Source organism: Burkholderia sp. Bp8994 (assembly GCF_003853805.1).
Classification (GTDB): Bacteria; Pseudomonadota; Gammaproteobacteria; order Burkholderiales; family Burkholderiaceae; genus Burkholderia.
Window position 1 is genome coordinate 170,164 of the sequence record NZ_QTQH01000004.1, and the last position, 57,671, is coordinate 227,834.

47 protein-coding genes (2 of these 47 only partly in view) are annotated in these 57,671 nt (G+C 68.1%); 21 read left to right on the top strand and 26 right to left on the bottom strand.

What is annotated here, in order from left to right; translation table 11 throughout:
- The 4 genes in view from DIE04_RS05725 to DIE04_RS05740 are tightly spaced (each overlapping or abutting the next) and all read right to left on the bottom strand, a layout consistent with a single transcriptional unit that may run on beyond the window.
- Positions 1–540, bottom strand: partial view of a membrane integrity-associated transporter subunit PqiC gene (locus DIE04_RS05725; RefSeq protein ID WP_044844013.1) — the 5' portion only. 198 nt of this gene lie to the left of the window's left edge; only the first 540 of its 738 coding nucleotides appear in the window; it begins with the start codon at positions 538–540; the stop codon falls past the left edge of the window.
- Positions 540–2,156 carry an intermembrane transport protein PqiB gene (locus DIE04_RS05730; protein ID WP_044844014.1) on the bottom strand — a complete coding sequence of 539 codons (1,617 nt, stop codon included), beginning with the start codon at positions 2,154–2,156 and terminating at the stop codon, positions 540–542. The genes DIE04_RS05725 and DIE04_RS05730 overlap by 1 nt, the downstream gene beginning before the upstream one ends.
- Complete coding sequence (locus tag DIE04_RS05735; protein WP_124487981.1) at positions 2,149–2,778, bottom strand: paraquat-inducible protein A; 630 nt, start codon at positions 2,776–2,778, stop codon at positions 2,149–2,151. Before DIE04_RS05735 ends, DIE04_RS05730 begins: the two co-directional genes overlap by 8 nt.
- Positions 2,775–3,440, bottom strand: coding sequence for a paraquat-inducible protein A (locus DIE04_RS05740; RefSeq protein WP_124519963.1), 666 nt, complete (start codon positions 3,438–3,440; stop codon positions 2,775–2,777). Before DIE04_RS05740 ends, DIE04_RS05735 begins: the two co-directional genes overlap by 4 nt.
- Before the next feature lie 258 nt (positions 3,441–3,698).
- On the opposite strand from DIE04_RS05740, the gene DIE04_RS05745 reads away from it, so the two are divergent.
- From DIE04_RS05745 to DIE04_RS05765, 4 genes are all read left to right on the top strand, one after another.
- Positions 3,699–4,259: a cytochrome b gene (locus DIE04_RS05745; RefSeq protein WP_044844017.1), complete on the top strand. Its 561-nt coding sequence runs from the start codon at positions 3,699–3,701 to the stop codon at positions 4,257–4,259.
- An 8-nt stretch (positions 4,260–4,267) separates the two neighbouring features.
- Entirely contained in the window at positions 4,268–4,828 is a 561-nt protein-coding gene (locus DIE04_RS05750) for a YceI family protein (protein ID WP_124487979.1), read from the top strand.
- A 66-nt stretch (positions 4,829–4,894) separates the two neighbouring features.
- Positions 4,895–5,476, top strand: coding sequence for a YceI family protein (locus DIE04_RS05755; protein WP_044844018.1), 582 nt, complete (start codon positions 4,895–4,897; stop codon positions 5,474–5,476).
- Positions 5,477–5,652: 176 nt separating this feature from the next.
- On the top strand, positions 5,653–6,930 hold the full coding sequence (locus DIE04_RS05765) for an MFS transporter (RefSeq protein ID WP_124487978.1): 1,278 nt from the start codon (positions 5,653–5,655) through the stop codon (positions 6,928–6,930).
- Positions 6,931–6,950: 20 nt separating this feature from the next.
- Here DIE04_RS05765 and DIE04_RS05770 read toward each other — a convergent pair whose 3' ends face one another.
- The 7 genes from DIE04_RS05770 to queA all read right to left on the bottom strand — a co-directional run bounded on the left by DIE04_RS05770 (position 6,951) and on the right by queA (position 15,377).
- On the bottom strand, positions 6,951–7,439 hold the full coding sequence (locus DIE04_RS05770) for a hypothetical protein (RefSeq protein ID WP_124487977.1): 489 nt from the start codon (positions 7,437–7,439) through the stop codon (positions 6,951–6,953).
- A 70-nt stretch (positions 7,440–7,509) separates the two neighbouring features.
- On the bottom strand, positions 7,510–9,081 hold the full coding sequence (locus tag DIE04_RS05775) for a S41 family peptidase (RefSeq protein WP_185500315.1): 1,572 nt from the start codon (positions 9,079–9,081) through the stop codon (positions 7,510–7,512).
- Between the two features lie 160 nt (positions 9,082–9,241).
- Entirely contained in the window at positions 9,242–10,192 is a 951-nt protein-coding gene (secF, locus tag DIE04_RS05780; protein WP_044844020.1) for a protein translocase subunit SecF, read from the bottom strand.
- 18 nt (positions 10,193–10,210) lie between these two features.
- The gene (gene secD / locus DIE04_RS05785; RefSeq protein WP_124487976.1) at positions 10,211–12,241 is read right to left on the bottom strand and encodes a protein translocase subunit SecD; all 2,031 of its coding nucleotides are present in this window, start codon (positions 12,239–12,241) and stop codon (positions 10,211–10,213) included.
- A gap of 106 nt (positions 12,242–12,347) precedes the next feature.
- Positions 12,348–12,671, bottom strand: coding sequence for a preprotein translocase subunit YajC (yajC, locus tag DIE04_RS05790; protein WP_006476868.1), 324 nt, complete (start codon positions 12,669–12,671; stop codon positions 12,348–12,350).
- Between the two features lie 231 nt (positions 12,672–12,902).
- Positions 12,903–14,102 carry a tRNA guanosine(34) transglycosylase Tgt gene (tgt, locus tag DIE04_RS05795; RefSeq protein ID WP_124487975.1) on the bottom strand — a complete coding sequence of 400 codons (1,200 nt, stop codon included), beginning with the start codon at positions 14,100–14,102 and terminating at the stop codon, positions 12,903–12,905.
- Positions 14,103–14,309: 207 nt separating this feature from the next.
- The gene (gene queA, locus DIE04_RS05800) at positions 14,310–15,377 is read right to left on the bottom strand and encodes a tRNA preQ1(34) S-adenosylmethionine ribosyltransferase-isomerase QueA (RefSeq protein WP_124487974.1); all 1,068 of its coding nucleotides are present in this window, start codon (positions 15,375–15,377) and stop codon (positions 14,310–14,312) included.
- A 167-nt stretch (positions 15,378–15,544) separates the two neighbouring features.
- On the opposite strand from queA, the gene recG reads away from it, so the two are divergent.
- The 6 genes from recG (at position 15,545) to ubiA (ending at position 23,777) form a co-directional block, all read left to right on the top strand.
- Positions 15,545–17,902 carry an ATP-dependent DNA helicase RecG gene (recG, locus tag DIE04_RS05805; protein ID WP_124487973.1) on the top strand — a complete coding sequence of 786 codons (2,358 nt, stop codon included), beginning with the start codon at positions 15,545–15,547 and terminating at the stop codon, positions 17,900–17,902.
- Between the two features lie 137 nt (positions 17,903–18,039).
- Complete coding sequence (locus DIE04_RS05810; RefSeq protein ID WP_044844025.1) at positions 18,040–18,999, top strand: hydrogen peroxide-inducible genes activator; 960 nt, start codon at positions 18,040–18,042, stop codon at positions 18,997–18,999.
- Between the two features lie 552 nt (positions 19,000–19,551).
- Positions 19,552–21,738: a catalase/peroxidase HPI gene (katG, locus tag DIE04_RS05815; protein WP_124487972.1), complete on the top strand. Its 2,187-nt coding sequence runs from the start codon at positions 19,552–19,554 to the stop codon at positions 21,736–21,738.
- A 104-nt stretch (positions 21,739–21,842) separates the two neighbouring features.
- Positions 21,843–21,998 (top strand): hypothetical protein, encoded by a 156-nt coding sequence (locus DIE04_RS29675; RefSeq protein WP_185500316.1) that lies wholly within the window; start codon positions 21,843–21,845, stop codon positions 21,996–21,998.
- 120 nt (positions 21,999–22,118) lie between these two features.
- A complete protein-coding gene (gene dpsA, locus DIE04_RS05820) occupies positions 22,119–22,607 on the top strand; it encodes a non-specific DNA-binding protein DpsA (RefSeq protein ID WP_044844027.1) in 489 nt (162 codons plus the stop codon).
- 297 nt (positions 22,608–22,904) lie between these two features.
- The gene (gene ubiA / locus DIE04_RS05825; protein WP_124487971.1) at positions 22,905–23,777 is read left to right on the top strand and encodes a 4-hydroxybenzoate octaprenyltransferase; all 873 of its coding nucleotides are present in this window, start codon (positions 22,905–22,907) and stop codon (positions 23,775–23,777) included.
- A 102-nt stretch (positions 23,778–23,879) separates the two neighbouring features.
- Here the strand turns inward: ubiA and proC are convergent, their stop codons facing one another.
- The 6 genes from proC to DIE04_RS05855 all read right to left on the bottom strand — a co-directional run bounded on the left by proC (position 23,880) and on the right by DIE04_RS05855 (position 31,304).
- Positions 23,880–24,692 carry a pyrroline-5-carboxylate reductase gene (gene proC / locus DIE04_RS05830; protein WP_124487970.1) on the bottom strand — a complete coding sequence of 271 codons (813 nt, stop codon included), beginning with the start codon at positions 24,690–24,692 and terminating at the stop codon, positions 23,880–23,882.
- A 50-nt stretch (positions 24,693–24,742) separates the two neighbouring features.
- Positions 24,743–25,441, bottom strand: coding sequence for a YggS family pyridoxal phosphate-dependent enzyme (locus tag DIE04_RS05835; protein WP_124487969.1), 699 nt, complete (start codon positions 25,439–25,441; stop codon positions 24,743–24,745).
- 136 nt (positions 25,442–25,577) lie between these two features.
- Positions 25,578–26,804, bottom strand: a complete 1,227-nt coding sequence (gene glcF / locus DIE04_RS05840; protein WP_044844030.1) for a glycolate oxidase subunit GlcF — start codon at positions 26,802–26,804, stop codon at positions 25,578–25,580.
- Between the two features lie 290 nt (positions 26,805–27,094).
- A complete protein-coding gene (gene glcE, locus DIE04_RS05845) occupies positions 27,095–28,183 on the bottom strand; it encodes a glycolate oxidase subunit GlcE (protein WP_124487968.1) in 1,089 nt (362 codons plus the stop codon).
- A gap of 180 nt (positions 28,184–28,363) precedes the next feature.
- Positions 28,364–29,857, bottom strand: coding sequence for an FAD-linked oxidase C-terminal domain-containing protein (locus DIE04_RS05850; RefSeq protein WP_044844032.1), 1,494 nt, complete (start codon positions 29,855–29,857; stop codon positions 28,364–28,366).
- A gap of 37 nt (positions 29,858–29,894) precedes the next feature.
- Positions 29,895–31,304: an FAD-binding oxidoreductase gene (locus DIE04_RS05855; protein WP_124487967.1), complete on the bottom strand. Its 1,410-nt coding sequence runs from the start codon at positions 31,302–31,304 to the stop codon at positions 29,895–29,897.
- A gap of 140 nt (positions 31,305–31,444) precedes the next feature.
- Here DIE04_RS05855 and DIE04_RS05860 point away from each other — a divergent pair, with 140 nt between their 5' ends.
- Positions 31,445–31,996, top strand: a complete 552-nt coding sequence (locus DIE04_RS05860) for a cob(I)yrinic acid a,c-diamide adenosyltransferase (RefSeq protein WP_044844034.1) — start codon at positions 31,445–31,447, stop codon at positions 31,994–31,996.
- A 93-nt stretch (positions 31,997–32,089) separates the two neighbouring features.
- Positions 32,090–33,298 (top strand): NO-inducible flavohemoprotein, encoded by a 1,209-nt coding sequence (hmpA, locus tag DIE04_RS05865; protein ID WP_124487966.1) that lies wholly within the window; start codon positions 32,090–32,092, stop codon positions 33,296–33,298.
- A 114-nt stretch (positions 33,299–33,412) separates the two neighbouring features.
- On the opposite strand, the gene aroG is transcribed toward hmpA, so the two are convergent.
- The 4 genes from aroG to DIE04_RS05890 all read right to left on the bottom strand — a co-directional run bounded on the left by aroG (position 33,413) and on the right by DIE04_RS05890 (position 41,522).
- Entirely contained in the window at positions 33,413–34,486 is a 1,074-nt protein-coding gene (aroG, locus tag DIE04_RS05870; RefSeq protein ID WP_059465445.1) for a 3-deoxy-7-phosphoheptulonate synthase AroG, read from the bottom strand.
- A 398-nt stretch (positions 34,487–34,884) separates the two neighbouring features.
- Positions 34,885–36,351, bottom strand: a complete 1,467-nt coding sequence (gene tldD / locus DIE04_RS05880; RefSeq protein WP_059451318.1) for a metalloprotease TldD — start codon at positions 36,349–36,351, stop codon at positions 34,885–34,887.
- Positions 36,352–36,443: 92 nt separating this feature from the next.
- Positions 36,444–37,271, bottom strand: coding sequence for a carbon-nitrogen hydrolase family protein (locus DIE04_RS05885; RefSeq protein ID WP_124487965.1), 828 nt, complete (start codon positions 37,269–37,271; stop codon positions 36,444–36,446).
- A gap of 51 nt (positions 37,272–37,322) precedes the next feature.
- Entirely contained in the window at positions 37,323–41,522 is a 4,200-nt protein-coding gene (locus tag DIE04_RS05890; protein WP_124487964.1) for a YhdP family protein, read from the bottom strand.
- Between the two features lie 227 nt (positions 41,523–41,749).
- Between DIE04_RS05890 and glnE the strand changes: the two genes are divergently transcribed.
- Positions 41,750–44,551 (top strand): bifunctional [glutamate--ammonia ligase]-adenylyl-L-tyrosine phosphorylase/[glutamate--ammonia-ligase] adenylyltransferase, encoded by a 2,802-nt coding sequence (gene glnE, locus DIE04_RS05895; protein WP_124487963.1) that lies wholly within the window; start codon positions 41,750–41,752, stop codon positions 44,549–44,551.
- Positions 44,552–44,812: 261 nt separating this feature from the next.
- Here glnE and recN read toward each other — a convergent pair whose 3' ends face one another.
- Positions 44,813–46,462: a DNA repair protein RecN gene (gene recN / locus DIE04_RS05900; RefSeq protein ID WP_124520278.1), complete on the bottom strand. Its 1,650-nt coding sequence runs from the start codon at positions 46,460–46,462 to the stop codon at positions 44,813–44,815.
- Between the two features lie 19 nt (positions 46,463–46,481).
- Positions 46,482–47,384 carry an NAD kinase gene (locus DIE04_RS05905; RefSeq protein WP_124487961.1) on the bottom strand — a complete coding sequence of 301 codons (903 nt, stop codon included), beginning with the start codon at positions 47,382–47,384 and terminating at the stop codon, positions 46,482–46,484.
- Between the two features lie 130 nt (positions 47,385–47,514).
- Between DIE04_RS05905 and hrcA the strand changes: the two genes are divergently transcribed.
- From hrcA to DIE04_RS05920, 3 genes are all read left to right on the top strand, one after another.
- Positions 47,515–48,537: a heat-inducible transcriptional repressor HrcA gene (hrcA, locus tag DIE04_RS05910; RefSeq protein WP_011544637.1), complete on the top strand. Its 1,023-nt coding sequence runs from the start codon at positions 47,515–47,517 to the stop codon at positions 48,535–48,537.
- A 137-nt stretch (positions 48,538–48,674) separates the two neighbouring features.
- Positions 48,675–49,739: a ferrochelatase gene (hemH, locus tag DIE04_RS05915; protein WP_044844045.1), complete on the top strand. Its 1,065-nt coding sequence runs from the start codon at positions 48,675–48,677 to the stop codon at positions 49,737–49,739.
- A 5-nt stretch (positions 49,740–49,744) separates the two neighbouring features.
- A complete protein-coding gene (locus DIE04_RS05920) occupies positions 49,745–50,152 on the top strand; it encodes an RNA-binding S4 domain-containing protein (protein WP_124487960.1) in 408 nt (135 codons plus the stop codon).
- Here the strand turns inward: DIE04_RS05920 and DIE04_RS29680 are convergent.
- Entirely contained in the window at positions 50,124–50,285 is a 162-nt protein-coding gene (locus DIE04_RS29680; RefSeq protein ID WP_006476841.1) for a hypothetical protein, read from the bottom strand. The genes DIE04_RS05920 and DIE04_RS29680 overlap by 29 nt on opposite strands.
- Positions 50,286–50,635: 350 nt before the next feature.
- Between DIE04_RS29680 and grpE the strand changes: the two genes are divergently transcribed.
- From grpE to DIE04_RS05950, 5 genes are all read left to right on the top strand, one after another.
- Positions 50,636–51,181 (top strand): nucleotide exchange factor GrpE, encoded by a 546-nt coding sequence (grpE, locus tag DIE04_RS05930; protein WP_044844047.1) that lies wholly within the window; start codon positions 50,636–50,638, stop codon positions 51,179–51,181.
- A 10-nt stretch (positions 51,182–51,191) separates the two neighbouring features.
- Positions 51,192–51,632: a co-chaperone YbbN gene (locus tag DIE04_RS05935; protein WP_124487958.1), complete on the top strand. Its 441-nt coding sequence runs from the start codon at positions 51,192–51,194 to the stop codon at positions 51,630–51,632.
- A gap of 147 nt (positions 51,633–51,779) precedes the next feature.
- A complete protein-coding gene (dnaK, locus tag DIE04_RS05940) occupies positions 51,780–53,723 on the top strand; it encodes a molecular chaperone DnaK (RefSeq protein WP_044844049.1) in 1,944 nt (647 codons plus the stop codon).
- 264 nt (positions 53,724–53,987) lie between these two features.
- Complete coding sequence (gene dnaJ / locus DIE04_RS05945; protein ID WP_044844050.1) at positions 53,988–55,124, top strand: molecular chaperone DnaJ; 1,137 nt, start codon at positions 53,988–53,990, stop codon at positions 55,122–55,124.
- Positions 55,125–55,128: 4 nt separating this feature from the next.
- Complete coding sequence (locus tag DIE04_RS05950; RefSeq protein WP_124487957.1) at positions 55,129–57,066, top strand: chorismate-binding protein; 1,938 nt, start codon at positions 55,129–55,131, stop codon at positions 57,064–57,066.
- A gap of 7 nt (positions 57,067–57,073) precedes the next feature.
- On the opposite strand, the gene DIE04_RS05955 is transcribed toward DIE04_RS05950, so the two are convergent.
- Together DIE04_RS05955 and DIE04_RS05960 are read right to left on the bottom strand one after the other, a co-directional pair.
- The gene (locus DIE04_RS05955; RefSeq protein WP_124487956.1) at positions 57,074–57,520 is read right to left on the bottom strand and encodes an STY0301 family protein; all 447 of its coding nucleotides are present in this window, start codon (positions 57,518–57,520) and stop codon (positions 57,074–57,076) included.
- On the bottom strand, positions 57,520–57,671 hold the 3' end of the coding sequence (locus DIE04_RS05960) for a BPSL0067 family protein (protein ID WP_260426185.1). 166 nt of this gene lie beyond the right edge of the window; the window shows 152 of its 318 coding nt (coding positions 167–318); its start codon lies beyond the right edge, outside the window — the gene reads right to left on this strand; its stop codon occupies positions 57,520–57,522. The genes DIE04_RS05955 and DIE04_RS05960 overlap by 1 nt, the downstream gene beginning before the upstream one ends.

The following is a 57,671-nucleotide window of genomic DNA, read 5'->3' on the forward strand; positions in this document are numbered from 1 at the left end:
GTGACCGGCGACGAGCGCGTCGTAGCCGTCGGCGACCGGTTCCGCGACGCTCGTGCGGCAGGTCATCAGTGCCTGCGTGCCGACCGCGCGCACGCTCCACACCGCATCGATCGCCGCACGCTTGCCGGGCCACGACTCGAAGCGCTGCACGTTCACGCTGATCCGATAGACGGGCACGCCGGCCGGATACGCGGAATTCGCGACGTCGATCGTGCCGAGCTGTGCGGCGAGGTCGTCGGACAGCGCGCGGCGAATCTCGTCGGCGGGCGGCGCGGCCCAGCGTTCCTGCTCGAGCACGTCGACCTGCGCGGCGTTCTTCTGCACGACGAGCTGGTTCTTCGCGACCTGTTCGGGCACGCCGACGGACGGCACCTCGATCAGGAACGGCGGGTTGGCGGGTGCAGTGCGCACGGGCGCCGCGGCGTCGGCCGGGCTCAGCGTATAGAACCGCGCGGGCGGCGAGCTGCACGCGGCGAGCGCGAGTGCGGCGAACACTGCCGCCGCGCCGCTCGCGAGGACGTTCACGCGTGTCGTCGTCATTATCGATCTCCTGATTTGCCCTTGAGCAGCGATTCGGGATGGCGCTCCAGATAGTCGGCGAGCGCGTTCAGCGATTGCAGCGTGCGCGTGAGTTCCTTCAGCGCACCGCGCACGTCGGACTGCAGCGGCGAATCCTGCTGCAGCGTCACCTCGGCGGTCGAGAAGGTCTGCCGCGCGGCCGACAGCGTGTCGCGCGCTTCCGGCGCGACCTGCGTGTCGAGCTGCTTGAACAGCTTGTCGGCATTCGACAGCGCGCTGTTCAGGTTCGCACCGATCTGGTCGAACGGCACCTTGTCGAGCTTCTTCGCGATGTCGGCGACCTGCAGCTGCAGTTCGTCGAGCGTGTTCGGCACTGTCGGCAGCTCGAGCGGCTGGCGCGCTGTGTCGATCTTCACGGCCGGCGCCTTCGGGAAGAAGTCGAGCGCGACGTACAGCTGGCTCGTCAGCAGGTTGCCCGTGCGCAGCTGGCCGCGCAGCCCGTGCTGGACCAGGCGCTCGACGATCTCGCGGCGGGCCGGTTCGCCCTTGCTTTCGATCGTTTCGCGGAAGCGCGGTCCGAGCCGCTCCGGATATACGTTCATCGTCACCGGCATCAGGAAGTTCTTGGTCTTCGGATCGAAGTCGATGCCGATGTTCGTGACTTCGCCGAGCACGATGCCGCGGAAGTCGACCGGCGCGCCGACCGCGAGCCCGCGCAGCGACTGGTTGAAGTTCATCACGACCTGCAGCGGCTGGCCGTCCGGATCGCGCATCGCGTCGGCCTCGTCGGAGCCGAGGCGGAAGGTCGTGTTGTTCGGCGCCGTCGCGCCGCTGTCCTGGTTCGGCGGCGTCTGGAACGCGATGCCGCCGAGGATCACCGTCGCGAGCGACTGCGTATTCAGCTTCAGGCCGCTCGAATCGAGCCGCAGGTCGACGCCGCTCGCCTGCCACCAGCGCGAGTTCACGCCGACGTACTGGTTGTACGGCGCATTGACGAACACGTTGAACGTGACGCCGGTGCCGTCCTTGTCGAGCGAGAAGCCGACCACCTGGCCGACCTGCACGCGGCGGTAGTAGACGGGCGAGCCGATGTCGACCGAGCCGAGCGAATCGCCGCGCAGCACGTACTGCGTGCCCTTCTGGTCGCCGGTCACGGGCGGCGGCGTCTCGAGGCCGGTGAAGTCGGTCTGCGTGTCCTGCCCGTGGCCGGCATCGACGCCGATGTACGCGCCCGACAGCAGCGTGCCGAGCCCCGACACGCCCGTCGCGCCGATGCGCGGACGCACGATCCAGAAGCGCGAGCCCTTGATCGCGAAGTCCTCGGCTTCCTTCTTCAGCTGCACCTGCACCAGCACGCGCGACAGGTCTTTCGACAGCTTGATCGTCTTGACCGTGCCGATCTCGACGTCCTTGTACCTGACCTGCGTCTTGCCCGGCTCGAGCCCTTCCGCGCTGTGGAAGCTGATCGAGATTTCCGGGCCGCGCTCGCGCACGGACTTGATCACGAGGCCGATGCCGATCAGCGCGGCGATCAGCGGCACGAGCCAGACGAGCGACGGCAGCCAGCCGCTTTTCGTCGAGATCGCGGGATCGGGCGGCCGGGACGCATCGTGCTGCGGGCCTTGCGGACTATTCATGGTGTTTCCCTGAGGTTTCGACTGGATCCCAGATCAGGCGGGGATCGAACTGCATCGACGCGAGCATCGTCAGGATCACGACCGAGCCGAACGCGAGCGCGCCGGGGCCGGCCGTGATGACGGCGAGCGAACGGAAATGGACGAGCGCGACGGTGAGCGTCACGACGAAGATGTCGAGCATCGACCAGCGGCCGATCCGCTCGACGATCCGGAACAGGCGCGTGCGCTGCAGCGGCCGCCACGTGGCGCGCCGCTGCGCGCTGGTGACGAGGATCGTCAGCACGCCGAGCTTGAGCATCGGCACGAGGATGCTGGCGACGAACACGACGACCGCGAGCGGCCAGTCGCCGGACGTCCAGAAATAGATGACGCCGCTCATGATCGTGTCTTCCTGCGAGCCGACGATCGACGACGTGTGCAGGATCGGCAGCAGGTTCGCCGGGATATAGAGGATCGCGGCCGCGATCAGCAGCGCCCACGTACGCATGATGCTGTTCGGCTTGCGGATGTGCAGCGCGCTGCCGCAGCGGGCGCAATGCGCGTGCGGATGGTCGATCGTCTGCACGAGCCCGCATGCGTGGCAGCTGGCATAGCCCTCGCGGGCGGCGGTCGGCGTCGTCATCGGCGGGGGGCTTCCGGTCGCGGCGGGGCGTTGTCGGGCCGCACGGGCGAGCGCCCGGCGCGCAGGTCGTCGGCCATGTCCCACAGCGTGCGCGGATCGAACATCAGCACGACGGCGGTCATCAGCGTGAGTGCGGCGAACGCGAACAGCGCCGCGTCGGGCACGACGCGCGCGAGGCTCACCATCTTCACGATCGTCACGAGGATCCCGAGCATGAACACCTCGATCATCCCCCACGGCCGCACGAACTGGATCATGCGCAGCACGAAGTTCAGGCCCGGCGGCACGACGCCACGCCGGATCGGCAGCAGCACGTAAAGCAGCGCGGCCATCTCGACGAGCGGGAACAGCACGGTCGAACAGAACACCATCACGCCGACGATCTCCATTTCCTGATGCCACAGCGCGTCGATCGCGCCGATCAGCGTCGTCTGCACGCGGGTGCCGTTCAGGTCCATTTCGAGGATCGGGAACCCCTGCGCGATGATGAACGTGACGAGCGCCGCGACCGCCAGCGCGCTGATTCGCTCGATCTGCGTGGTGCTGTCGCGATAGAGCAGCGCGTCGCAGCGCGGGCAGCGTGCGATTTCGCGGCGCGCGAGGTGCGGTTTATGCAACAGTGCGTCGCATTCGTGGCAGGCAATCAGGTCGTGTCGTTGCATGGGAAAAGCGGTTGTGCGACGGGCGGGAGACGCGTCGACGGGGCCGGAACCCGCGCCAATCTTACCAAAACGGCTTTTTCGACGTGTCAACGCCCGGTTGCCGCGTGACCGGTCGGTAACATGGCGTAAACCTGGCAGCCGGCTGGCGCGCGTGTCCTCAGAGTCCGCGCGTGGCAAAAGGTTGCGGTAGCATGGCGGCCTTGACAAGCGTCGGACGAATGGGCCGGCGCAGCCGTTCGCTCAACTGAGGAATCCAAGATGGCATCGAAATCGCCGCCGGCCGGGCCGGCACGCTACGCGCACACCGCGATCGCGCTGCACTGGCTGATCGCGCTGCTGATCGTCTGCGGCTTCGCACTCGGCTGGGTCATGACCGACATCCCCGGCTTCACGCCGACGAAGCTGAAGTACTTCTCGTGGCACAAGTGGATCGGCGTGACGGTGTTCGCACTGGCCGTCGTGCGCGTGCTGTGGCGCGCGACCCACGTGCCGCCGCCGCTGCCGGGCGACACGCCGGCGTGGCAGCGCGCGGTGTCGCACGGCGTGCACATGCTGCTGTACGTGCTGATGATCGTGATCCCGGTAACGGGCTACCTGTACAGCTCGGCGTCGAACATCCCGGTCGTCTACCTCGGCATCGTGCCGCTGCCGCGCCTGATCGATCCCGATCCGGTGCTGAAGGAAACCTTCAAGACGCTGCACGTGTCCTTGAATTACATTCTGCTTGCGCTCGTCGCCATGCACGTGCTCGCGGCGCTCAAGCACCAGTTGTTGGACCGCGACGGCCTGCTGTCGCGGATGCTTCCCTCCGCCAAATGAAGGATCCCATGAAAGTGTCTTTCTCCCGCTCCATGCTGACCGCGTTCGCCGCGGCGTCACTTGTCGCGTCGGCCGCGGCGCATGCCGACGTCGATCTCTCGAAGAGCAAGGTGTCCGCCGTGTCGAAGCAGATGAACGTGCCGACCGAAGGCGCGTTCAAGAAGTTCTCCGCGCAGGTGAAGTTCGACCCCGCGAAGGCGGCGCAGGGCAGCGCGCAAATGTCGATCGACATCGCGAGCTTCGACCTCGGCGACAAGATGTACAACGAGCAGGTCACGGGCAAGGACTGGTTCGACGCGAAGGCGTATCCGCAGGCGACCTTCGCGTCGTCGGCGATCGCGCCGGCCGGCGGCAACAAGTACAACGTGACCGGCAAGCTGACGATCAAGGGCAAGTCCGAGACCGTCACCGTGCCCGTCACGGTCACGCAGAGCGGCGCGACGCAGACCTTCGACGGCGTGCTGCCGATCAAGCGTTCGGCGTTCAACGTCGGCACCGGCGAGTGGAAGGACACGTCGATCGTCGCCGACGAAGTGCAGATCAAGTTCCATCTCGTCGCCACGAAGTAAGCGGCGGGCTGTCGCATCACCCCGAATGCCGCGCGAGGGCGCGGCGCTGTTCCAAGGAGAAAGCATTTGAAAAAGCATCTGATCATCGCCGCGGGCGCGCTGGCCGCCTCGCTGTCGTTCTCGGCATTCGCCGACAGCGCGACGTACCAGTTCGACCCGAGCCACACGTACCCGAGCTTCGAGGCCGACCACTTCGGCGGCCTGTCGGTCTGGCGCGGCAAGTTCGACAAGTCGAGCGGCAGCGTGACGCTCGACCGCGCGGCGAAGACCGGCACGGTCGACGTGACGACCGACGTCGCGTCGATCCAGACGGGCAGCGCGAAGCTCGACGAGCACCTGCAGACGGCCGAGTTCTTCGACGTCTCCAAGTTCCCGCAGGCGAACTACAAGGGCACCATCAAGTTCGACGGCGACAAGCCGGTGTCGGTGGTCGGCAACCTGACGCTGCACGGCGTCACGAAGCCGCTCACGCTGAAGATCGATTCGTTCAAGTGCATGCCGCATCCGATGCTCAAGCGTGAAGTGTGCGGCGTCGACGCGGTCGGCGAATTCAGCCGCGACGATTTCGGCCTCGACTACGGCAAGCAGTACGGCTTCAAGATGAAGACGAAGCTGCTGATCACGGCCGAAGCCGTCAAGCAGCAGTAACGCGCCCGGCCGGGCCGGCCGCCGCGTCACGCTCGCCGGCCCGTCGCGTGCCAGCCGCCGCGCTCCCGTTGTTCGGGGGCGCGGCGGTTTTTTTTGCGCGCCTATAATCGTGCGCACAGCTCGCGGCGCGAGAACGGACGCGTCGGACAGAACGTACAACGACAAGGAGATCGCCGATGCACGCCGTCACGCAGTCCAGCTCCATTGCTTCGTCGTCGCGCGTATGGCGCGCGGTGGTCGCCGCGTCGATCGGCAACGCGCTCGAATGGTTCGACCTCGTCGTCTACGGCTTCTTCGCGGTGACGATCTCGAAGCTGTTCTTTCCGGCCGGCAACGACACCGTGTCGCTGCTGCTCACGCTCGGCACGTTCGGCGTGTCGTTCTTCATGCGCCCGCTCGGCGCGATCGTGCTCGGCGCGTACGCCGACCGCGCGGGCCGCAAGGCCGCGCTCACGCTGTCGATCCTGCTGATGATGGCCGGCACGCTGGTCATCGCGGTACTGCCGACCTACCGGACGATCGGCGTCGCGGCGCCGCTGATCCTCGTCGCCGCGCGATTGATGCAGGGCTTTTCGGCCGGCGGCGAATTCGGCAGCGCGACCGCGTTCCTGGCCGAGCATGTGCCCGGGCGGCGCGGTTTCTTCGCGAGCTGGCAGGTCGCGAGCCAGGGGCTCACGACGCTGCTCGCGGCGGGTTTCGGCACCGTGCTGAACGCGCAGCTCACGGCCGAGCAGATGGCCGCGTGGGGCTGGCGCATCCCGTTCTTTTTCGGACTGCTGCTCGGGCCCGTCGCGTACTACATCCGCTCGAAGGTCGACGAGACGCCCGAATTCCTCGCGGCGGAAAGCACCGCGAGCCCGCTGCGCGACACGTTCGCGTCGCACAAGGCGCGGCTCGTCGCCGCGATGGGCGTGGTGGTGCTCGGCACCGTCGCGACCTATCTCGTGCTGTTCATGCCGACCTACGGCGTGAAGCAGCTCGGCCTCGCGCCGTCGGCCGCGTTCGCGGCGATCCTCGTCGTCGGCGTGATCCAGATGGCGTTCGCGCCGCTCGTCGGCCACTGGTCGGATCGTTACGGCCGCGTGCGCGTGATGCTCGCGCCGGCCGTCGGCATTCTCGTGCTGATCTATCCGGCGTTCGCGTATCTCGTCGCGCATCCGGGCTTCGGCACGCTGATCGCGCTGCAGGTACTGCTCGCGTTCCTGATGACCGGCTATTTCGCGGCGCTGCCGGGGCTGCTGTCCGAAGTGTTTCCGGTGCAGACGCGCACGACCGGGATGTCGCTTGCGTATAACGTCGCGGTGACGATCTTCGGCGGCTTCGGGCCGTTCATCATCGCATGGCTGATCCGCGCGACCGGGATGAAGACCGCGCCGAGCTTCTACCTGATGTTCGCGGCCGTGCTGAGCCTCGCGGCGCTGGTGGTGTTGCGGCGGCGGTTCGGGTTCCGGTGATCGGGAAGGGCGGCCGTCGATCAGCCGTCGGTATCGCGCAGCGTCTTTGCCGTCGCGCGCAGCGTTTCGAGATCGGCCGGGATGTTCTGCCGGCCGGCCGGGTTCGTCGCGGATACCGTTTCGATGAAGCGGTGAGTGGCGTCGTACTGTGGTTTCGAGAGCAGCAGGCGCCGAGTGGCCAGTGCATCGCGTGCGTCGTCTCGAGCACGTTGCGCATCGGCACCGAGCGCGCGATAGTGCTTCCGGAGGAGCGCCGACACCGGGTTTTGCGGCATCTCTGCCGCCAGCGCGTCGAGTGCCGCGACATCGTCGTACCGTGCCTGCTTCTCGGCGAAAAGCTCGGCTCGACCCCACGCTTCATCGAAGGCCTTGCGCTGCTCGTCGGCGCGCGCCATCTCGTGGTTGACGATCCAGGTGCTGGCGCTGCCGATCAGTGCACAGGCGATTCCCACGGCGAGCGGATGTTCGAGGAATGCGCGGATGGAGCGGCGTGGTCTGGCGTGTGTCATCGGCTTCGGTCCGGAGGTGACGGAGCGTTCAATCTACCACCGCGGCCGACGCGGTCGGTCCGACGGCACGTCAGTGCTCGCCGCGCTCGCATACCGGCTGCGCCGGCATCAGTTGCGCCGGTGCAGCGACGGTCTGCACCGGGCGGCCGGCGAGCGCGTCGAGCGCTTGCCGGAGCTGCCAGTCACTTGCCGTGCCGAATTCGCGCTGCGGAAGCGCCGCGCTCTTCGCCGTATCGATCTTCGCGCGCACGCGGGCTTCGCGCAGTGCCTGCCGTGCCTTGCGGACCTGCGCGAACGGGTCGGGCGCGACCCGGTCCGCATACGGCGCGCGGGCGAGATCGACTTCGCGGTACCACAGCAGCACGCCGTCGACGTCCGAGTCGCGGCGCGGCGGCACGAGCCAGTCCGGCACGACGCCGTAGCCGTCCATCGGGCAGCCGTTCGGCCGCAGGTTGCGCGCGAACGTGAAAGCGAGGCGCGTGCCGTCGATCAGGTCGACGCCGGTCTGCGCGAGTCCCTTTCCGTAGGTCGGCATCCCGAGCAGCCGCGCGCGGTCGAGATCCTTCAGTGCCGCCGCCGTCGCTTCGGCGGCCGACGCGCTCTGTCCGTCGACGAGCACCACGAGCGGCACGGTGCGCCACCAGTCGTCGGCCTGCAGCGGCGCGAGCGGATCCTGGCCGCGCATGACCGGCAGTTCGTAGTCGGGCCAGTTGGTCGTGAAGCGGCGGCGCTTCGTGCCGTCGCGCTCGAGCGTGATCATCGCGGTACGGTCGCGCCCGGCGAACAGCGCGGTGATGCCGATCGCCGCATTCAGCGCGCCGCCGCCGTTGATGCGCAGGTCGAGGATCACGCCTTTCACCGGCGGCCCCGCGCGGCGCGCGGCCTGCACCGCGTCGATATAGCTGCCGACCGCGGGCTCCGGAAAGCTCGACAGCCGCGTGTACAGGATGTCGCCGGCGAGCCGCTTCGTCGTCGCCGGGTGTGGCCGGACGATCGCGCGGACCGGCGCGAAGGTCAGCGTCGCGTGGTTCGGACCGCGCCGGACCGTGAGCTTCAGCGGCACGCCCGCGTCGCCCTTCGCGAATTTCACGACCTCGCTGCTGTCGATGCCGACGACGCTCCGGTCGTTCATCGCGACGACGAGATCGTCGGGCCGCACGCCGGCCTGTTCGGCGGGCGCGTCGGGGATGACGTCGAGGATGTGCAGCCCGTCGGGCCGTGTCTCGAACACGATGCCGATGCCCGGCGTGCCGTCGCGCGCGCGGCGCTCGTCGTCGCGCCGTTCCTGCTCCTCCTTCGCGTTGAAGAAGCGCGCGTGCGGCAGCGTCTTGATCCCGTCGTGCACGGTGGCGTCGAGCAGCGCGCCGATGTCGACGTCGGTCAGGTGCTGCTTCTTCAGCACGTCGACCGCGGCCTTCAGTTCGCAGAGCTGCGGTTCCCAGTCGGGCGGGCAGGGTGACGGTTGCGACGCGGCGGCAGCAGCGGCCGCCGCGGCCGCGGACGGGGCCGCAGGCGGGACGGCAGGCGGCGCGGACGCGGATTGCGCGCGCGCGGCCGATGCGCATGCAACGAACGCAGCCGCGGCGGCTGCGCCGGTACTCCAGGCGACGATGCGATGAACGACACGCGTGGCTGGCATCATGAGGACCGCGGCTTCGGCGGGTGGCGGGGCGGGACGGTGACGCGATTGTAGCCGACGGTCCGTGCAGTCGCGACGGACGAGGAGGGCGGCGGCTCGCCCATGAAAAAAGGCCGGTCCACGAGGGACCGGCCTTCCGGTATCAGCCGAAGCGATACAGCGCTTAAACCTGCGCGCCCGCGTTCGGATCGTCCGGATCGTGCGCGGTCTTCTTTTCCTTGATCAGGTCTTCGCGCTTGATGCCGAGCCACATCGCGAGCGAGCCCGCGACGAACACCGACGAGTAGATGCCGAACATGATGCCGACCGTCAGCGCGAGCGCGAAGTAGTGCAGCGTCGGGCCGCCGAAGAAGAACATCGAAAGCACCATCATTTCGGTCGACGTGTGCGTGATGATCGTCCGCGACATCGTGGTCGTGATCGCGTGGTTGATCACTTCCTGCACGCTCATCTTGCGTTCGCGGCGGAACGTTTCGCGGATCCGGTCGAAGATGACGACCGACTCGTTGACCGAGTAGCCGAGCACCGCGAGGATCGCCGCGAGCACCGCCAGCGAGAACTCCCACTGGAAGAACGCGAAGAAGCCGAGAATGATCACGACGTCGTGCAGGTTCGCGATGATACCGGCGACCGCGTACTTCCATTCGAAGCGGATCGACAGGTAGATCACGATGCCGATCACCACGCACGCGAGCGCGAGGAGACCGTCGGTCGCAAGCTCGCGGCCGACCTGCGGGCCGACGAACTCGACGCGCTGCAGCGTCACGTCGGGGCTTTGCGCCTTCAGCGCGGTCATCACCTGGTCGCTCTGCTGCGCGGACGTCAGGCCTTCCTTCAGCTGCAGGCGGATCAGCACGTTGCGCGACGTGCCGAAGTTCTGCACCTGCGCATCGGCATAGCCGAGCTTGCCGAGCGTGTCGCGCACGGGTTCGAGCTGCGCGGCCTGCTGGTACTGGACCTCGATCACCGTGCCGCCGGTGAATTCGACGGACAGGTGCAGCCCGCGGTGGAACAGGAAGAACACGGCGGCGAGGAACGTGACCAGCGAGATCACGTTGAACACCAGCGCGTGCCGCATGAACGGAATGTCTTTACGGATGCGGAAAAATTCCATGGCTTCGTCTCCGGGGCCTTATTGGGTCGAGCCCGGTTTCTTCGGCGACACGCCTTGCTGCGCGCGGTTGCGCAGCTGCGGCTTGCCGGCGCGCGGTGCGTCGCCCTTCGCGGGTGCGGCGAGCTTCGCGGCGCGCGCGGTGTCGGTCGATTCGTCGGCCGCGCCGAACGCTGCACCTGCGGCACCGGCCGTGGCGCCTTCCGGCTTCCACACCTGGCCGATCGCGAGCGACTTCAGCTTCTTGCGGCCGCCGTACCAGAGGTTGACGATCCCGCGCGAGAAGAACACCGCGGAGAACATCGACGTCAGGATGCCGAGGCAGTGCACGATCGCGAATGCGCGAACCGGGCCCGAGCCGAACGCGAGCAGCGCGAGGCCGGCGATCAGCGTCGTGACGTTCGAGTCGAGAATCGTCGCCCACGCATGCGCGTAACCGGCCTGGATCGCGAGCTGCGGCGGCTGGCCGGCGCGCAGTTCTTCACGCACGCGCTCGTTGATCAGCACGTTCGAGTCGATCGCCATGCCGAGCGCGAGCGCGATGGCCGCGATACCCGGCAGCGTCAGCGTCGCCTGCATCAGCGACAGCACCGCGACGAGCAGCAGCAGGTTCACCGACAGGCCGATCACCGAGATCACGCCGAACAGCATGTAGTACGCGATCATGAACACGGCGATCGCGCAGAAGCCCCAGATCACCGAGTGGACGCCCATCTTGATGTTGTCCGCGCCGAGGCTCGGGCCGATCGTGCGTTCCTCGATGATGTCCATCGGTGCGGCGAGCGAACCGGCGCGCAGCAGCAGCGCGAGGTCGGCCGCTGCCTGCGGCGTCGGCTGGCCCGTGATCTGGAAGCGGTCGCCGAGTTCGGACTGGATCGTCGCGACCGTCAGCACTTCGCCCTTGCCCTTCTCGAACAGCACCATCGCCATCGGCTTGCCGATGTTCTCGCGCGACACCGCGCGCACCGAGCGGCCGCCCGCCGAGTCGAGGCGGATGTTGACCGACGGACGCTGGTGTTCGTCGAAGCCGGCCGACGCATCGATGATGCGGTCGCCGGTGAAGATCACTTCCTTCTTCAGCAGCACGGGCGCCTGGTTGCCCTGCGTGAACAGCTCCTCGCCCGGCGGCACGGGGTCGTTCGGGTTCGGGTGCGTGTTGAGCGGATCGGCGAGGCGCGCCTCGAGCGTCGCGGTGCGGCCGATGATGTCCTTCGCCTTCGCGGTGTCCTGCACGCCCGGCAGTTCGACGACGATACGGTCGCTGCCCTGCTGCTGCAGGATCGGCTCGGACACGCCGAGTTCGTTCACGCGGTTGTGGAGCGTGGTCAGGTTCTGCTTGAGCGCGGCGTCCTCGACGGCCTTCTGCACGGCCGGCGTGAACGTGCCGACGACTTGCGTGCCGCCGCCGCCGGGCTGGGTCGCCCATTGCAGTTCGGTGACCGACGCGGCGAGCACCTTGCGGGCGTCTTCGGCCGTTTGCGCGTCGCTGAAGTTGACGACGACGGACTGGTCGACGCGGCTCACGCCGCCGTCGCGGATGTTCTTGTCACGCAGCAGCGCACGGGCGTCGGACGCGTCGGAGTCGAGCTTCTTGGTGAGCGCGCCCGTCATGTCGACCTGGAGCAGGAAATGCACACCGCCGCGCAGGTCGAGGCCGAGATACATCGGCAGGGCGTGCAGCGCGGTCAGCCAGCGCGGCGACGCGCTCTGCAGGTTCAGTGCGACGACGTACTGCGGATCGTTCGGGTCGGTGTTCAGCGATTTCTGCAGCAGGTCCTTGACGCGCAGCTGCGTATCGGTGTCCTTCAGGCGCACGCGGATGTTCGCGTTGGACGCCGTGTTCTCGAAGGTGACGTCGTCCGGCGTGATCTGCGCGGACGCGAGCGCGGATTCGACCTGGGTCAGCGTGGTCGAGTCGAGCTTGACCGTGGCCTTGCCGCTCGACACCTGCACCGCCGGCGCTTCACCGAAGAAGTTGGGCAATGTGTACAGAAGGCCGATGGCGAGCGCCACGACCATCACGACATATTTCCAGAGTGGATAACGATTCATGAGGGGGCCGAACGGGTGGTTGGCGTGAAAGCGTCGCGTCCGGCGCCGGGCCGGCCCGCGCTGTCAGGCGGGCACGGCGCGGGGAGCCGGACGCTCGGTGAAAACCTTACAGCGACTTGATCGTGCCCTTCGGCAGAATGGTCGTGACCGCAGCCTTCTGCACGGTGATTTCGGTGCCTTCGGCGATTTCGACGCCGATGTAGCCTTCGGTGACCTTCGTCACCTTGCCGACGAGGCCGCCGCTCGTGACGACTTCGTCGCCCTTCGCCATGGCCGCGAGCATGTTGCGGTGTTCCTTCTGGCGCTTCATCTGCGGACGGATCATGATGAAGTACAGCACCGCGAACATCAGGATGAGCGGCAGGAAGCTCATCAGGCTCGATTCGGCGCCACCGGCGCCTTGCGCGAAGGCATTGGAAATGAACGGCACGTTGGTCTCTCCGTAGGGGAAGATCGAAAAATAAGCCGGTTATTCTACCACCGGCCCCATGCGCGAACGGCTCGGCAAATGCGCTTTCGGATCAAGCTGTTAAGCGTGAAACGACGCCGTTGCGACTCGTTTGGAAAGGCGATTGTAATGTTTGGCGGTCGCGACGGGCACCCGGAACGCATTATTTAGTACGTGTCCTATGTGACGGGCGCGCTGCGGGCCGCCGGCCCGTCAGTCGACCCCTCTCGCGCGATCCTCCGCGAAGCGCTGGCGGAATGCGTCGAACGTATGGGTCTCGATCGCGTCGCGGATCTCGCTCATCAGCTGCAGGTAGTAGTGCAGGTTGTGGATCGTGTTGAGCTGCGCGCCGAGGATTTCGCCGACGCGGTGCAGGTGATGCAGGTAGCCGCGCGAGAAATTCTGGCACGTGTAGCACGTGCAGCTCGCGTCGAGCGGCTTCAGCGAGTTCTTGTGCGTCGCGTTGCGGATCTTCACGTCGCCGAAGCGCGTGAAGAGCCAGCCGTTGCGCGCGTTGCGGGTCGGCATCACGCAGTCGAACATGTCGATGCCGTTCGCGACGCCCTCGACCAGGTCCTCCGGCGTGCCGACGCCCATCAGGTAGTGCGGCTTGTGGGCCGGCAGCTTCGGGCCGACGTGCCGCAGCACCCGCATCATGTCTTCCTTCGGCTCGCCGACCGACAGCCCGCCGATCGCGAGGCCGTGGAAGCCGAGCTCCGCGAGGCCCGCGAGCGATTCGTCGCGCAGGTCCTCGAACATCCCGCCCTGGACGATCCCGAAGAGGGCGTTCGGGTTGCCGAGCCGGTCGAACTCGTCGAGCGAGCGCTTCGCCCAGCGCAGCGACATCCGCATCGACTCGGCCGCTTCCTTGTGCGTGGTCGGCACGCCGTTGGTCGCGTACGGCGTGCACTCGTCGAACTGCATCACGATGTCCGAGTTCAGCACCTTCTGGATCTGCATCGACACTTCCGGCGACAGGAACAGCTTGTCGCCGTTGATCGGCGATGCGAACGTCACGCCGTCCTCGGTGATCTTGCGCAGGTCGCCGAGCGAGAACACCTGGAAGCCGCCCGAGTCCGTCAGGATCGGCTTGTTCCAGCCCATGAAGCCGTGCAGGCCGCCGTGCGCGTCGATCGTGTCGAGGCCCGGGCGCAGCCACAGGTGGAACGTGTTGCCGAGGATGATCTGGGCCTTGATCTCGTGCAGCTCGCGCGGCTGGATCGCCTTCACGGTGCCGTACGTGCCGACCGGCATGAAGATCGGCGTCTCGACCACGCCGTGGTTGAGCTTCACGCGGCCGCGGCGCGCATGGCCGTCGGTCGTCAGCAGTTCGAATTCGAGCCCGTTCGCGGGGCGGTCCTGCACGGGGGCGTGCGGATGAGCGTGCGTATCGTGGGATGAACCTTCGGTCATCGCGTCATTCTCCTTGCCACCGGAGAACAGTCCGGCGCATGTTGGAAACGCCGCCGGGCAACCGGCGGCGGGGAAAAGCGGGTGCGCGCCATCGTAGCGCGTACCGCAGCAAAACGGGGGCGACGGCGCGGGGACAACGGCGCGACGGCGCGACGCGCAGCGGCCGCAGCGCGGTCGCGGGCCGGCGTGTCTTCGCACCTGCCGCGCTTACGCGCGCGGCGCCTCCGGCGTGTCGCGCCGCGTGAGCAGCATCGCGTCGCCGTAGCTGAAGAAGCGGTAGCGTGCGTCGATCGCGTGCCGGTACGCGGCGCGGATCGTCTCGACGCCCGCGAACGCCGACACCAGCATCAGCAGTGTCGACTTCGGCAGGTGGAAGTTCGTGACGAGCCGGTCGACGATCCGGAAAGCGTAGCCGGGCGTGATGAAGATGTCGGTCTCGGCCTGCGTCGCCGCGAGCGGGCGGCCGGCTTCGTCGGCGCTGCGCGCCGCGGCTTCGAGCGCGCGCATCGAGGTCGTGCCGACCGCGATCACGTTGCCGCCGCGCGCGCGGGTCGCGGCGATCTTGTCGACGAGCGACTGCGGCAGGTCGTACCACTCGCTGTGCATCTTGTGCTCGGCGAGGTTCTCGACGCGCACCGGCTGGAACGTGCCGGCGCCCACGTGCAGCGTCAGCGTCGCGCGCTCGACGCCCATCGCGTCGAGCTGCTCGAGCAGCGGCTGGTCGAAATGGAGCCCGGCCGTGGGCGCGGCGACCGCGCCCGGATTGCTCGCATAGACGGTCTGGTAGCGCGTTTCGTCGGTCGCGTCCGGATCGTGCTCGATATAGGGCGGCAGCGGCAGGCGGCCGAACTGCTCGATCAGGTCGAGGCACGGCTCGGGGAAGATCAGCGTGAAGAACGGCTCGACGCGCTCGCCGACCGTCACGTCGAACGCGTCGGCGAGGCGCAGCGTCGTGCCGGCGCCCGGCGACTTGCTCGCGCGGATCTGCGCGAGCGCGGTGTGCGTGCCGGTCACGCGCTCGATCAGTACCTCGATCTTGCCGCCGCTGGCCTTCTGGCCGAAGAAGCGTGCCTTCAGGACCTTGGTATCGTTGAACACGAGCAGGTCGCCGGGCGCGATGCACGACGGCAGCTCGGCGAAGCGGCGGTCGACGAGGCGCGCGGGCTCGACGGTGCCGTCGACCTCGAGCAGGCGGCTCGCGGTACGGTCGGGCAGCGCGGTTTGCGCAATCAGCTCGGGAGGCAGATTGAAATCGAAATCGGAAAGCGTGAACATGCGGGCTGGTTCGAAACGGCCGGCGGGCGCCGCCGACAAGGCGGAAACGCATGAATGGGGCGCGCGAGCCGCTATGATGGCGGGATGCGCGGCCTGGCCGGCGTCGTTCGTTCGGACGACGTGAAAGCCGCTATTGTACTTGCCTTGCGAAGCACCCAGACGATCCGATGCCTGTGTCACCACGCCGTTCCACCGCCGCCGTTGCCGATTCCGCCGATCCGTTCGACGCGGACGATGCCGCGTTGCCCGCGCGCAGCGCGGGGGAGCACGAGTCACCGCGCGGTATCGCGCCGCGGCGCACGGGCCCGAAGCGCGGTGCCGACGGGCGGCTCGCGCAGCCGGCCGCTGCCGCACCCGACGCCGAACCGGGCGCGGGAGGCGACGAAGCGGGTGCAGCGGGTGCGGCGGGTGCAGCGGGACCATCCGGTGCGAAACGCAAGAAGAAGCCGGCCGCCGACAAACCCGTGAAGACCGTCGACAAGCTCGCGAAGCTCGGCCTCACGCGCTCGATCGATCTCGTGCTGCATCTGCCGATGCGCTACGAGGACGAAACCACGCTCACGCCGATCGGCGAACTGCTGCCGGGCGGCATCGCGCAGACCGAAGGCGTCGTGTTCGACAACGAGGTCGCGTACCGGCCGCGTCGGCAGCTCGTCGTGAAGATCCAGGACGACGACGGCGAGCAGCTCGTGCTGCGCTTCCTCAATTTCTACGGCTCGCAGGTCAAGCAGATGGCCGTCGGCCAGCGGCTGCGCGTGCGCGGCGACGTCCGCGGCGGCTTCTTCGGGATGGAGATGGTGCATCCGGCCGTGCGCGTCGTCGAGGCCGATGCGCCGCTGCCGCAGGTGCTCACGCCCGTCTATCCGAGCACGGCCGGCGTGTCGCAGGCGTATCTGCGCAAGGCGATCGAGAACGCGGTCGAGCGCACGCCGCTGCCCGAGCTGCTGCCGCCCGAGATCGAGCGCGACTACCTGAAGCCGCTCGGCGTGCCGACGCTCGCGCAGGCCGTGCGCATCCTGCACCACCCGGCCGTCGATTCCGACGAAGCCGCGCTGATGGACGGCTCGCATCCGGCGTGGACCCGCATCAAGTTCGAGGAGCTGCTCGCGCAGCAACTGTCGCTCAAGCGCGCGCACGAGGAGCGCCGCACGCGCGCGGCGCCCGCGATGCCGCGTCGCGCCGCGACCGATGCCGATGCGCTGACCACACGCCTTTACGCGGCGCTGCCGTTCACGCTGACGGGCGCGCAGTCGCGCGTCGTCGACGAGATCGCGCACGACCTCACGCTCGCGCACCCGATGCAGCGGCTGCTGCAGGGCGACGTCGGCAGCGGCAAGACGGTCGTCGCGGCGCTGGCGGCCGCGCAGGCGATCGACGCCGGCTACCAGGCCGCGCTGATGGCGCCGACCGAAATCCTCGCGGAACAGCACGCGCGCAAGCTGCGCGCGTGGCTCGAACCGCTCGGCGTCACGGTCGCATGGCTCGCGGGCAGCCTGAAGGCGAAGGAGAAGCGCGCGGCGATCGAGGCCGCGGCGCTCGGCACCGCGCAGCTCGTGATCGGCACGCACGCGATCATCCAGGACACCGTCGAATTCGCGCGGCTCGGCCTCGTGATCGTCGACGAGCAGCACCGCTTCGGCGTCGAGCAGCGTCTCGCGCTGCGCGCGAAGGCCGCGAACGCGGCCAACGGCGCGCGCGATTTCCAGCCGCACCAGCTGATGATGTCGGCCACGCCGATCCCGCGCACGCTCGCGATGACGTATTACGCGGACCTCGAGGTGTCGACGATCGACGAGCTGCCGCCGGGCCGCACGCCGGTGCTGACGCGCCTCGTCGGCGACGCGCGGCGCGAGGAGGTGATCGCCCGCGTGCGCGAGGCCGCGCTGACCGGCCGCCAGGTGTACTGGGTGTGTCCGCTGATCGAGGAGAGCGAGACGCTGCAGCTGCAGACGGCCGTCGAAACCTATGAAACGCTGGCCGCGGCACTGCCCGAGCTGAAGGTCGGGCTCGTGCACGGGCGGCTGTCGCCGGCCGACAAGGCGGCCGTGATGGAGGCCTTCACGCGCAACGACGTGCAGCTGCTCGTCGCGACGACCGTGATCGAAGTCGGCGTCGACGTGCCGAATGCCTCGCTGATGGTGATCGAGCACGCGGAGCGCTTCGGCCTCGCGCAGCTGCACCAGCTGCGCGGCCGCGTCGGGCGCGGCACCGCGGCGTCGGTGTGCGTGCTGCTGTACACGGGCCCGCTGTCGCTGACCGGCCGCGAGCGGCTGAAGACGATGCGCGAGACGACCGACGGCTTCGAGATCGCGCGGCGCGACCTCGAGATCCGCGGCCCCGGCGAATTCCTCGGCGCGCGCCAGTCCGGCGCGGCGATGCTGCGCTTCGCGAACCTCGAGACCGACGGCTGGCTGATCGATCCGGCCCGCGACGCGGCGGCGCGGCTGATCGCCGCGTATCCCGACGTGGTCACGCAGCATCTCGCCCGCTGGCTCGGCGCGCGCGAGCAATATCTGAAGGCCTGATTCGCGCATTCAGGGTCGGATTTAAAACCGCCATTCAGCGCTGATTCGGCGCGTTGCGATACAGAGAAACTTGGCGAACCGGTGCCAACGGGTGTATAAATTAAACCTATCGCCTGTATATCCCTGATTGACCCACAATGACCCTGACTGAATTGAAATACATCGTCGCGGTCGCGCGCGAACGGCACTTCGGTCGCGCGGCCGAAGCGTGCTTCGTGAGCCAGCCGACGCTGTCGGTGGCGATCAAGAAGCTCGAAGACGAGCTCAACGTGCAGATTTTCGAGCGCGGCGCGAGCGAAGTGAGCGTGACCCCGATCGGCGACCAGATCGTCACGCAGGCGCAGCGCGTGCTCGAGCAGACCTTCGCGATCAAGGAGATCGCGAAGCAGGGCAAGGACCCGCTCGTCGGCCCGTTCCGGCTCGGCGTGATCTACACGATCGGGCCGTACCTGCTGCCGACGCTCGTCAAGCAGATGATCCAGCGCGTGCCGCAGATGCCGCTGATGCTGCAGGAAAACTACACGCTGAAGCTGCTCGAACTGCTGAAGCAGGGCGAGATCGACGCCGCGATCATGGCGCTGCCGTTCCCCGAAACCGGCCTGATGGTGCGGCCGCTGTACGACGAGCCGTTCGTCGTCGCGCTGCCGGCTGGCCATCCGTGGGAGAAGCGCGAGGAAATCGACGCCGAGGACCTGAAGCAGGAAACCATGCTGCTGCTCGGCAACGGCCATTGCTTCCGCGATCACGTGCTCGGCGTGTGCCCGGAGCTGATGCGCTTCTCGCAGACGGCCGACGGCATCCAGAAGACCTTCGAGGGCTCATCGCTCGAAACGATTCGCCATATGGTCGCGAGCGGCGTCGGCATCACGGTGCTGCCGCGGATGTCGGTCGCCGAGGTCGGCCCGCGCGCGAACGGCCCCGACGCCGAGTTGCTGTCGTACGTGCCGTTCAACGAACCGGTGCCGGACCGCCGCGTCGTGCTGGTATGGCGCAAGAGCTTCACGCGGATGCCCGCGATCGACGCGATCAGCGAGGCGATCGCCGCATGCGAGCTGCCGGGCGTCGCGAAGCTCGACATGCCGGCGACGATGAACTGAGTGAACTGATCAGGGAGCAGTGCTCCCGAGGCAGGCGGATGAACGGGGTCTGGCGACCCCGTTTATTTTTGCCTATCGAATAGATGAAATTTATTAAATTCAAATTATCGATAGACGTAATTAGAATCATTCCCATGGATTGCGTCGGATCGGCGGTTCGATTCGCACGTTGAATGCAAGCGTCAAAGGAGGATGTCATGATGCGGTCGGTACTGCAGCACGCGCAGCGGAACATCCCGTCGCGCGACGAGGTCGTCAATCGTGCGAGGGCCGCGGCCCGGAGCCTGTGCCCGATTGCGTTCGCGTACCTGGCGGACCGTACGTATGGCGGATGAGTGCCGTTGCATGCCGGTTCGGTGTTCCCCGACTCACCGCCGTTCAGCCATGAGGGAGCGTTGCATGTCCGAAGTCCCGCAACCCGCATCGAAGGCCACGCGGCCTGACACCCCGTAGTACGACAGGATCAACCTGTTCCGTTTCATCCCCCCGCAATGCTCCATGAACCGCGCCCGGCAAGTGGGGGCTTACGAGTCAAGCAAAGGAGAAAAAAGCATGTCGACCGAATCGAAGTGTCCGTTCAACCATACGGCGGCCGGCGGCACGTCGAACAGGGACTGGTGGCCGAACCAGCTCAATCTCAACATCCTGCACCGGCACTCGGCGCTGTCCGATCCGATGGACAAGGATTTCGACTACGCGGAAGCGTTCAAGAAGCTCGACCTCGCGGCGGTGAAGCGCGATCTGCAGGCGCTGATGACCACGTCGCAGGACTGGTGGCCGGCCGACTTCGGCCACTACGGCGGCCTGTTCATCCGGATGGCCTGGCACAGCGCCGGCACGTACCGGACCGCCGACGGCCGCGGCGGCGCGGGCGGCGGGCAACAGCGCTTCGCCCCGCTGAACAGCTGGCCGGACAACGGCAACCTCGACAAGGCGCGCCGGCTGTTGTGGCCGATCAAGCAGAAGTACGGCCGCAACATCTCGTGGGCCGACCTGCTGATCCTGACCGGCAACGTCGCGCTCGAATCGATGGGCTTCAAGACCTTCGGCTTCGCGGGCGGCCGCGTCGACACATGGGAACCGGACGACGTCTACTGGGGTTCGGAAAAGATCTGGCTGGAACTGAGCGGCGGCCCGAACAGCCGCTACTCGGGCGACCGTGATCTCGAGAACCCGCTCGCGGCCGTGCAGATGGGCCTCATCTACGTGAATCCGGAAGGCCCGGACGGCAACCCCGACCCGGTCGCGGCGGCCCGCGACATCCGCGAGACGTTCGCGCGGATGGCGATGAACGACGAAGAGACGGTCGCGCTGATCGCCGGCGGCCACACGTTCGGCAAGACGCACGGCGCCGGCCCCGCCACGAACGTCGGCCCCGAGCCGGAAGCGGCGGGCATCGAGCAGCAGGGCCTCGGCTGGAAGAGCACGTACGCATCGGGCAAGGGCCGCGACGCGATCACGAGCGGCCTCGAAGTCACGTGGACGTCGACGCCGACGAAGTGGAGCAACGACTTCTTCAAGCACCTGTTCGGCTATGAATGGGAACTGACGAAGAGCCCGGCCGGCGCGCACCAGTGGGTTGCGAAGGGCGCCGACGAGGTGATTCCCGATGCGTTCGATCCGGCGAAGAAGCATCGCCCGACGATGCTGACGACCGACCTGTCGCTGCGTTTCGACCCGGCCTACGAGAAGATCTCGCGCCGCTTCTACGAGAACCCGGCCGAGTTCGCCGACGCGTTCGCGCGCGCCTGGTTCAAGCTCACGCACCGCGACATGGGTCCGCGTGCGCGCTATCTGGGCCCGGAAGTGCCGGCCGAGCAACTGCTGTGGCAAGACCCGATCCCGGCCGTCGACCACCCACTGATCGACGCCGCCGACGTCGCGGCGCTGAAGGCGAAGGTGCTCGCGTCGGGGCTGTCGGTCGCGCAGCTCGTGTCGACCGCGTGGGCGTCGGCTTCCACGTTCCGCGGTTCGGACAAGCGCGGCGGCGCGAACGGCGCGCGCATCCGCCTCGCCCCGCAGAAGGACTGGGAAGTGAACCAGCCGGCGGCACTTGCCGCGGTGCTCGAAACGCTCGAAGGCGTGCAGAAGGCGTTCAACGATGCGCAGACGGGCGGCAAGAAGGTGTCGCTCGCCGACCTGATCGTGCTCGCCGGTGCAGCCGGCGTCGAGCAGGCCGCGAAGAACGCGGGTGTCGCGGTGACGGTGCCGTTCGCACCGGGCCGGATGGACGCGTCGCAAGAGCAGACCGACATCGAGGCGATGGCCGTGCTCGAGCCGGTTGCGGACGGTTTCCGCAACTACCTGAAGCACGCGTACAAGACGCCGGCCGAGGCGCTGCTGGTCGACAAGGCCCAGCTGCTGACGCTGAGCGGGCCGGAGCTGACGGTGCTCGTCGGCGGCCTGCGGGTGCTCGGCGCGAACGTCGGTGACGCAAAGCACGGCGTGTTCACCGATCGTCCGGGCGCGCTGACCAACGACTTCTTCGTGAACCTGCTCGACATGGGCACGGAGTGGAAGCCGGTGTCGGCCGCGAACGACGTGTTCGAAGGGCGCGACCGGGCGACGGGCCAGGTCAAGTGGACCGGCACGCGCGTCGACCTGATCTTCGGTTCGCACTCGCAGCTGCGGGCGCTGGCCGAGGTGTACGGCAGCGCCGACGCGCACGAGAAGTTCGTGCGCGATTTCGTCGCGGCCTGGAACAAGGTGATGAACCTCGACCGCTTCGACCTCGCGTGAAAGTCGCGATGCGCTGACGCAGTCACGCTGTAACGTGAAACGGCCGGTCGCACGACCGGCCGTTTTTTCTTCCGATTCAAGGTCTTGTCGAAGGAGTGACGACCATGACGCAAATGATGCTGAACATGCGCGCCGCGTTCACGCCGGCCGAGCTGGCGCGCCGTATCGTCGGTTTCGCGATCGTCATCGGCGGTGCGGCCGAGCTGGTCGCGCAGGCGCTGCACGCGCTCGCACCGCTCGTGTCGAGCGCCGGCGGCTGAGCGCAGCGAATCGCGCGCCGCGCTAGACTGGCACGTCGCGAACGGATGCCGCACGGCGCGGCATGCGGATTGCTCGACGCGTTTTCGCCGGTTCAACATTTCGAATGAGGAGTCCCGAAGATGGCCAGGAAAGGCAACGCCACGCAGATCAACATCGGCATCAGCGACAAGGACCGCAAGAAGATCGCGGACGGCCTGTCGCGTCTGCTCGCCGATACGTTTTCGCTGTACCTGAAGACCCACAACTTCCACTGGAACGTCACCGGGCCGATGTTCAACACGCTGCATCTGATGTTCGAAGAGCAGTACAACGAACTGTGGCTCGCGGTCGACCTGGTCGCCGAGCGCATTCGCACGCTCGGCGTCGTCGCGCCGGGCACGTTCGCGGATTTCGCGAAGCTGTCGTCGGTGCCGGAAGCGAACGGCGTGCCGGCGGCCGAAGAGATGATCCGCCAGCTCGTCGAAGGGCACGAGACGGTCGTGCGCACCGCGCGCGAAATCTTCCCGATCGCCGATGCGGCGAGCGACGAGCCGACCGCCGACCTGCTGACGCAGCGCCTGCAGACGCATGAAAAGACTGCGTGGATGCTGCGGTCGCTGCTTGCCTGAATCCGGGGTGACCGGCCGTGCGTCGTGCGGCCGGTGTCAGCGGGTGATCGGCAACCGGGCGGTGTCCCGAAGTCGAAGCGGGGTCGGATTGCCTGCATCGGCATCGAATGTCGGCAGGGCGGGCTGCGCACCGCCCATGCATCTGTCCCCTGATCGACGTATGCGGCTGCTCGGCCGCGTGCAGCGGGCCCGGGCAGCCTGCGCGCGCGCCGCCGCACCCGGCTGCGGGCCGTCCCGACATGACGCGAACCGCCGCTCGGCTCTAAAATGCCGGGATTCTCTTCCCGGTGGTTCGCCATGCTCGCCCGCTTTCCCCTGTACCTGCGGCTCGTCCGGATGGACAAGCCGATCGGCAGCCTGCTGCTGCTCTGGCCGACGCTCAACGCACTGTGGATCGCGTCGGACGGTCATCCGCGCTGGCCGCTGCTGGTGATCTTCGCGCTCGGCACGTTGCTGATGCGCTCGGCCGGCTGCGCGATGAACGACTATGCCGACCGCGATTTCGACCGTCACGTGAAGCGCACGGCCGACCGGCCGCTGACGTCGGGCAAGATCCGCGCATGGGAAGCCGTCGCGATCGCGGTGGTGCTGTCGTTCATCGCGTTCCTGCTGATCCTGCCGCTCAACACGCTGACGAAGGAGCTGTCGGTCGTCGCGCTGTTCGTCGCCGGCTCGTACCCGTTCATGAAGCGTTTCTTCGCGATTCCGCAGGCGTATCTCGGCATCGCGTTCGGCTTTGGCATCCCGATGGCGTTCGCGGCCGTGCAGGACACGGTGCCGATGCTCGCGTGGGTGATGCTGGTGGCGAACATCTTCTGGTCGGTCGCGTACGACACCGAATACGCGATGGTCGACCGCGACGACGACATCAAGATCGGCATTCGCACGTCCGCGCTGACGTTCGGCCGCTTCGACGTCGCGGCCGTGATGGCGTGCTATGCGGTGACGCTCGGCATCTATGTGTGGATCGGCGTGACGCTCGGCTTCGGTCTCGCGTACTGGGCCGGCTGGGCTGCGGCGGTCGGCTGCGCGCTGTATCACTACACGCTGATCAAGGATCGCGAGCGGATGCCGTGCTTCGCGGCGTTCCGGCACAACAACTGGCTCGGCGGCGTGCTGTTCGCGGGGATCGCCGTGCATTACCTGCTGGCGGGGCCGGCTGCCAACTGAAGCGGTACGGGCACCTCGCCGGTGCGCGATGCCAACAAAAAAGCGGCCGTGGCCGCTTTTTTTGTTGGCGCGGCCGGGCAAGCCCGGCCGACGACGCGGCGCTTACGCGCGACCGAGCTCGTCGCCCATTTCCTTCGCGCGTGCCTCGGCCGCGAGCGCGCCGCGCACGATCGCTTCCTTCACGCCTTGCGCGTCGAACGACGCGAGCGCGGCGGCCGTCGTGCCGCCCTTCGACGTCACGCGCTCGCGCAGCACGCTCGCCGGTTCGCCCGACTGAGCGGCGAGTTGCGCGGCGCCCGCGAACGTCGCGACCGCGAGCGCGCGGCCCTGTTCGTCGTTCATGCCGAGGCGGCGCGCGGCTTCCTGCAGCGCTTCGATGAAATAGAACACGTACGCCGGGCCGCTGCCCGAGATCGCCGTGACCGCGTCGAGCTGCGCTTCATCGTCGAACCAGACGATCTCGCCGACCGCCCCGAGCACGTTCGACGCGAGCTCGCGACCGGCCGCGTCGACGCCCGGCAGCGCGGCGAGGCCCGTCACGCCCATGCCGACCAGCGCCGGCGTGTTCGGCATCGTGCGCACGACGCGTGCGTAGTCGCCGAGCCAGCGGGCGAGGTCGGTGCCGCGGATGCCGGCCGCGATGCTGATCACGAGCTGCGACTTCAGGTGCGGCGCGAGCGCCTGCGCGACGTCCTTCAGCACCTGCGGTTTCACCGCGAGCACGATCGCGTCGTAGTCCGCGAGCGTCGCGTCGACGGCCGCGCCGGTGCGGATGCCGAACTGCTGCGCGGTGCGCGCGCGGGCGTCTTCGTTGACGTCGATGGCATACAGGCCGTCAGCGGCGACGCCGCGCTTGATCAGGCCGCCGATCAGGGCCGCGGCCATGTTGCCGCCGCCGATGAATGCGATTTTCATGGTGTCGAATTGAGCAAGTGAGTGAACGGGAAGGCGGAAAAGGGCGGCGCTCAGTGCGAATATTCGCGGGCGCCGAAGATCGCGGTGCCGACGCGCACGATGGTCGCGCCTTCGAGCACCGCGGCCTCGAGATCGGCGGACATGCCCATCGACAACGTGTCGAGCGGCAGGCCGTCGGCGCGCAATGCGTCGTACAGCGCGCGCAGCGCGCGATGCGGCACGCGTTGCGCATCGATATCGCCGGCCGGCTCGGGAATCGCCATCAGGCCGCGCAGGCGCAGCGCCGGCAGCGCGGCGACCGCGCGCGCGACGTCGGCCACGTCGGCCGGCGCGACACCGCTCTTCGACGCCTCGCCGCTGATGTTCACCTGCACGCATACGTTGAGCGGCGGCAGGTGCGCGGGGCGCTGTTCGGCGAGGCGCTGCGCGATCTTCAGCCGGTCGACCGAATGGACCCAGTCGAACCGTTCGGCGACCGGGCGCGTCTTGTTCGATTGCAGCGGCCCGATGAAATGCCATTCGAGCGCGGCGCGCAGATCCGCGAGCGCGTCGATCTTGTCGATCGATTCCTGCACGTAGTTCTCGCCGAACGCGCGTTGGCCGGCCGCATGCGCGGCGCGCACGTCGTCGGCGGGAAACGTCTTCGACACGGCGAGCAGCGAGACGGTGGCGGGATCGCGGCCGGCCGCGCGGGCGGCGTCGGCGATGCGGCGGTGAACGGAATCGAGACGGACGGCGAAATCGGACATGACGGGCACGGAAGCAGGCACGGGAAGCGAGTACGGCGGCGAATGGCGACGAATGCGGCAGCGGGTGCGGCACGGCACGCGCCGCATCGGTTCGCCCATTATACGGACGGGGCGCCGGCGGGGCCGGCCATCCGCGTCAGCCGTACAGCAGATGTTCGACGAGCTGGATCCAGTGCGCGACCGGAATCTGCGTGCCGCTTTGCAGGTGCGCGATGCAGCCGACGTTGCCGGACACGATCATCTGCGGCTCGAGTGCCTGCAGCTTCAGCAGCTTCTGCTTGCGCAGCCGGTACGACAGCGACGGCTGCGTCAGCGAATAGGTGCCGGCCGAGCCGCAGCACAGATGGCTGTCGGCCGGCAGCCGGACGTCGATGCCGAGCGTCTCGAGCAGGCGCTCGACCTTGCCGCGCGACTGCTGGCCGTGCTGCAGCGTGCACGGCGGGTGGTACGCGACGGTATGGATCGCGCGGCGCCGCGCGAGCGTCGCGATCTCGGCCTCGAACGCGAGCAGCACGTCGGAGATGTCGCGCGTCAGCGCGACGATGCGCTGCGCCTTCTCCGCATAGGCCGGATCGTCGCGCAGCAGGTGCGCGTATTCGAGCACCGTCGCGCCGCAGCCCGTTGCGTTCATCACGATCGCTTCGGCGCCTTGCTCGACGTACGGCCACCACGCGTCGATGTTGCGGCGCGCGTCGTCGAGCGCCTCGTCGTGATAGTTCAGGTGCAGGCGGATCGCGCCGCAGCAGCCCGCGTCGGGCGCGACGATCGTCTCGACCCCGAGCGCGTCGAGCACGCGCGCGGTCGCGATGTTGATGTTCGGCAGCATCGACGGCTGCACGCAGCCGGCGAGCATCAGCATCTTGCGCGAATGGGGGCGCTGCGGCCATTCGAGCAGCCGCGTGCGCGGCGGCACCTTGTCGCGCAGCCGTTTCGGCAAGAGCGGCCGCATGTGCTGGCCGAGCCGCATGAGCGGCGAGAACAGCGCCGCGTTCGGCACGAGGCTGGCGAGCACGCGGCGCACGAGCCGTTGCTGCACGGGGCGCTGCACTTGCGCCTCGACGTGCTTGCGGCCGATTTCGACGAGCCGGCCGTACTGGACACCCGACGGGCAGGTCGTCTCGCAGCTGCGGCAGGTGAGGCAGCGGTCGAGGTGCTGCTGCGTGCTGCGCGTGACGGGCGCGCCTTCGACCATCTGCTTGATCAGGTAGATGCGGCCGCGCGGGCCGTCGAGTTCGTCGCCGAGCAGCTGATAGGTCGGGCACGTCGCGGTGCAGAAGCCGCAATGCACGCACTTGCGCAGGATCGCGTCGGCCTCGTCGCCGTCGGGCGTATTGCGGATGAAATCGGCGAGGTTCGTTTGCATCGATCTTAGGGTCTGTTTATATATGGAACGCGCATGCGTTGCCACGAGAACGGCCGCTCGCGAGGCGCGTGACGCCGCGAATACTGGCGTATTCGCAAGGAGCGCAACGCGGCGAGCGGCCGTTCTCGTGGCAACCCCTAATCAAAAGATTCATTCCACGGGAATGCCCGAAATCGCCCGTATGGCGGCGTCGCTCGTCGCTTGTTTGGCTCGGCCAAACGGCGCTCCTCACTTCTTGCCCTACGCGCGATTTCGGGCATTCGCATGTGCGTTCCATATATAAACAGACCCTAAAGATCAGGGTAAAGCCGGCCGCGATTGAAGATGCGCGCGGGATCGAACGCAGCCTTCAGCCCGCGGTGAATCTTCATCAGCGGCGCGGGCAGCGGCGTGAACACGCCCGCGCTGCGGTCGTACGACTCGCCCGCGCGGAACAGCGTCGCATGGCCGCCGGCCTGCTTTGCGCTCATGCGCACCGTCTGCGCGTCGGCGTCGGTGATCCACCAGCGCTGCGCGCCGCCCCATTCCATCAGCTGGGTGCCGGGCAGGTGCATCGGTTCGGTGATCGACGGCAGCGCGAGCCGCCACAGCGCATAGCCGGGCGGGATGCCGTTGAAGAACGGGTCGGTGTGCTCGCGCACGCCGGCCCAGAAGCGCTCGGCCTCGACCGCGTCGACGACTTCGCCGCCGAGCAGCGTCTTCGCCGATTTCACGGCCGCCTCGGCGCCCGACAGCCGCAGCACGAGCGTGCCGTTGCGCCACGCGCTCGCGCTGACGGGCAGCGGATGGCCGCCCCATTCGTTGAGCTTGCGCACCGCGTCGGTCGCGGTCATCTCGAACTTCAGCGTGACTTCGGCGACGGGCACCGGCAGCACCTTGATCGACAGCTCGAGCATCAGCCCGAGCGTGCCGAGCGAGCCGGCCATCAGCCGCGACACGTCGTAGCCGGCGACGTTCTTCACGACCTGCCCGCCGAAGCGCAGCGCTTCGCCGCGGCCGTTCATCAGCGTGACGCCGAGCACGAAATCGCGCGGCGCGCCGCAGGTCGCGCGGCGCGGCCCCGCGAGGCCCGCCGCGACGCAGCCGCCGACGGTGGCCGCGCGGCCGAAGTGAGGCGGCTCGAACGGCAGCATCTGGCCGCACTCGGCGAGGACGGCTTCAAGCTGCGCGAGCGGCGTGCCCGCGCGGACCGTGACGACGAGTTCGGCCGGGTCGTACGACACGACGCCCTGAAACGCACGCGTGTCGAGTATTTCGCCGTCCAGCGTCTGGCCGTACCAGTCCTTGGTGCCGCCGCCGCGAATCCGCAGCGGCCGGCCGTCGGCACTGGCGGCACGGATGCGCTCGGCCCATCCGGCGACGATGTCGTCCTCTTCCATGTTGTATTGCTGCCTCGTTGTTGTCCGGTCGATTGTACCGGGGTGGCGCGAATCCACATCGCGACTATCCCTAAGCCACGCATGACGAATGCATGCGGGCGTCGCCGCGCGCACGGCCGGCGCGGGCAGGGCGGCACATCGCGGCCCGCGCGGCGGCACGGGCCGCGCACCGCGCGGCGCTCAGAAACGCGGCAGGTCGGGGTGCGGCAGCAGCCCTCCGCGCACGTGCTGGCGGCCGTATTCGGCGCAGCGCGCGCGGGTCGGGATGCCCTTGTCGGGATTGAGCAGCCCGGCCGGATCGAACGCGCGCTTGACCGCGAAGAACGCATCGCGCTCCTGCGGCGAGAACTGCACGCACATCGAATTCAGCTTTTCGATGCCGACGCCGTGCTCGCCCGTCACGCTGCCGCCGAATTCCACGCAGCATTCGAGTATTTCCGCGCCGAACTGCTCGGCGCGGTGCAGCTCGTCCGGATCGTTCGCGTTGTAGAGAATCAGCGGATGCATGTTGCCGTCGCCGGCATGGAACACGTTGATGCAGCGCAGCCCGTAGCGTGTCTCGAGCTGCTCGATGCGGGCGAGCAGCGGGCCGATCGCACGGCGCGGCACGGTGCCGTCCATGCAGTAATAGTCGGCGGAAATGCGCCCGGCGGCCGGGAACGCGTTCTTGCGGCCGGACCAGAAGCGCAGCCGCTCGCTTTCGTTGCGGGACACCTGGATGCGCGTCGCGCCATGCTCGCGCAGCACGGCCGTCATGCGGACGATTTCCTCCGCGACTTCTTCGGGCGTGCCGTCCGATTCGCACAGCAGGATCGCCTTCGCGTCGAGGTCGTAGCCCGCGTGCGTGAATGCCTCGACGGCCTGGGTGGCCGGCTTGTCCATCATTTCCAGCCCCGCCGGGATGATGCCCGACGCGATGATCGCGGCGACAGCCTCTCCGCCCTTCACGACATCGTCGAAGCTCGCCATGACGAGCTGTGCGGTCTGCGGTTTCGGGATCAGCTTCACCGTGATTTCGGTGACGATCGCGAACATCCCTTCGCTGCCGATCATCACCGCGAGCAGGTCGAGGCCCGGCGCGTCGAGACCGAGCGAGCCGAATTCGACGACCTCGCCGTCGATCGTGACCGCGCGCACGCGCATCACGTTGTGCACCGTCAGCCCGTATTTCAGGCAATGGACGCCGCCGGAATTTTCGGCGACGTTGCCGCCGATCGTGCAGGCGATCTGCGACGAAGGATCGGGGGCGTAGTACAGCCCGTAAGGCGCGGCGGCTTCCGAAATCGCGAGGTTGCGCACGCCGGGCTGCACGGTGGCCGTGCGCGCGTACGGATCGACCTCGACGATGCGCGTGAAGCGCGCGAGCGACAGCACGACGCCGTTCGCGATCGGCAGCGCGCCGCCGGACAGGCTCGTGCCGGCGCCGCGCGGCACGATCGGCACTTCCATGCGGCGGCAGATCTGCACGATCCGCTGCACCTGCGATTCGGTTTCGGGTAGCGCGACCGCGAGCGGCAGCCGGCGGTACGCCGACAGGCCGTCGCATTCGTACGGCGCGGTGTCTTCGTCGCGGAACAGCAGGCAATGCGTCGGCAGCACGGCCATCAGCGCCTGCACGACTTCGCGCTGGCGCTGCGCGCGGGTCGCGCTCGACAGTTCGACGGAAGCGTTCATTGGGTCTCCAGCCGGGGCGCGGCGGCGCGCCGCCGTGTCAGCACGTGAAGATCTTGCCGGGATTCATCAGGTTGCGCGGATCGAGCGCCAGCTTGATCGCGCGCATCGCATCGATCGCGTTGTCGCCGTGCTCCTTCGGCAGGAAGCGCATCTTGTGCAGCCCGACGCCGTGTTCGCCGGTGCAGGTGCCGCCGAGGCGCAGCGCGCGCTCGACGATCCGGTCGTTGATGCGTTCGGCTTCGTCGATTTCCTCGGGCCTGTCGGGATCGATCAGGATCGCGACGTGGAAATTGCCGTCGCCGACGTGGCCGACGATCGGGCAGGGCAGCGACGATGCGCGCAGGTCGATCTCGGTTTCCTCGACGCACGCGGCGAGCTGCGAGATCGGCACGCACACGTCGGTCGTCACCGCGCGGCAGCCGGGCTTCAGCTGCAGCATCGCGAAGTACGCGTTGTGGCGCGCGGCCCAGAGCCGCGTGCGGTCCTCGGGGCGGGTCGCCCATTCGAAGCCCTGGCCGTTGTTCTGGCCCGCGAGCGCCTGCACGAGCTCGGCCTGTTCCTTCACGCCGGCCTCGGTGCCGTGGAATTCGAAGAACAGCGTCGGCGCTTCGGCGAGCGTCAGGTTCGAATGGCGGTTGATCGAGCGCACCGCGAGCGCGTCGACGAATTCGACGCGCGCGATCGGCACGCCGATCTGGATCGTTTCGATCACCGTGCGCACCGCGTCGCCCATCGACGGGAACGTGCAGATCGCGGCCGACACGGCTTCGGGCAGCGGATGCAGGCGCAGCGTGATCTCGGTGATCACGCCGAGCGTGCCTTCGGAGCCGACGAACAGGCGCGTGAGGTCGTAGCCGGCGGACGACTTGCGCGCGCGCGAGCCCGTCTTCACGACGCGGCCGTCGGCGAGCACGGCGGTCAGGCCGAGCACGTTCTCGCGCATGGTTCCGTAGCGCACGGCGTTGGTGCCCGATGCGCGGGTCGCGGTCATCCCGCCGATGCTGGCGTCGGCGCCCGGATCGATCGGGAAGAACAGGCCGGTGTCGCGCAGCGCTTCGTTGAGCGCCTTGCGCGTGATGCCCGGTTCGACCGTGACCGTCAGGTCTTCCGCGTTGATCGACAGCACACGGTTCATTTCCGACAGGTCGAGCGAGACGCCGCCGCGCACCGCGAGCAGATGGCCTTCGAGCGACGAGCCGGCGCCGTACGGGATCAGCGGCACGCTGTAGAGCGCGCACAGCGACACGACTTGGCGGACTTCATCGGCGTTGCGGGCGAACACGACGGCGTCGGGCAGTTGCGGATCGAACGGCGATTCGTCGCGGCCGTGATGGGCGCGGACGGCGTCGGCGGTCGACACGCGCTCGCCGAAGGCGGCGCGCAGCGCATCGAGCATGGCGGGGGGCAGCGGGCGGCGCGTGGTGGCCGGCGGGGCAGGGTGATTCACGAATGTCTCCTGACGACTGCTTGTCAAACCTTCGGCCCATTCTACGCTGGAACGCCCGCTGCGCCCGCCGCCGCGGGCTGCGATAATCGCGTACCAACCCAACCGGGCCGCATCGCGGCCGCGCACGAGAGGACATTCGCATGGGCAACCGCTTGAGCAAGATCGCGACGCGCACGGGCGACGACGGCACCACCGGCCTCGGCGACGGCCGGCGCATCGGCAAGGACGACGCGCGGATCGCCGCGATCGGCGACGTCGACGAACTGAACTCGAATCTCGGCGTGCTGCTCGCCGAGACGCTGCCGGACGACGTGCGCACGGCGCTCGTCACGATCCAGCACGACCTGTTCGATCTCGGCGGCGAGCTGTGCATTCCCGGCCATGCGGTGCTCGACGACACGCACCTCGCGCGCCTCGACACGTGGCTGGCCGACTACAACGCGACGCTGCCGCCGCTGAAGGAATTCATTCTGCCGGCCGGCTCGCGCGCGGCGTCGCTCGCGCACGTCTGCCGGACGGTGTGCCGCCGCGCGGAGCGCTCGATCGTCGCGCTCGGGCGCACCGATACGCTCAATGACGCGCCGCGGCGTTACGTGAACCGGCTGTCGGACCTGCTGTTCGTGCTGGCGCGTGTGCTGAACCGCGCGGATGGCGGCTCGGACGTGCTGTGGGAGCGCGGGCGCGTCCGCTGACCCCCGGCGTCGTGTTTCCGCACTGCGACAATTTGCCCGACGGACGTCTGTTTTTAAAGATGTATCGTAAGCGCATGTTTAACGGAGAACGACATGACCCACATCACCGCTGACCAGATGGCTCGCGTGAAGGCCACTGCCCCTGTCCTCGCCGTGCACGGCGCGACGATCACGAAGCATTTCTACCAGCGCATGTTCGCGCGGCATCCGGAACTGAAGAACCTGTTCAACCAGACGCACCAGAAGACCGGCAGCCAGCCGGAAACGCTCGCGAAGGCGGTCTATGCGTATGCGGCGAACATCGACAACCTCGGCGCGCTCGGCGGGGCGGTGTCGCACATCGCGCACAAGCACGCGAGCCTGAACATCCGCCCCGAGCATTACCCGATCGTCGGCGAGAACCTGCTCGCGTCGATCGTCGAAGTGCTCGGCGATGCGGTCGACGCCGAGACGCTCGAGGCATGGCGCGTCGCGTACGGCCAGCTCGCGCAGATCCTGATCGGCGCCGAGGCCGACCTGTACGCGGGCGCCGCGTGGAGCGGCTTCCGTCCGTTCAAGGTTGCCCGCAAGGTGCGTGAGAGCGACGAGATCACGTCGTTCTACCTGACGCCCGCCGACGGCGGCGACGCGCCGACCTTCGCGCCCGGCCAGTACGTCACGGTGAAGCGCTTCGTCGGCGATCTCGGCGTCGATCAGCCGCGCCAGTACAGCCTGTCCGACGCGCCGCACGGCAAGTGGCTGCGCATCTCGGTGAAGCGCGAGGCCGGCCAGCCGGAAGCGATCCCGGCCGGCAAGGTGTCGACGCTGATGCATGACGGCGTGGAGGAGGGCGCAATCGTCGAGGTGACCTCGCCGATGGGCGAATTCTCGCTGAAGCGCGGCGTCGATACGCCGGTCGTGCTGATCTCGGGCGGCGTCGGGCTCACGCCGATGGTGTCGATGGCCTCGACGCTGGTCGGCGAAGGCAGCACGCGTGAAGTACGGTTCGTCCACGCATGCCGGTCGGGCGCGGTGCATGCGTTCCGCGACTGGCTGAACGATACGGTGCGCGAACACGCGAACGTCAAGCGCACGGTGCTGTACGAGCTGGTCGGCCCGAACGATCGCGTCGGCATCGATCACGACCTCGAAGGGCGCCTGACGCCGGAACGCGTGAAGCAATACGCGCTGGTTGCGGATGCCGACTACTACATTTGCGGCCCGATCGCGTTCATGAAGGCGCAACGCGATGCGCTGGTCGCGCTCGGCGTCGCGCCGGAACGCATCAACACCGAGATCTTCGGCTCGGGCGCGCTCGAATGAGGATCCGACGGCGGCTGCTCGCACATGAAGAAGCCCGGCGCAAGCCGGGCTTCGTTTCTTGCGGCGCAGGCCGGAGCCCGCAGGCGGCATGTGCCGCCTCGGGCCCGCCGGCGATCAGTTCCCGCTGCCGCGCGCGACGCGGCGTGCCTTCACCGATTCCGCGAGGCCTTCGAGCACCTTCACGCTGTCGTCCCACGCGATGCACGCGTCGGTGATGCTCTGGCCGTAGGTCAGCGGGCAGCCTTCCTTCAGGTCCTGGCGCCCCTCGACGAGGTGCGACTCGATCATCACGCCGACGATGCGCTCGTCGCCGGCCGCGACCTGGCGGCCGATGTCCGCGCACACGGGAATCTGGTTCTCGTGCTTCTTCGAGCTGTTCGCGTGGCTCGCGTCGATCATCAGGCGCGCGGCGAGGCCGGCCTTGCCGATGTCCGCGCACGCGGCGTTCACGCTGTCCGCGTCGTAGTTCGGCGTCTTGCCGCCGCGCAGGATCACGTGGCAGTCCTCGTTGCCGGCCGTCGACACGATCGCCGAATGGCCGCCCTTCGTCACCGACAGGAAATGGTGCGGCTGCGATGCGGCCTTGATCGCGTCGACCGCGATCTTCACGTTGCCGTCGGTGCCGTTCTTGAAGCCGACCGGGCACGACAGCCCCGACGCCAGCTCGCGGTGCACCTGCGACTCGGTCGTGCGCGCGCCGATCGCGCCCCACGAGATCAGGTCGGCGATGTACTGCGGGCTGATCATGTCGAGGTATTCGGTCGCGGCCGGCAGCCCCATCTCGTTGATCTGCAGCAGCAGCTCGCGCGCGGTGCGCAGCCCTTCGTTGATCTTGAAGCTGTTGTCGAGGTGCGGATCGTTGATGAGCCCCTTCCAGCCGACCGTCGTGCGCGGCTTCTCGAAGTACACGCGCATCACGATTTCCAGTTCGCCCTTGAAGCGCTCGCGCTCCTTCACGAGCCGCCCCGCGTACTCGATCGCCGCCTTCGTATCGTGGATCGAGCACGGCCCGATCACGACGATCAGCCGGTCGTCCATCCCGTGCAGGATGCGGTGCATCGACTGGCGCGAGTTGTAGATCAGCTCGGACGCGGCCTCGGAGCACGCGAATTCGCGGATCAGGTGGGCGGGCGGCGTCAGTTCCTTGAGTTCGCGGATGCGGACGTCGTCGGTGTTGTGCGGGGGCATGCTGTTTCTCCTGGTTTTGCGGGCGCCGTTCGGTCAGTGCGCGTGCGGCAGATTCATCGATTCAAGCGATTCAGTGATTTCGGTCGGGGCCGCGGGATCCGCTGCGGCGGCGACCGGGTGGCGAAGGGCGAAAAAAAACCGCCGGGTTCGCCGGCGGTTTTTTCGGGAATTTCGGTTGCGCTTCACGCGCCATCAACCCTCTCGATCCGCCAGCGGTCTGAGATGCCAAAAAAAGTAAAAATAAAACTTGGCGGACATGACGGAGATTCGGTTCGTCAAAAAAGTTGATTCGGAATTTATACCCGGTCGCCGCGTCGCTGGCAACCGGGGGTGCTCAAAAATGCGGAGAATCCGCGCGCTTTTGCCAAAATGCGCGGATTGTATGCGCCGCGATGCGGTTATGCCGTACCGCCGACCGTCATCTTGTCGATCCGCAGGGTCGGCTGGCCGACGCCCACCGGCACGCTCTGGCCTTCCTTGCCGCACACGCCGACGCCCGAGTCGAGCGACATGTCGTTGCCGATCATGCTCACGTACTTCAGCGATTCCGGGCCGCTGCCGATCAGCGTCGCGCCCTTCACCGGGTAGGTGATCTTGCCGTTCTCGATCATGTACGCCTCGGACGCCGAGAACACGAACTTGCCGTTCGTGATGTCGACCTGGCCGCCGCCGAAGTTCACCGCGTACAGGCCGTTCTTCACCGACGCGATGATTTCCTGCGGATCCTTGTCGCCGTTCAGCATGTACGTGTTGGTCATGCGCGGCATCGGCAGCGCCGCGTACGACTCGCGCCGCGCGTTGCCGGTGACGGGCATCTTCATCAGGCGCGCGTTCAGCGTGTCCTGGATGTAGCCCTTCAGGATGCCGTCCTCGATCAGCGTCGTGCACTGCGTCGGGTTGCCTTCGTCGTCGATGTTCAGCGAGCCGCGGCGGTTCGGCAGCGTGCCGTCGTCGACCACCGTCACGCCCTTCGCGGCGACCTGCTCGCCGATCCGGCCGGCGAACGCCGACGAACCCTTGCGGTTGAAGTCGCCCTCGAGGCCGTGGCCGATCGCCTCGTGCAGCAGCACGCCCGGCCAGCCCGGCCCGAGCACGACGGTCATCGCGCCGGCCGGCGCGGGGCGCGCGTCGAGGTTGACGAGCGCCGCGTGCACGGCGTCGTCGACGTAGCGCGACAGCACTTCGTCGGTGAAGTAGCCGTAGTCGAAGCGGCCGCCGCCGCCGCCGGAGCCGATCTCGCGGCGGCCGTTCTGTTCGGCGATCACCGTGACCGACACGCGCACGAGCGGGCGGATGTCGGCCGCGAGCGCGCCGTCGCTGCGCGCGACCAGCACGACGTCGTATTCGCCGGCGAGGCCCGCCATCACCTGCGTGACGCGCGGGTCGCGCCCGCGCGCCATCTGCTCGATGCGCTCGAGCAGCTTGACCTTCGCGGTCGCGTCGAGCGACGCGAGCGGATCGGACGGCAGGTACAGGTCGCGGCCCGAGATGCCCTTCAGGGACGTCGCCGCCTTGATCTTCTGGCGGCCGCCGCCGGCCGCCGCGATCGCCTTGGTGGCCGCGGCCGCCTGCGCGATGGCTTCCGGCGACAGGTCGTCCGAGTAGGCGAACGCGGTGCGGTCGCCCGCGACCGCGCGCACGCCGACGCCCTGGTCGATGCTGAAGCTGCCCGACTTCACGATGCCTTCCTCGAGGCTCCACGCTTCGCTGCGGGTCGCCTGGAAGTACAGGTCGGCGTAGTCGACGCGATGCGTGAAGATGTCGGCGATCGTGCGCGTGAGCAGGCTCTCGTCGAGGCCGTACGGCGTGAGGAGGATGTCCTTCGCCAGCGCAAGATTGCGGATGCCGGGTTCGATGATGTTCATGCGGGTATCGAGGGTTCTCAAAAAGTTGTCGGGTGCGTTCTGGGCAGATGGGTTGGCCGGGCGGCGTTTCAAGCGCCGGGCGGTTCAGCGGTTCAGGCCAGCACGCGATGCCGCCACGCGGGCAGGCTCTGGCGCACGTCGGCGATGCGCTGCGGATCGAGCGCGCCGGTCACGACGCTCGCGCCTTCGTCGCGGACCGCGACGATCTCGCCCCACGGGTCGATCAGCATGCTGTGGCCCCAGGTGCGCCGGCCGTTCTCGTGCTTGCCGCCTTGCGCGGCCGCGAGCACGTAGCACTGGTTCTCCACGGCCCGCGCGCGCAGCAGCATTTCCCAGTGCGCGCGGCCCGTCGTATACGTAAACGCCGACGGCACGACGATCAGCGCGCAGTCGCCCATCCTGCGATACAGCTCCGGAAAGCGCAGATCGTAACAGACCGACAGGCCGACCCGCCCGAACGGCGCGTCGAACGCGACGACCGTGTCGCCCGCGCGGATCGTGCGCGCCTCGTCGAACGATTCGTCGCCTTTCTCGAAGTTGAACAGGTGGATCTTGTCGTAGCGGGCGGCTTCCTGGCCGTTCGGGTCGAACACGAGCGTCGTGTTCAGCACGCGATCGGGCTCCGGCGCCTTCAGCGGCAGCGTGCCGCCGATCACCCAGATGCCGTGACGGTGCGCGGCCTCCGACAGGAAGCGCTGGATCGGGCCGTCGCGGTAGGGTTCGGCGAGCGCGAGCTTGTCGGTGTCGCGATGGCCCATGAAGCAGAAATACTCGGGCAGCAGTACGAGCTGCGCGCCGTCGCCGGCCGCTTCCGCGATCAGGCGGCCGGCTTCGGCGAGATTGCGTGCGACGTCCGGCGTGCTCACCATCTGCAGCGCGGCGACCCGAAAGGGCGTGGCGAAACGGGTGTGATCGGTCATCGCTGGATCGGTTGCGTCATAAATGGGGTGCGGCCCGGCACCCTGCGCGCGTCAGTGGCTCGCCGCATCGGCCGGACCGTGATTCATCTTACCCTGATCGCCTCGCACCCGCTCGATGTGCGGATGCGCCCACGAGCCCGTGATCGCGTAGTCGAGCGCGAACGCGTGCGACAGCGTCTCCGACAGCGCGTAGTTCGCGGCGAGCACGCCGACACCCAGCAGCGGATTGATGATCGCGGCCGCGATTGCCGCCGTGCCGGCGCCGATCTTCGGCGCGACGTGCGCGTGCAGGTCCTGCGTCTCGGCGCCGAGGTCGACCGCGCCACGCACCGTCACGTTCGCCGGTGCCGTCGTCATCGAGAAGTCGTCGGTGCGCGCGATCCCGTTCGAGATCCGGCTGGTGCCCGTGATCTTGTCGAACGGCAGTCCCTTGCCGATCACGTCACGGAAATTCAGCGTCAGGAAGCGGGCGAGGCTCTGCAGGCTCAGCACGCCGAGCAGTTTCGCGGCACCCGGATCGACCTTCAGGATCTGGCCGTGTTCCAGGTCGAGCGCGACCTGGCCGCCGAGCGACGGCAGATCGACCGCGGTCGGGCCGCCGCGCCAGCCGACCTTGCCGGTCACGGTGCCGTGGCCGTTTGCAAGCGTGCGCGGCAGGCCGACGAGGTCGAGCAGCGCGCCCGCGTTGCCGACGTCGAGCTTGAAGTCGAACACGCTGCGGCGCGGCGCATCGTTTTCGTCGACGCCGCGGGCCAGCGCGCGGCGCGACGTGCGCCAGTTGCCGGTCGCCGTCAGCTTCGCGGCCGGGTTCGCCAGCTCGAACTTGTCGAGCTGCCACACCGGCGCGCCGTCTTCCTCGAGGTTGCGCGCGTTGACGACGAGCCTGCCGATGTCGTGATCGCGCGCGACGACCTGGTCGACGATCAGGTCGACCGACGGCATCGGCCGGTCGGTCGGCGTCGGCAGGTTCATCGCGCGGCCGACGAGGTCGTGCTGCGCGCTCTGCGGGATCACGAGCTTCGCGAGCCGCGCGTTCAGCACGCCCGCACCGTTGTGGCCGCCGCCCGGCGCCCACGACAGGTAGCCCGATACCTGGTTCGACGCGATGTTCGCCTGCCACAGCTCGTCGACGTGCGACGCGCCGATGATCACGTTTTCCCAGTTGCGCTTGAGCAGCTTCAGCGTGCCGAAGTGGAGCGCGAAGCGCTTCGGCGTGAAGCTCGCGACGTCGACGCGCGGCGCGGCCTGCGGCTCCGGCGCGCGCGGCGTGTCGTGCTGCAGCGTGCGGGCGAGCGCGAGCCAGGCGTCGGCATCCAGTTCGTCGACGTCGACGGCGGCGCTCACGCCGTCCTGCGGCAGATCGGGCATCCGGTGGATGCCCATCGCGCCGCGCACCGCGCGCAGCGGCTGGCCCGACGTGGCGTCGAGCAGGTAGGTCGCAGACACGGGCCCGAGCGTCAGGTCGGCATGCTCGAGGCGCTTGCCGCCGGCCTGGGCGGCCGGCTGCAGTGTGAAGCGGAACGGCATCGGCGTGCCGGCCGGTTTCGCGAACGGCGCCGGGAAATTCAGCGCGACGCCCGTCAGGTCGGAATGCGCGGTGACCTCCGGCAGGCGGCCCGGCGCGCCGCGCACGGCGAGCTGGTACGGCGCGTCGCCGACCACGTGCTCGAGCAGCGCCGCGGCCGTGCCGCGCAGGTTCAGGCCGCGCGCGGCGTCGAGCGCGAGCTTGCCGTCGACGTCCACCGCGTATGGGCCGTGCGACTGGAAGTTGCCGTTCGCGCGCACCGGGCCGCCGAGGAAGCGCCCCGACAGCTCGTGCAGCGCCGCGCCGGCCTCGCTGAAGCGCACGCTGCCGCGCAGCGCGGACAGCGGCGGCACGCCGTCGGTCGACAGCGTGTTGCCGCCGAACGCGAGCGTGCCCTCGACGTGCGTATGCGGATGCGGAACGTGCTGCGGAATCGTGATCTTGAGCGCGAGCGCCGCGGGCCCCTGCGCATCGATCCGCTGGCCGATGTGCCCGCTCATCGCGCCGAGCGAGCTGTTGTCCGCGTAGTCGATCAGGTCCGCGAGCGGGCCTTGCGCATGGCCGTCGATGACGAGCGGCGACTTCGATGGATTGCCGAGATCGTCGATCCGGCCGGCGACCTTCGTCAGCGCGACGCGCTTGTAGTGCGCGCGCGCGATGTCGAAGCGCAGCTTGTTCTGCGCGAGCTCGAACACGCCGTCGATTCCGTCGAGTGCGGGCCAGATGCTCGGCGTGCCGTTCGCGAGCTTGCGCGGCGGGTACGGCGTCGGCTCGAAGCGCCCGCCGGTGAACGGCGCGACGATGTGGAACACGCCGGCGTCCGGCTCGTGTTCGAACGGGAATTTCTCGAGCGGGCCGCGGGCGACGATCGAGGCTCCCTTGGTCACCTGGCCGTCCTGCAGCGCATGGCCGAGATAGTCGCGCAGGTGCTCGGACATCCCGGTCGGCAGGTAGCGCGGAATGCGCGCAACCGACGCGCGCGCGAAATCCGCGCGCAGGTCGAGCGAGCCGCGGCCGTGGCCGGGGTTCGTGTACGTCCCCGACACCGCGATTTCCGCGTCGGGGTTCGCGACGAACAGGTCGGGCAACGTCACGTCGACGCGCGCGTGCTTCTCGCCCGGCGCCGGCGTGATCACCCATTTCGCGTTGCCGCGCAGCCGGTCGAAGGTCAGGCGCGGCTCGTCGAATTCGCCGGGCACCGTGACCGCCGCATTGACCGTGTCGAAGTGCGCGCTGCCGCCGGTTTCGTTCGCGTCGATGTGGCCCCACAAATTCTCGACGCCCGGCCAGCCGGCGCGCGGGTGACCGCGCGGGGAAAGACCCGGCGGCGGCTCCTGCGCGGCGACGCTGATGCCCTGCAGATCGCCGAGGAAGCGGTAGCGGACGATCGGCGCGGCGCCCATGCGCCGCTCTTCGTCGGCCAGGTCGGGCCGCGCCGGCTTCGCGCGTTCGACCTCGATGTGATAGTTCGACACCATCCCGCGCGGGTCGAGCTTGATCAGCTCGTTGCGCAGCCGCGCGGGCAGCGGCAGCCCGCGGATGAACTCGCTGAGGATGCCGAGATCGACGCGGTCGCCGACGACGCTGAGCAGCTGCCCCTGGTCGGCGGTCGGCACGCGGTAGCGGGCGGTCAGCGTCGACAGCGCGAGCGAACGGGCGAGCGGCGTGCCGTCCGGCAGCGGCGGCTGGCCGAGCTCCGCGTTGAAGCGCGTCAGGTGCAGCGTGTAGTCGTGGCCGGCGTCCAGCGCCATGTCCCAGCCGAACCCGACCGTCGGCACGTCGAGGCGCGGCTGGGTCGGCCGGACGCGCAGCACGACGTCGGCGCCCTGCAGGTCGCCGCCCGCGGAGCGCAGGTGGCCGTCCTGGAAGGTCGCCCAGATCGCGTTGTCGATCCGGCCCGCGTGGATCGTGAGCGGAATGTCGAGATAGCGGCCGAGCGTCTGCAGGTCGACCGGGCCGGTCGACAGGTACGCGTCGCCGGTCCAGTTCGTCGGCTTGCCGATCGGCGCGAGCGGCTTGTGGCGGAAACGCGCGCGGAAATCGAGCGGGCCGAGCAGCAGCGTGCCGTTCGCGGGCGCCTGCAGCGCGGCCTTGTGCTCGCGGCCGTGGTTGAGCACCGCGAGGCGGATGCCGGACAGCGCGAGTTCCGGTGCGTCGTGCTGCGCGTCGCGCCAGCGCAGCGTGCCGTTGCGCAGCACGATCGCTTCCTGCTTCAGCAGCCACGTGCCGAACGTGTCGTTGCCGCCATGGGTGGTCGCGACGCCGACGCCCGCGACGCTCAGCGAGCCGTCGGCGGCGCGCGCGACGACGAGGTCGGGATGGTCGACGATCAGGCTCGACAGCGCAGGCGACAGCCGCAGCAGCGACATCCACGACAGCGCTGCCGTCGCGTGCGGGACCGACAGCGCGATCTGGCCGTCACGGCCGCGAATGGTGAGGTTGGCGACTTCGACGCCCGGCTGCATGCCGGACCAGTGCGGAGACAGCTTGCCGATCGAAAGCTGTGCGTGCAGCTTGTCGGACACCGCGCGCTCGATGCGCGGGCGGTACTCGTCGATGCGCGGCAGCAGCACGTAGCGCATCCCGAGGAACACGCCGGACGCGACGAAGTACGTGCCGATCCCGACTGCCAGCGTCACCCTGAACACGCGACGCAGGACCGGATGATCGTGCTTCGGAGGTCCCGCTTCGGGCTCAGCTACGGCGGATTCCTGACGGTCGGACATGCGGCGGAAGGGCGGCGATATGGTAGTTTTGCAGACTGACGTTGAAATGTATCACACGGGTTCGTGCCGGCGGCCGTTGAGGCCGCACGGCACGGGCTTTCCGGCGCGCGGTTGTCGCGGCGGCGCACCCGCGTCGCGACACCGCGCCGAGTCCAAGGGGCCTGTCGGCAGCGGGGCGCGCACGCGTTGTTCCCGCAGCGGGGCCATACTGCCAGGCCCGCTTTTCGATGACCGACGCTTCCGCCCTGATCAGCACGTCCTATTCCCGCTATCTCGCCCGCGCGGCCGCCGCGCGTCCCGCGCTGTCCGACCAGATCGCCGCGTGGGCCGCCGCGCCGCTCACGCGCGCGCAGCTCGACGCGCGCCTGACCGAACTGCTCGCCACGCCGGCCGGCGCGGCCGCGCCGGGCGACGAGCAACTGAAGCGTGCGCTGCGGCAGTTGCGTATCGAGGTGTTCGGCGCGGTCGCGGAGCGCGACCTGCGCGGCGTCGCGAGCGTCGCCGAGGTGACGGGCGCGATGACCGATCTCGCCGAAGTGGCCGTGCAGCGCTCGCTCGCGCTGCTGTCGGCCGAACTCGACGCGATGTACGGCGAGCCGCGCGGCGCCGACGGCCAGCGCGTCGTGCTCGGCGTGGTCGGGATGGGCAAGCTCGGCGGCCGCGAGCTGAACGTGTCGTCGGACATCGACCTGATCTTCGTCTACGAGGACGACGGCGAAACGGCCGGCGGCACGCGCTCGCCGCTGTCCACCCAGGAATATTTCACGCGGCTCGGCCGCCGCCTGATCGGCGTGCTGTCCGAGGTCACGGCCGACGGCTACGTGTTTCGCGTCGACATGCGGCTGCGCCCGAACGGCGATTCGGGGCCGCTCGTCTGCAGTCTCGGGATGCTCGAGGAGTATTTCTACGTGCAGGGGCGCGAATGGGAGCGCTACGCGTGGATCAAGGGGCGGCTCGTATCCGAAGGCGACAGCGACGCGGCGCGGCGGCTGGCGGCGCAGCTCGAATCGATCGTCAAGCCGTTCGTATACCGCCGCTATCTCGACTTCGGCGTGATCGGCGCGATCCGTGCGCTGCACCAGCAGATTCGCCAGGAAGCCGCGCGCCGCGCATCGATGCGGCCCGACAAGGCCGACGACATCAAGCTCGGGCGCGGCGGGATCCGCGAAATCGAATTCAGCGCGCAGGTGTTCCAGCTGATCCGCGGCGGCCAGGATGCGGAATTCCGCGTGCGGCCGACGCTCGCGGTGCTGCGCCATGCGCAGGCGCGCGGGCTGATCGGCGAGGACGTGCGCGAGCGCCTGACCGACGCCTACAACTTCCTGCGCACGCTCGAGCACCGGCTGCAGTACCGCGACGACGCGCAGACGCACGCGATGCCGGTCGATGCGGGCGAGCGGGCGGTGCTGGCCGCGTCGCTCGGCTTTGCCGACTATGCGGCGCTGATGACGGTGCTCGACGGTCACCGGACGTTCGTCGAGGCGCAGTTCGACCAGATCTTTGCCGACAAGGTGAACGGCGGCCCCTGCGCGGCGGGCGAGGACACGGCCGCCACGTGGATCTGGAGCGGGGCGCTCGCCGACGACGGCGAAGACGACGCGCTGCTCGCGCGCCTCGACGGCGTGGGCTTCACCGATCCGGCGGCCGTACTCGCGCGGCTGCGCGCGATCTGGCAGTCGTCGCGCTACGCGGGCCTGCCGGAAAAGAGCCGGCAGCGTTTCGACAGCGTCGCGCAGCGCGCGCTCGAGGCCGCGCCACGGATCGACGCCGCGCGCCGCGACGACACCATCGTGCGGCTGTTCGACCTGCTCGAGACGGTCAGCCGGCGCGGCGTTTATCTCGCGCTGCTGACCGAATATCCGGCCGCGCTCGACCGCGTGCTGTCGGTGCTCGGCGCGACGCGCTGGGGCGGCGGCTACCTGATCCGCCATCCGCAGCTGCTGGATGAACTGCTCGACGACGAAGCGATCGCGAGCCCGTTCGACTGGCCTGCGTTCAAGGACGCATTGCGTGCGCGCCTCGCGGCCGCCGACGGCCCCGAGCAGCAGATGGACCTGCTGCGGCACGCGCAGCACGCGGAAGTGTTCCGCATCCTGCTGATCGACCTGGCCGGCCAGCTGTCGGTCGAGCATGTGAGCGACCGCCTGTCCGAGCTCGCCGACGCGGTGCTCGACGTGACGATCGAAGTCGTCTGGTCGCAGCTCGCGAAGCGCCACCGCGACGTGCCGAAGTTTGCGGTGATCGCATACGGCAAGCTCGGCGGCAAGGAGCTCGGCTACGCATCCGATCTCGACCTGATCTTCCTGTACGACGACCCCGACGAGCGCTCGGCGGACGTCTACACGACGTTCACGCGCCGGCTGATCACGTGGCTCACGACCGCGACCGGCGCGGGCGCCCTGTTCGACATCGACCTGCGGCTGCGGCCGAACGGCGAGGCCGGGCTGCTCGTGACCGATCTCGACGCGTTCCGCCGCTACCAGCTGCGCGAGGGCGACGCGGCCAACACCGCGTGGGTGTGGGAACACCAGGCGCTGACGCGCGCCCGCTACAGCGCGGGCGACCCGCAGATCGGCACGGACTTCGAGGCGATCCGCCAGCAGGTGCTGACGACGCCGCGCGACGGGGCGGTGCTCGCGAAGGAAATCGTCGACATGCGCGGCAAGGTGTTCGCCGGCCATCCGAACCAGACCGAGCTGTTCGACCTGAAGCACGATCGCGGCGGGATGGTCGACATCGAGTTCATCGTCCAGTACTGGGTGCTGCTGCATGCGTCGAGCGACGCCGAGCTGATCCGCAACACCGGCAACATCGCGCTGCTGCGCGAGGTCGCGCGGTTCGGGCTGATGGGCGAGGACGAGGCCGAGCGCGTCGGCGCCGCGTACCGCAAGTACCGGAAGCTGCAGCACAAGCTGCGGCTCGACGGGATGGAGAAGGCGCGGGTCGATCCGGCGCTCGTGGCCGACGAGCGGGCGGCCGTGACGGCGTTGTGGGAGCGTGTGTTCGGCGCGGTCGAAACGGGCGTTTGAGGCGGACGTTTGAATCCCGCGTTCGCGGCAGGACGCTCGAATCCGCGGGGTAGGGCGGGCGGCGCTCGGGCGGCGCCCGTCCATCGAAAAACTGCGCCGTGCGAGCGGTTCGACCGGCAGATCGGTCTGCCTGCTCGCCGTGCCGCTGCAGGCCTGTTCCGGGAAAGGCGACACGCCGCGTTCCGAAAAACGTGGGGTTCGTCGGCGGTCCGGGACCGGCGCATGCGCCGATCTTCTGCATTTCGGCCGACGAAGCCGGCGTCAGGCCGCCAGCATTTCCTTCGCGTGCTTGCGCGTGGTGGCGGTGATCTCGAGCCCGCCGAGCATCCGCGCGACTTCCTCGACCCGGCTCGCCTTGTCGAGCGGGACGACCGACGAGACGGTGCCGCCGCGCTCGTCGGCGCCTTTCGCGACCTGGAAGTGATGGTCGCCGCGCGCGGCGACCTGCGGCAGGTGCGTCACGCACAGCACCTGGCGGTCGCGCCCGAGCTGGTGCAGCAGGCGGCCGACCACCTCGGCGACGCCGCCGCCGATCCCCGTGTCGACTTCGTCGAAAATCAGCGTCGGCGTCGGGCTGGCGGCGCTTGCGATCACGGCTAGCGCGAGGCTGATCCGTGCGAGTTCGCCGCCCGACGCGACTTTCGCGAGCGGCCGCAGCGGCACGCCGGGGTGCCCGGCGACCCTGAATTCGACCTGTTCGAGCCCGTGCGGGCCGCCGTCGGCGAGCGGCACGAGCGCGACTTCGAAGCTGCCGCCCGCCATCGACAGTTCCTGCATGCCGGCCGTGACGGCCGTGCCGAGCGCCTTCGCAGCCTGCGCGCGGGCCGCCGACAGGTGTTTCGCGTCGGCGAGATAGGCTTCCCGTGCCTTCGCCTGCGCGGCTTCGAGCGCGCCGAGATCGGCGGCCGCGTCGAGCGCGGCGAGCTGCGCGCGGCGTGCCGCATGTTCCTCGTGCAGCGTGTCGGGCGGCAGCCGGAACTTGCGGGCGGTCGAGTGCAGCGCGTCGAGGCGCGTTTCGACCTGCGCGAGCCGGGCCGGGTCGAGATCGAGGCGCTGCGCGTAGTGCGACAGCGAATAGACGGCTTCCTGCAGCTGGATTTCGGCCGGTTCGAGCGACGCGAGCGCATCGCCGAGCCCCGTGTCGTAGTCGGCCAGGCTGCGCAGCTTCGACACGATCGCGCCGAGCTGCGGGAGCATCGCGTCGTCGGCCTCGGACAGCGCGTTGAGCGCGCCCTGCACCCCGGCGATCAGGTTCGCCGAATGCGACAGGCGCTTGTGCTCGCTGCCGACTTCGTCCCATTCGCCGGGTTGCGGTGCGAGCTTGTCGAGCTCGGCGAGCTGCCAGGCGAGCTTCTCGCGTTCGAGCTGCAGTTCGCGCTCATGCGCCTTCGCGGCGTCGATCGCCTGCGTTGCGTCGCGCCAGACGCGCCACGCGCGTGCGACGTTCGCGGCATCGGCCACGAGCCCCGCGTGCGTGTCGAACAGCTCGCGCTGCGCGTCGGGCCGCATCAGCAGCTGGTGCGCGTGCTGACCATGGATGTCGACCAGCATCTCGCCGAGCTCGCGCAGCTGCGCGAGCGTCGCGCTGGTGCCGTTGATGAACGCACGCGAGCGGCCGTTCGCGTCGATCACGCGGCGCAGCATCACGGTGTCCTCGGCGTCGAACGCGTGTTCGTCGAGCCAGCGCGCGACGCGGTCGTGCGGCGTGAATTCGGCGGTGATGTCGGCGCGGCCGCAGCCGGCGCGCACGACGCTCGCGTCGGCGCGTTCGCCGAGCGCGAGGGCCAGGGCGTCGATCAGGATCGATTTGCCGGCGCCGGTTTCGCCGGAAAAGACGGTAAAGCCGCTGTCGAATTCGAGATCGAGCGCGGCGACGATGACGAAGTCGCGAATCGAGAGGTGGCGGAGCATGGTGTCGGGCGTGGGTGCGTCAGGACGCCTTGTCGTCTTCGTTCGATGCGTGTTCGTTCCAGTGCAGCTTCTTGCGCAGCGTCGCGTAGTAGCTGTAGCCGACCGGGTGCAGGAACGGCACCGTGTGCTTCGAGCGGCGCACCTCGATCGTGTCGTTCAGTTCGAGCGAGGTGAACGACTGCATGTCGAAGTTCACGTTGACGTCGCGGCCGCCGACGATCTGGATCGCGATCTTCGAATCGTCGGGCAGCACGATCGGCCGGTTCGACAGCGCGTGCGGCGCGATCGGCACGAGCACGATGCCCTGGAGCTGCGGATGCAGGATCGGGCCGGCCGACGACAGCGCGTAGGCGGTCGAGCCGGTCGGCGTGGCGACGATAAGGCCGTCCGAACGCTGGTTGTACATGTACCGGCCGTCGACCGACGCGCGCAGCTCGACCATCCCGGAAAAGCCGCTGCGGTTCACGACGACGTCGTTGAACGCGAGCGCGTGGTAGATCGGTTCGCCGTCACGCACGATCCGGGCCTCGAGCAGCGAGCGCTCCTCGCGCTCGAACTTGCCCGACAGGATCACCGGGACGCGCGCCTGCATGTCGGCCGCCGCGATGTCGGTGATGAAGCCGAGCCGCCCGTGGTTGATCCCGATCAGCGGCGTCTTGTACGGCGCGAGCTGGCGGCCGATGCCGAGCATCGTGCCGTCGCCGCCGAGCACGACCGCCACGTCCGCGCGCGCGCCGATCTCCGCCGGGGTGAGCGCCGGATAGCCGGAGATGCCGATCTCGCGCGCCGTTTCGGCTTCGAACACGACCTCGAAGCCGAGCTTCGCGATGCAGCCAGCCAGCGTGGCGAGCGGCTCGGCGATGCCGGGCGTGTTGCTCCGGCCGACGAGCGCGACGGTGTTGAACTGATTACCGGTTTTCATGCCGGCATTACACCATAGCTCGTTGACGAAAAGAACCGGCTGTGCGCGAACGGGGCCGGATCGGTCGGCCCGGGCGACAGTGGCCGCGGCCACTCGCCGTGCTCGCGCGGTTGCGCTAAAATTTTCCACCATGCTAGATCCTCGCGCACGAACCCTCCTGAAAACCCTGATCGAACGGTATATCGCCGACGGTCAGCCGGTCGGCTCGCGCACGTTGTCCCGTTATTCCGGGCTTGAACTGAGCCCGGCAACGATCCGCAACGTGATGTCCGACCTGGAGGAGCTCGGCCTCGTGTCGAGCCCGCATACGTCGGCCGGCCGCGTGCCGACGCCGCGCGGCTACCGGCTGTTCGTCGACACGATGCTGACGGTCGAGGCGCCGATCGACGCCGAGGCCGTCGCGCGCCAGGTGCAGAACACGCTGCAGGCCGGCGAACCGCAGCAGCGGGTCGTGGCGGCCGCGGCGAGCGTGCTGTCGAACCTGTCGCAGTTCGCGGGTGTCGTGCTGACGCCGCGCCGCAGCCACGTGTTCAAGCAGATCGAGTTCATGCGGCTGTCGGACAAGCGCATCCTGCTGATCATCGTCACGCCCGAGGGCGACGTGCAGAACCGGATGCTCGCGACGCCGCGCGACTATTCGCCGTCGCAGCTCACCGAGGCGTCCAACTACATCAACGCGCATTTCGCCGGGCTGTCGTTCGACGAGGTGCGCCGCCGCCTGCGCGACGAGATCGACCAGCTGCGCGGCGACATGACCACGCTGATGCATGCGGCCGTGACGGCCAGCACCGAGGTGCCCGACACCGAGGACACCGTGCTCATTTCCGGCGAGCGCAACCTGCTCGAAGTGGCGGATCTGTCGTCCGACATGGCGCGGCTGCGCAAGCTGTTCGACGTGTTCGACCAAAAGACGGGCCTCCTGCAATTGCTCGACGTGTCGAGCCACGCCCAGGGCGTGCAGATCTTCATCGGCGGCGAATCGACGCTCGTGCCGATCGAGGAAATGAGCGTCGTGACCGCGCCCTACGAGGTGAACGGCCAGATCGTCGGCACGCTCGGCGTGATCGGCCCGACCCGCATGGCGTACAACCGCGTGATCCCGATCGTCGACATCACCGCGCGGCTGCTGTCGCTCACGCTGAGCCAGCAGTAACCCGACCGATACCGTCCCGCCATCGTGCCGCGGCGCCGTGCGCACCGCCAGTCGGCCGAACGGCCAGCCGACCCGGGCGAGACGGCCCGCTATAATTGAGGGCCGTCCGACTGCGTGCCCCGAGCACGTTCCTGCCCATGCGTTTCGATCTTGAGCCGCCTTCGAGCGTCGCAGCTGCCCATCGCATCGGCGTGCTGCTGATCAATCTCGGCACGCCCGACGCCCCGACGCCGCGCGCGGTGCGGCGCTATCTGGCCGAGTTCCTGTCGGATCCGCGTGTCGTCGAAATCCCGCAGGTCGTCTGGCAGGTGCTGCTGCGCACGCTGATCCTGCCGCTGCGCGGTCGCGCGTCCGCGAAGAAGTACGCGGCCGTCTGGATGCCCGAAGGCTCGCCGCTGCGCGTATACACCGAGCGCCAGACCGACGGCGTGCGCCACCTGCTCGCGTCGAACGGCTATCAGGTGACGGTCGACTACGCGATGCGCTACGGCAGCCCGGGCATTGCGCAGGCGCTCGCGCAATTCAAGCGTGCTGGCGTCGAGCGCGTGCTGCTGATGCCGATGTACCCGCAATACTCGGCGTCCACCACCGCGACGGCATTCGATGCCGCGTTCGCCGCGCTCGCGCGGATGCGCAACCAGCCGGAAGTGCGCACGGTGCGGCACTACGCCGACCATCCGGCCTACATCCACGCGCTCGCCGAGCAGGTGCGCCAGTACTGGGCGCAGCATGGCCGGCCCGACTTCGCGGCCGGCGACAAGCTCGTGCTGAGTTTCCACGGCGTGCCGAAGCGCACGCTCGATCTGGGCGACCCCTATCACGACCAGTGCCAGCAGACGGGCGCGCTGCTGATGGCCGCGCTCGGGCTGTCGACGCTCGAATGCCGCGTGACGTTCCAGTCGCGCTTCGGCAAGGCCGAGTGGCTGCAGCCCTACACGGCGCCGACGCTGCGCGAACTCGGCGAGGCGGGCGTGCGGCGGGCCGACGTGTTCTGTCCCGGTTTTACGGCCGATTGTCTGGAGACGATCGAGGAGATCGGGATGGAGGTGCGCGACGAGTTCATCGCGGGCGGCGGCCAGGCGTTCCACCGGATTCCGTGCCTGAACGGCGCGCCCGCGTGGATCGGCGCGTTGGGCGAGATCGTCGCCGAGAATCTGCAGGGCTGGCCGGTGAAGGCCGCGCAGCCCGAAACGGTGAGTTGAACGCGATGAACTACAGGATTTCGACTGAACCCGGCGCAAAGCTGCGCATCGACAAATGGCTGTGGGCGGCCCGCTTCTTCAAGACGCGCTCGCTCGCGTCCGACGCGGTCGACAAGGGCCACGTGAAGATCGGCGGCGCGGCGGTGAAGCCGGCCAAGGACGTGCGCGTCGGCGACGAGGTCGAGATTGCGATCGACGGTGTCGTCTGGCACATTGCCGTGCTGGGAATTTGCGACGTGCGCGGGCCCGCGAGCATCGCGCAGACGCTTTACGAGGAAACGGAAGCGGGGCGCGTCGCGCGGCTCGCCGAACTGGAACGGCGCCGCACCTATCGCGAGCCGGCGGCGGAACTGCACGGCCGGCCGACCAAGCGCGACCGGCGCATCATCGACAGATTTTCTGGTGGGAGCTGAACATCTGGTCGAACGTCGCCCGCGCGCTCCCGTATTCGGTCGTGCGGTCGGTGACGGCTCCGGACAGGCAGATGGTGGTGGTGCCGGCAATCAGTACCAGCGCGACCACCGATATGGCAAAGGTCAGTTTCACGGTACGCGCCTCGATGGGACTGTGAATGCAGCGCCAGGTGGATGTCAGGCGCCGGTAAGCTAGGGTAAACGCGCTTTTTCGACGCTTGAATGGAGTGTAGTGCACCCCCCTGTGCCGAGCTAGTACTTGCCTGGTAAGCGTTGTTACCGGTCGTTTCGTCCGATCCGGCGACAAATGCACGTAATCGGCGGTGCGCAGCGCGGTTGTTTCACGGCATTGGCGAATGCCGGTGAATAACCCCCTTGAAATCGCAGTTTTCGCCCTTATTTGCACCAACAATGTGCGGTGCCGCCGACATACGGTCCGGCGGTTGCCGATTTGGCTTCAACCTCTAATCGACTTTCAGCGACATGGAAAACACGCAAGAGAACCCGGCTACCCAATCGGCCGAAGACATCGGCAGCGAGAAGCAGGCGGCGCAAGGCGCGGCGCCCGCCGCCGAAGCAGCCGACGCGGCGCTCGCGGAGGCTCAAGCCAAGGTCGCCGAGCTGCAGGAGAGCTTCCTGCGGGCGAAGGCCGAGACCGAGAACGTCCGCCGCCGCGCGCAGGAAGATGTCTCGAAGGCGCACAAGTTCGCGATCGAGGGCTTCGCGGAGCACCTGCTGCCCGTGCTGGACAGCCTCGAGGCTGCCGTCGGCGATACGTCCGGCGACATCACGAAGGTGCGCGAAGGCGTCGAACTGACGCTGCGCCAGCTGACGAGCGCGCTCGAGAAGGGCCGCGTCGTCGCGATCAACCCGGTCGGCGAGAAGTTCGATCCGCACCAGCACCAGGCGATTTCGATGGTGCCGGCCGAGCAGGAGCCGAACACCGTCGTGACCGTCCTGCAAAAGGGTTACATGATCGCCGACCGCGTGCTGCGCCCGGCGCTCGTCACGGTCGCCCAGCCGAAGTAAGGCCGACGCGATGGTTCCCGCCGGCGTCGATCCGGCCGCGTTCGAAGCGTTCGACATGCAGGCGCTGGCGGCCGACACGTTCGACGCCGCGATCGCCGGCGCCGGTGATGTGCTCGCCGTGGTGTTCTTCTGGGGCGTCGACTGCTTCAACTGCGAGATCGCCAAGAAGGCGATGCTCGCCCAGCCGGACGCGATCCGCGCGCTGGATCTGAAGTGGTTCCATTGCAACGTGTACGAACATCATGAGCTGGGGCGCCGCTTCGGCCTGCACGGCGTGCCGACGTGGTTCTTCTTCCACCGCGGCAAGCGGCTCGGCCGCGCGACCGGCTGGCATGGCCTCGCGCAGTTCCAGGCGGCGGTGTCGGCGGCGCGCGCGAAGATCGCCGCGGCGGCCGGCGCGCCGTCGGACCGCGACGCCGGTTCGTACGATCCGGCTACCGGCGGCGATTGAAAAAATTTAATATCCGCATCGCTTGGCGGGTCTTGAAAACGGATCGGCCGGACGCATTTCGGGAACAGAGTTGAATTCTGGCGCACGAAACTGCCCAAAAACGCGGGGTTTCGCGCAGCAAACAAGCATTTCTGGAGATTAGGAAAAATGGGAAAGATCATCGGTATTGACCTCGGCACCACGAACTCGTGCGTCGCCATCATGGAAGGCAACCAGGTCAAGGTCATCGAGAACTCGGAAGGCACGCGCACGACGCCGTCGATCATCGCCTACATGGACGACAACGAAGTGCTCGTCGGCGCGCCGGCCAAGCGTCAGTCCGTGACCAACCCGAAGAACACGCTGTTCGCCGTGAAGCGCCTGATCGGCCGCCGCTTCGAAGAGAAGGAAGTCCAGAAGGACATCGGCCTGATGCCGTACGCGATCATCAAGGCCGACAACGGCGACGCATGGGTCGAAGCGCACGGCGAGAAGCTCGCGCCGCCGCAGGTTTCGGCCGAAGTGCTGCGCAAGATGAAGAAGACGGCCGAAGACTACCTCGGCGAGCCGGTCACGGAAGCCGTGATCACGGTGCCGGCGTACTTCAACGACAGCCAGCGCCAGGCAACCAAGGATGCCGGCCGCATCGCGGGCCTCGAAGTCAAGCGGATCATCAACGAGCCGACGGCAGCCGCGCTCGCGTTCGGCCTCGACAAGGCCGAGAAGGGCGACCGCAAGATCGCCGTGTATGACCTCGGCGGCGGTACGTTCGACGTGTCGATCATCGAGATCGCGGACGTCGACGGCGAAATGCAGTTCGAAGTGCTGTCGACCAACGGCGACACGTTCCTCGGCGGCGAGGACTTCGACCAGCGCATCATCGATTACATCATCGGCGAGTTCAAGAAGGAGCAGGGCGTCGACCTGTCGAAGGACGTGCTCGCGCTGCAGCGCCTGAAGGAAGCCGCTGAAAAGGCGAAGATCGAGCTGTCGTCGAGCCAGCAGACCGAAATCAACCTGCCGTACATCACGGCCGACGCATCGGGTCCGAAGCACTTGAACCTGAAGATCACCCGCGCGAAGCTGGAAGCGCTGGTCGAGGATCTGGTCGAGCGCACGATCGAACCGTGCCGCATCGCGATCAAGGACGCCGGCGTCAAGGTGTCGGACATCGACGACGTGATCCTGGTCGGCGGCCAGACCCGCATGCCGAAGGTGCAGGAGAAGGTGAAGGAGTTCTTCGGCAAGGATCCGCGCCGTGACGTGAACCCGGACGAAGCCGTCGCAGTCGGCGCGGCGATCCAGGGCCAGGTCCTGTCGGGCGACCGCAAGGACGTGCTGCTGCTCGACGTGACCCCGCTGTCGCTCGGTATCGAGACGCTCGGCGGCGTGATGACGAAGATGATCAACAAGAACACGACGATCCCGACGAAGCACGCTCAGGTGTATTCGACGGCGGACGACAACCAGTCGGCCGTGACGATCAAGGTGTTCCAGGGCGAACGCGAGATGGCGGCAGGCAACAAGCTGCTCGGCGAGTTCAACCTCGAAGGCATCCCGCCGTCGCCGCGCGGCGTGCCGCAGATCGAAGTGACCTTCGACATCGACGCGAACGGCATCCTGCACGTCGGCGCGAAGGACAAGGCGACCGGCAAGGAAAACAAGATCACGATCAAGGCGAACTCGGGCCTGTCCGACGCTGAAATCGACCAGATGATCAAGGACGCGGAGGCGAACGCAGCGGAAGACCACAAGCTGCGCGAGCTGGCTGATTCGCGCAACCAGGGCGACGCGCTGGTCCACAGCACGAAGAAGGCGCTCACCGAGTACGGCGACAAGCTGGACGCGGGCGAGAAGGAAAAGATCGAAGCGGCGCTGAAGTCGCTCGAGGACGTGCTGAAGGATACGTCGGCCGACAAGGCGGCGATCGACGCGAAGGTCGAGGAACTCGGTCAGGCTTCGCAGAAGCTCGGCGAAAAGATGTACGCCGACATGCAGGCGCAGCAAGCCGGCGCGGCGGGTGCAGCGGAAGGCGCGGCCCAGGCGGGCGGTGCGCAGCAGGCTGCCGATGACGTCGTCGACGCCGAGTTCAAGGAAGTGAAGAAGGACTAAGCCGGGTTGCAATGGCACCGTACGCCGCGCGTGAAAACGCGCGCGGCGCGGTTGACAAACGACTGAAAGCGGTCTGTCTTTCCTTCCGGATGGCCGGATCGACTCCACGCCTGGCGGGCTTCGCGGCCCTCCGGGCACATTTGTTTTTTGGCGGGTGCTGCGCGAGCCGTCCGCGGACGGCGCAGCGCCAGACGAGTCGAGAGACTTTACTGCGGGCGAAAGGAGCCGCCGCGTGCGTGACGCGCGACGGCACAGTGAATCGATATGGCGAAACGGGATTACTACGAGGTTCTGGGCGTCGCGAAGAACGCGAGCGACGACGAAATCAAGAAGGCGTATCGCAAGCTTGCGATGAAGTATCACCCTGACCGCAATCCGGACAACAAGGATGCGGAAGAGCATTTCAAGGAGGCGAAGGAAGCCTATGAAATGCTGTCGGACGACCAGAAGCGCGCGGCGTACGACCAGTACGGCCACGCGGGCGTCGATCCGAACATGGGCGGTGCGGGCGCACAGGGTTTCGGCGGCTTCGCGGATGCGTTCGGCGACATCTTCGGCGACATCTTCGGCCAGGCCGCGGGCGGTGCCGCGCGCGGCGGCCGCGGCGGTCCGCAGGTGTATCGCGGCGCCGACCTGCGCTACAGCATGGAAATCACGCTCGAGCAGGCCGCGCACGGCTACGACACGCAGATCCGCGTGCCGAGCTGGGTATCGTGCGAAGTCTGTCACGGGTCGGGCGCGAAGCCCGGCACGAAGCCCGAAACCTGCCCGACCTGTCACGGCCAGGGCACGGTGCGCATGTCGCAGGGCTTCTTCAGCATCCAGCAGACCTGCCCGAAGTGCCACGGCACCGGCACCTACATCCCGGAACCGTGCGTGCACTGCCACGGCTCGGGCAAGGTGAAGGAAACCAAGACGCTCGAAGTGAAGATCCCGGCCGGCATCGACGACGGGATGCGGATCCGCTCCGCCGGCAACGGCGAGCCGGGCATCAACGGCGGGCCGCCGGGCGACCTGTACGTCGAGATCCACATCAAGCCGCACTCGGTGTTCGAGCGCGACGGCGACGATCTCCACTGCCAGATGCCGATCCCGTTCACGACCGCCGCACTGGGCGGCGAGATCGAGGTGCCGACGCTGGCCGGCCGTGCGTCGTTCCCGGTGCCGGAAGGCACGCAGTCGGGCAAGACGTTCCGCCTGCGCGGCAAGGGGATCAAGGGTCTGCGTTCGAGCATCGCGGGCGATCTGTACGTACACGTGCAGGTCGAGACGCCCGTGAAGCTGACCGACCAGCAGCGCGATCTGCTCAAGCAGTTCGAGAAGTCGCTGGCCGAGGGCGGTGCGCGTCACAGCCCGCAGAGCAAGAGCTGGTTCGACCGGGTGAAGAGCTTCTTCGAGTAACGGCATGACTGAAGGCAACGAGAGCGCGTCGTTCGCGCTCTTGGACGATTGCGACTCGACCGCGTCCGCGCGGTCGAGTCGTTTGTATTCCGGTTTCGTGCGCGAACGCGTGTGCACGGATCCGGCACGGCTCGACGAAGTCGATGCGGCGGTGGCGCAGGATCTGCGCGACGGGCTGCATGCGATCGTCGTCGGCGACTACGAATTCGGACGCAATCTGGACAGAGCGCAGCCGGGCCATGCCCCGCTGCGCTTTTTGCTGTATGCGCGCTGCGAGCGCCTGTCGCGCGATGAAGTCGATGCATGGCTCGCGCAGCAGGACGGCGGCGGCCCGCCGTCGATCGCGGGCGTCGCGCACGTCGCGAAGAGTGTGTCGCGCGACGCGTTCGACGCGGCGATCGCCGCGGTGCACGACGCGCTGCGGGCGGGCGATTCGTATCAGATCAACTACACGTACCGGCTGAATTTCGACATGTTCGGCACGCCGCTCGCGCTGTACCGGCGGCTGCGCGCGCGTCAGCCCGTGCGTTACGGCGCGCTGATCGCGCTGCCCGACGGCGCGTGGGTCGTGTCGTGCTCGCCGGAGCTGTTCGTCGAGAAGCACGGCGACGTGCTGCGCGCGCGGCCGATGAAGGGCACCGCGCCGCGCTCGGCCGATCCGCGCGACGATGCGGCGGCCGCCGCGTTCCTCGCGAGCGATCCGAAGAACCGCGCGGAAAACGTGATGATCGTCGACCTGCTGCGCAACGACGTGTCGCGGATCGCGCGCACGGGCACGGTCAAGGTGCCGGCGCTGTTCTCGGTCGAGCCGTATGCGTCGGTGTGGCAGATGACGTCGACGGTCGAGGCCGGCTGGCGTGACGGCACCTCGTTCGCGCAGATGCTGCGCGCGCTGTTTCCGTGCGGATCGATTACCGGTGCGCCGAAGCACAAGACGATGGAACTGATCGACGCGATCGAGTCGACGCCGCGCGGGCTCTATACGGGCGCGATCGGCTGGCTCGATGCACCGAAGGAAGGCCTTTCGGCAGGCGCTGCGGTGCCCGACGGCGTGGCCGGCTGCGGCGATTTCTGCCTGTCGGTCGCGATCCGGACGCTGACGCTCGATGCGATCGCCGTCGATGCGGCCGCAACGATCGGCTCGCGCGACGCGGCAACGGCCGCTAGCGGCCGGCGGCGCGGCAGGATGGGTGTCGGCGCGGGCATCGTGCTCGACAGCGTCGCCGCCGACGAATATGCGGAGTGTGAATTGAAAGCGCGATTCCTGACCGATGCCGATCCCGGCTTCCAGTTGTTCGAAACCACGGCCGCGACACGTGCGGACGGCATCCGGCATCTCGAGCGCCATCTCGCGCGGCTGCAGCGCAGCGCGGATGCGTTCGGCTTCCGCCTCGACGCCGACGCGTTGCGCCGCGAGATCGACGCGCGCTGCGCGGCGCTGGACGGCGACGGCCCGTACCGGATGAAGCTCGCGCTCGCGAAGGACGGCACGGTCGACATCACGGCCGCGGCGCTGAAGCCGCTGCCCGCGGGGCCGGTCGGCGTGATGCTCGCGTCCGCGCACGGCTTCGCGCCGACCCGCGCGGACGATGCGTTGCTCTTGCACAAGACGACGCACCGCGCGGAATACGATCGCGCGTGGCAGGCGGCGGAAGCGCTCGGCGGCTTCGACATGCTGTTCGTCAACGAGCGCGGCGAGGTGACGGAAGGCGGGCGGTCGAATGTGTTCGTGAAGCGTGATGGCGTGTGGTTGACGCCGCCGTTGTCGTGCGGCGTGTTGCCCGGCGTGATGCGCGGTGTGCTGCTCGACGATCCGGCGCTAGGCGCAAAAGAGCGTGTGCTGACGCTCGACGATGTGCTGAACGCAGACGAGTTGATGATCTGCAATGCGTTGCGCGGGTCGGTCGCGGCGCGGCTGATTCAAGGCAGCGCACCGGCCTGAACGCGGATTACTTCCGCGGCGTGCATTGCCAGCTTTGTACGATGGCGTGCCCACGCCTGTAACGCGCGACGCAAGTCTGCGCCTGTCTGCCGAGCGGTCGTGCGATCACGACGCTCGTATTCCCGTAGTCGCATGAGACCCAGTAATCCTCACGGTTTTCAGCGAGCGACCAGGTATAGACGTCGCTTTTGGGTTCGGAGCGCGAGCGGTTCGGCAGCAAGGACATCATCCGGTCCGGCGGCCCTGACCAGAAGGTGACGCTGGCAAGCGGGTAGGTGCTTTGCGTGTCGAAGCTTTTCCAGCCATCGGGTGGTTGACCGTCGAGTTGCTGGGTAACGGCAACGCGTGCGGGGCAGTCTTCGGTCGCAGCGGACGCGGGTAATGCGACGAGTGAACTGCATGCGAGCGCGGCGATGGCGAGCAGCCGATACGGTGTTTGGCGGATGAGCGTCATTATTTCACGACCGAAAATGCATCGGCGTTATTGCTCGGATCGATGTAACGGCCATTTTTGTCCTTGCCTTTGAACGGAATGCATCTTCTCTGAATTGCCTTGAGTGAGCGCCATTGTTCAACGACGTGGATACCGCGCACATCCTGGCCCA

Excerpts from the sequence above, each read along its gene's own strand:
- DIE04_RS05730 (WP_044844014.1), bottom strand. The coding sequence starts at position 2,156 with ATGAATAGTCCGCAAGGCCCGCAGCACGATGCGTCCCGGCCGCCCGAT.
- DIE04_RS05735 (WP_124487981.1), bottom strand. The coding sequence starts at position 2,778 with ATGACGACGCCGACCGCCGCCCGCGAGGGCTATGCCAGCTGCCACGCA.
- DIE04_RS05740 (WP_124519963.1), bottom strand. The coding sequence starts at position 3,440 with ATGCAACGACACGACCTGATTGCCTGCCACGAATGCGACGCACTGTTG.
- DIE04_RS05745 (WP_044844017.1), top strand. The coding sequence starts at position 3,699 with ATGGCATCGAAATCGCCGCCGGCCGGGCCGGCACGCTACGCGCACACC.
- DIE04_RS05750 (WP_124487979.1), top strand. The coding sequence starts at position 4,268 with ATGAAAGTGTCTTTCTCCCGCTCCATGCTGACCGCGTTCGCCGCGGCG.
- DIE04_RS05765 (WP_124487978.1), top strand. The coding sequence starts at position 5,653 with ATGCACGCCGTCACGCAGTCCAGCTCCATTGCTTCGTCGTCGCGCGTA.
- DIE04_RS05770 (WP_124487977.1), bottom strand. The coding sequence starts at position 7,439 with ATGACACACGCCAGACCACGCCGCTCCATCCGCGCATTCCTCGAACAT.
- DIE04_RS05775 (WP_185500315.1), bottom strand. The coding sequence starts at position 9,081 with ATGATGCCAGCCACGCGTGTCGTTCATCGCATCGTCGCCTGGAGTACC.
- secF (WP_044844020.1), bottom strand. The coding sequence starts at position 10,192 with ATGGAATTTTTCCGCATCCGTAAAGACATTCCGTTCATGCGGCACGCG.
- secD (WP_124487976.1), bottom strand. The coding sequence starts at position 12,241 with ATGAATCGTTATCCACTCTGGAAATATGTCGTGATGGTCGTGGCGCTC.
- tgt (WP_124487975.1), bottom strand. The coding sequence starts at position 14,102 with ATGACCGAAGGTTCATCCCACGATACGCACGCTCATCCGCACGCCCCC.
- queA (WP_124487974.1), bottom strand. The coding sequence starts at position 15,377 with ATGTTCACGCTTTCCGATTTCGATTTCAATCTGCCTCCCGAGCTGATT.
- recG (WP_124487973.1), top strand. The coding sequence starts at position 15,545 with ATGCCTGTGTCACCACGCCGTTCCACCGCCGCCGTTGCCGATTCCGCC.
- DIE04_RS05810 (WP_044844025.1), top strand. The coding sequence starts at position 18,040 with ATGACCCTGACTGAATTGAAATACATCGTCGCGGTCGCGCGCGAACGG.
- katG (WP_124487972.1), top strand. The coding sequence starts at position 19,552 with ATGTCGACCGAATCGAAGTGTCCGTTCAACCATACGGCGGCCGGCGGC.
- DIE04_RS29675 (WP_185500316.1), top strand. The coding sequence starts at position 21,843 with ATGACGCAAATGATGCTGAACATGCGCGCCGCGTTCACGCCGGCCGAG.
- dpsA (WP_044844027.1), top strand. The coding sequence starts at position 22,119 with ATGGCCAGGAAAGGCAACGCCACGCAGATCAACATCGGCATCAGCGAC.
- ubiA (WP_124487971.1), top strand. The coding sequence starts at position 22,905 with ATGCTCGCCCGCTTTCCCCTGTACCTGCGGCTCGTCCGGATGGACAAG.
- proC (WP_124487970.1), bottom strand. The coding sequence starts at position 24,692 with ATGAAAATCGCATTCATCGGCGGCGGCAACATGGCCGCGGCCCTGATC.
- DIE04_RS05835 (WP_124487969.1), bottom strand. The coding sequence starts at position 25,441 with ATGTCCGATTTCGCCGTCCGTCTCGATTCCGTTCACCGCCGCATCGCC.
- glcF (WP_044844030.1), bottom strand. The coding sequence starts at position 26,804 with ATGCAAACGAACCTCGCCGATTTCATCCGCAATACGCCCGACGGCGAC.
- glcE (WP_124487968.1), bottom strand. The coding sequence starts at position 28,183 with ATGGAAGAGGACGACATCGTCGCCGGATGGGCCGAGCGCATCCGTGCC.
- DIE04_RS05850 (WP_044844032.1), bottom strand. The coding sequence starts at position 29,857 with ATGAACGCTTCCGTCGAACTGTCGAGCGCGACCCGCGCGCAGCGCCAG.
- DIE04_RS05860 (WP_044844034.1), top strand. The coding sequence starts at position 31,445 with ATGGGCAACCGCTTGAGCAAGATCGCGACGCGCACGGGCGACGACGGC.
- hmpA (WP_124487966.1), top strand. The coding sequence starts at position 32,090 with ATGACCCACATCACCGCTGACCAGATGGCTCGCGTGAAGGCCACTGCC.
- aroG (WP_059465445.1), bottom strand. The coding sequence starts at position 34,486 with ATGCCCCCGCACAACACCGACGACGTCCGCATCCGCGAACTCAAGGAA.
- tldD (WP_059451318.1), bottom strand. The coding sequence starts at position 36,351 with ATGAACATCATCGAACCCGGCATCCGCAATCTTGCGCTGGCGAAGGAC.
- DIE04_RS05885 (WP_124487965.1), bottom strand. The coding sequence starts at position 37,271 with ATGACCGATCACACCCGTTTCGCCACGCCCTTTCGGGTCGCCGCGCTG.
- DIE04_RS05890 (WP_124487964.1), bottom strand. The coding sequence starts at position 41,522 with ATGTCCGACCGTCAGGAATCCGCCGTAGCTGAGCCCGAAGCGGGACCT.
- glnE (WP_124487963.1), top strand. The coding sequence starts at position 41,750 with ATGACCGACGCTTCCGCCCTGATCAGCACGTCCTATTCCCGCTATCTC.
- recN (WP_124520278.1), bottom strand. The coding sequence starts at position 46,462 with ATGCTCCGCCACCTCTCGATTCGCGACTTCGTCATCGTCGCCGCGCTC.
- DIE04_RS05905 (WP_124487961.1), bottom strand. The coding sequence starts at position 47,384 with ATGAAAACCGGTAATCAGTTCAACACCGTCGCGCTCGTCGGCCGGAGC.
- hrcA (WP_011544637.1), top strand. The coding sequence starts at position 47,515 with ATGCTAGATCCTCGCGCACGAACCCTCCTGAAAACCCTGATCGAACGG.
- hemH (WP_044844045.1), top strand. The coding sequence starts at position 48,675 with ATGCGTTTCGATCTTGAGCCGCCTTCGAGCGTCGCAGCTGCCCATCGC.
- DIE04_RS05920 (WP_124487960.1), top strand. The coding sequence starts at position 49,745 with ATGAACTACAGGATTTCGACTGAACCCGGCGCAAAGCTGCGCATCGAC.
- grpE (WP_044844047.1), top strand. The coding sequence starts at position 50,636 with ATGGAAAACACGCAAGAGAACCCGGCTACCCAATCGGCCGAAGACATC.
- DIE04_RS05935 (WP_124487958.1), top strand. The coding sequence starts at position 51,192 with ATGGTTCCCGCCGGCGTCGATCCGGCCGCGTTCGAAGCGTTCGACATG.
- dnaK (WP_044844049.1), top strand. The coding sequence starts at position 51,780 with ATGGGAAAGATCATCGGTATTGACCTCGGCACCACGAACTCGTGCGTC.
- dnaJ (WP_044844050.1), top strand. The coding sequence starts at position 53,988 with ATGGCGAAACGGGATTACTACGAGGTTCTGGGCGTCGCGAAGAACGCG.
- DIE04_RS05950 (WP_124487957.1), top strand. The coding sequence starts at position 55,129 with ATGACTGAAGGCAACGAGAGCGCGTCGTTCGCGCTCTTGGACGATTGC.
- DIE04_RS05955 (WP_124487956.1), bottom strand. The coding sequence starts at position 57,520 with ATGACGCTCATCCGCCAAACACCGTATCGGCTGCTCGCCATCGCCGCG.